This window comes from Streptomyces eurythermus (assembly GCF_014649115.1).
Taxonomy (GTDB): Bacteria; Actinomycetota; Actinomycetes; order Streptomycetales; family Streptomycetaceae; genus Streptomyces; species Streptomyces eurythermus.
In genome coordinates, this window is record NZ_BMSK01000028.1 from 1 (window position 1) to 56,618 (window position 56,618).

Below are 56,618 nucleotides of genomic sequence, written 5' to 3' on the forward strand. Positions count from 1 at the left end.
AACAGCTGATGCGCGAGGACGTCCCGGTTGACCATGATCACCACGGGCTGGATCATCCCACCCTCGCGCGATCACCCCTCAACCGCTATCACGCACCAGCTCGTTAGGAAAGGTTGCTGTCGGTGTGCCTTTAATCCTGGCTCAGAACGAACGAGTCGTGGGCCTGGGGTACGCCTGGGGTGATCACCGTCACCAGGTAGGTGCCGGCTCCGGCCGGCTCATTCGGTGTCGGTGTGCCGCATTGGGGGGCGCTCGGGGTGCGATTCCACTCGACTGTGTGAGACACGCTGTCCCGGGCCGGTACCAGTTGCTTCAGAACGCTGTTGCCCGCCGGGCAGTCGGCCGAAGTCCAGAACGTCCCGCTCAGCGCGGCTCCGGAGATCGTGAGGGTGGTCGACGCGAAACCGAAGTCGAATATGCACGCGGCCGATGAGACATTGCGGGCAGTGATCTCGAATGTGGGCGTCTCGGTCGGCCGGTAGGAGTTGCGGACGCTTCGAACAGTGAGGCGCGTGGCACTGGACGGGCAGCTGGGTGGGCTGGTCGACACCTTCCCTGCCTCTCGGGGAGTGCCGGTCGCTTGTGTGCCCGGCCGACTTCTCTCGGCGTCCGTGGGACTTCCGCTCGAATTCTCCGGCTCCGGGGACGATGAGTGACTCCGAGCCGGCGGATCCTGCGCACCCGCCCCGGCCGACCGGCTGCTGCGGGAATCGTTGTCCTTGAGCGCGCTTGCCGTCAGCACCCAGGCGGTCGTGACCGAGGTGGCGATGACAGCCAAGCTGGTCAGCAGCACCGTGAACCGCATGGAGCGGTGCCTTTGAACCGGCCCGGGGGAGGGTGGCGTCCGGGCAGGCCGCGTCGGCCGGTGACCCTGCGCATTGGGCAGGAAGAAGAACGTCTCGGCCGGCAGGTCGGTGATGATCCGCAACGTTTGGGGTTCCCCCCGCTTGCGGTAGGCGCGGTGCAGCTCTTCGATGCGCGGCTGCACCGCGTCCTTGAAGTCCACCAGACTCATCGGACTGTCACTGGGCCACAGGCGCAGGACGTCGAACACCGCACGGGAGAAGAGGCTGAAGGACTCTCCGGGAGGGACATCGAGGTCCGCTCCTTCGGCAGCGGAGTCGTCAGCGCGGACGAAAAGGGCGAGCTGTGCCGGTGAACATCCGTAGACGTAAGCCACTTTGCGTCGCAACGCGGCACTGACCTTTTGCCGACCCCACTGCCTGACGCCGTCCACGCCCATGTGGTCCTGCTCTATCCCCTCTCGGCAGGCATCGATGAGGAACAGCACGTGTCCGGCCCGGGTCTCGTCGAGATGGTGATGCCAGTCGATGGGAACACAGCCGGACGCGAAGGGGTGTGTCTCCTCGTCGATGTCCTCCGGGACCAGGTAGTCGCGGCCGGAGGCGTGGATGCCATGCCCGCTCAGCACGATCAGCAGCGTTTCACCGGCACGAGCGCGCCTCAGGAACCCGGTCACCCTGGCGTTCACATAGTTGGCGGTGACCTGTTTGCCGCCTTCCCGTCCCGAGAGAACCTGGACGTCCTGGAAGCCGCGTTCCCGCAACACGGCACCCAGGCGGGCCAGATCGCCCGGAATGAAGGGGAGGGGAGCCACTCCGCGTGCCTCGTAGTTGCTGGCTCCGATCAGCAGAGCTCTGTAGACGCCCATGGCGGTGACGTCACTGCCTGAAGACGAGGGTGATGCCCCGACTGCCCTGCAGTTGGGTCGTACCGATGAACTGCACACCACCGCCGGCGGTGACCTGGAACGACAGATGAGCTTCCCGCAGCGGCAGCGGTCCGTCATGCGCAGCGGCGTCGGCGAACAGCTGCTGCAGAGCCTGTACCGCTTCGGAGAGGTTTCTGCGCAGTGGGCCGAGCGGTATGTGCCGGAGTCTGGCATCACCATCAGCACTGCCGAACAGGCCCATCGAGTCGTCCTGCGTATCGTCCTGTTCGTCGTACGTCACCCAGAACGGCAGCGCCGTTTCGTCGGGCGGTCCGCCCACAGAGGTCATCTCTCCCCCCTCGCAGTGATTTGGGCCCAACTCTACGGAAAGGCACGCCTGTTCGTCGCGACTTGGAGGCAAGACCATCCGCAGGTCCCGCGCCGCGGCATCAGCCACCCGGACATGCGCTCGGTCTGCGGGAACCGGCAGGAGCACTGAAAGTTACGGGAGGCGAAGACCTTCCCGTGGTCGCGGACGATTGTCTTCGGCCCGATCACCGGCCGGGCCGCGGCGTGCGCCAGGCGCTCGTCGAGCTGAAGGAGCCGGCGGTCCCGGCAGCACCGAGCGGTACATCGCCAGTGCGTCTGCCCAGCCCGGCCGCCGCTCTTGCCTCCGGCTGGATGCCCGAGTCCTTGCTTCCACCGCCATCGGGAACTGCCCGCACTGCGATCAGCCCGTCACCATCGTCGCCCTGCCGGCCACCCCGGAGGCGGCCCGTCCCACCCACCCCTTGCCCAATCCGGGGCGGGATGAGGTCGTGCCTGGGGCCGCCCGTTCGCCTTCCCGGGAGTCGATCGGTGGACACACCGTCGCACAAGACCACCAACGCCGTTTACGGGGTCTGGCGGCTCAAGCACACAGGCAAGAGCTACTGGCTGCGCGGCAACTGCACCACAACGCCGGAACAGACCGTGACCAGCTACTCCCCTTACCGCGTAGGCTGGTATCTGTGGGAAAGCTGAACCCCCTCGCAGCCGCGACCGCGCTGGCCGCCGTAGCCGTTCTCGCCGTTGGCTGCAGCAGCGATGACAGCGACGCGCCCGACGCCGGCCGCAAGGGGGCCGCTCATCCCTCGTCCTCATCGGCGCACACACCGGCCCCTGACCGTGGCGAACACATTCCTGGCGAAACCGTGACGAAGGCCCCGGTCCTGCCGGACGGCGAAGTCGTCGCACAGGCTGTGAATGCCGGCGGCAACCGGGAGCTGGAGGTGAAAGGCGGCCTCAAGAGCGGTCCCCTTGCGGTCCTTGTGAACTGCAAGGGCAAAGGCGAGCTGACTGTCGAGGTCAAACCGGTCGGGTTGAGCTTCCCGCTGAAGTGTGTGGCCGGGGACGTCAGCAGCACCTACAACCAGCTGGACCTGAAGAACACCCGCGAGCAGGGAACGGTGAGCGTGACCGCGCCGACCACTGTCCGATGGGCGATCACCGTCGGTCACTAGGCCGTTTCCTTCAGATCATCTGATCGTTGGTTGATGTGTGTCGTTGGCTGACGCCCAGTGGGCGAGGATCGAGCCGTTGCTGCCGGACCGGACACCGAAGCGGGGCGGTCGGTGGCGTGATCACGGTCAGGTGATCGACGCGATCGCGTTCAAGTACCGCACCCGCACGCCGTGGATGGACCTGCCCGAACGCTTCGGCTCGTGGAAGGGCATCCACAACCGGTTACGGATGTGGGCCGCGGACGGGACGTGGGAGAAGGTGTTCACAGCTCTGCTCGCCCAGGCCGACGCCGAGGGCGACCTGTACTGGGTCGTCGCGGTCGACTCCACGATCGTGCGGGCTCATCAGCACGCGGCCGGGGCCCGTCAAAAGGGGCTCCGGCCGGCGAGCCGTCCGACCATGCCCTCGGACGGTCCGGGGGTGTCTGACCACGATCCCACAGCCCGCCGACCAGACCGCACACCGCAAGCGGCTCGGCAGCCGCGGCGGCCGTCCGCCGGCCTTCGGCCGCGAGGCATACAAGCAGCGAAAGACCGTCGAGCGGTGCATCAACAAGCTGAAGCAGTGGCGCGGCCTGGCCACTCGCTACGACAAGACCGCCACCATCCACCTTGCCGGACTCCACCTCGCCGCCATCTTCATCCGGTCCGCAAGGCGATCTGAAGGAAACGGCCTGGCCCCGACCGTGAACCGGTGGCCCGTGATGGCGACTTCTCCGCGCAGCCGCCCGATCGGGTGATTGACTGTGTTCAGGCGAGTCCGGCTGAGTCTGTGTCACCGAGGATCACCATGAGCATGCGCGATTTCCCTGAGGTCACGACCACGGCGGGCACGGTCCGCGGCCGGCGCGAGGAAGGGCCGGCGGTCTTCCGCGGCATCCCGTACGCCCAGCCGCCGGTCGGTGCGGCGCGGTTCGGCGCGCCGCGCCCGGTGGACCGTTGGGACGGCGTCCGGGATGCCCTGGCGTTCGGGCCGCCCCCTCCGCAGGAGCCGATCGGCCCCGAGGCGGCTCCTGCCGGGAACACACCGGCCGGCGACGACTGGCTGACCGTCAACGTATGGACACCGGACCCGGACCCGGCCGCGCGCCGCCCGGTCATGGTGTGGATCTACGGCGGCGCCTACAAGCTCGGTTCCGCCGACGACCCCGCCTATGACGCGAGCCGCCTCGCCCGGGAGAACGAGGTGGTCCTGGTCACTTTCAACTACCGTGTCGGGGTCGAGGGTTTCCTGCGGATCGAGGGCGCGCCCGCCAACCGCGGACTGCTCGACCAGGTTGCCGCCCTGGAGTGGGTGCGGGAGAACATCACCGCCTTCGGGGGCGACCCGGAGCAGGTCACCGTCTTCGGCGAGTCGGCCGGCGCCGGATCCGTCGCCGCTCTCCTGGCCATGCCCCGGGCCCGGCCGCTGTTCCGCCGGGCCATCGCCCAGAGCGTGCCGGGCCCCCTCTTCTCGGACGCGCTGGCCGGGGACATCGCCGAGGCCCTCGTCGGCGGGATCGGGCTGCGCCCGACGACGGCCGACCTGTCGGACGTGGATCCGCGCGAACTGGCCGAGGCCGGGGCCGCACTCTGCTCCCGGATGCGTGAGTACGCCCACCGCTGGGGCCCGGTCGCCCACACACCGACCGCCTTCGCCCCCGTCGTCGACGGTGACGTGCTGGCGGCGACACCCTGGGAGGCGCTGGCGCGGGGTGCCGCGCGGGACGTGGAACTCGTCGTCGGCCACACCCGGGACGAATACCGTTTCTTCCTCCACCTGGACGGAACACTGGGCCGCCGCGTGGACGAGGACCTCGCCTCGCTGCTCCTCGGCCTGTTCGGTCCCACGCCGGACGCCGAGCGGGCCTACCGCGCGGCGTTCCCGGACGCCTCCACGGCGTACCTGTGCGAACTGGTCCGGTCCGACTGGCTGTTCCGCATGCCCTCCCTGCACCTGGCCGAGGCCCACACGTCCGGCGGCGGCCGGGCGTACCTGTACGAACTCACCTTCCCCGCTCCCGCCGGCGGCGGTGTGCTCGGCGCCTGCCATGCCCTGGACGTGCCTCTCGCGTTCGGTGTCTACGGCGGCGTCGGGGAGATGCTGATCGGTCCGGAGCCCTCCCCTCGGACCGAGGCGTTGTCCGCCCGCTTCCGCTCCGCCTGGACCGCCTTCGCCGCCACGGGAGACCCGGGCTGGCCCGCCTACGACACCGAACGGCGCCTCGTACAGCTCTTCGACACCGAGCCGGCGGTCGCCGCCTATCCGGAGGAGGCCTCGCGTCGGTTGTGGCAGCGGCACGTCTTCGCCCCGCTTCCTTTGGTGGCCCCGTGACGGCCCTCGGGCGAGGGCCGGCGGGCGCGGTGCCCGCCACCGGACGGTGATCGCCGGTGCCCGCCGCGTCTAGCCGATGAGGCCGGCCCCCGGCAGCCGGCCGCTCGGCTGCCACTCGAACATCAGGATCGTGGCGTCGTCGCGGAGCCGGCTGTCCTGGGAGTCCAGCAGCGAGTGGATGAGGCGCCTGAGCGTCTCGGGCGCGATCTCGCCGGTGGCGCTGGCCCGGATGACGTAGTCCGCGAACCGTTCCAGGCCGAGCAGTCTGCCGTCGGCCGTCCGCGCCTCGGTGACGCCGTCGGTGTAGAGCAGCACGCGGTCCCCGGGCTGGAGCCGGGACTCGTGCACCTGCCGGTCCCGCGCGCGCAGCAGGGACCGCAGGCCCATGGGCGGGTCGGCCTCGCGGGAGAGCGCGTCGACGATCAGCCGGTGGTCGCGGATCAGCAGCGGCGCGGGGTGGCCGCAGTTCACCCATTTCAGGACGCCGCTGCAGAAGTCGAGGCGGGCGAGGATCCCGGTGCAGAACTGGTCCGGCAGCCACTGGCTGAGCGCCTCGTCGACGCCGTCCACCAGGGAGAGCAGGTCGGCGTCGACGCGCCGGGCGTTGCGGCAGGCGGCCAGGGCGACCGCGCTGGTCAGCCCGGAGAGCAGGTTGTGCCCCATGGCGTCCAGCACGACGGCGTGCAGGGTGTCGGTGGTCAGGGCGTGGTCGAAGGCGTCGCCGCCGAGGTCGTAGGCGGGTTCCAGGACGGCCGTGGAGACGACGTGCGGGTTGCCGATGGTGCGCGGGGGCAGGAAGGCGCGCAGCATCTCGGCGGGCAGGTGCATCGCCTGGGTGCGGGTCCGGCGGACGAAGGTCTCCTTGTACGCCCGCTTGGAGGTGGTCATCATCGCGAGCAGCGCGGCCATCGCGCGGCCCTGGCGCAGGGACTCGGCGGTGAGCGTGTGGGTGTGGACGGCGAGGACGCCGAGCCGTTCGGCGCCGTCGAGCAGCGGGAACCACACGGTCATGCCGTCCCGCTCGGACTCCTCCACCCGCAGTGACTGGGTGCGGTAGCACCAGCCGGCGAGCGTTTCGTCGATGGGCAGGGACTCGGTGACGTCGGTGAGCGGCACGAGGTGCCGCTGCTGGAGGTCGGCGAGGAAGACCACGGCGTGCCGCAGGCCCAGCGCCTTGGCGCAGCGGCTGACGACGCTGGCCATGTCCAGGGTGCAGCTGGCGGGGTCGGCGAGGAAGCCCTCCAGCGGGGACCCGCCCGGTTCTGCGGTCACCTCTGCATCACCACCCAGGCACGGTCGTCTTCCCAGCAGTCTCGCCTCGGGGAACGCGCCCCGCAGCGCCGGTACGCCCGCCCGGGTCGGACCACTCCGCTCCTGGGTACCCCACCGGAGCGGGCCGGGCACCTCCGCCCCGGGGACATCCGCCCGGGTACGGCCGCCTCGGGTCACCGGCCCGCACCCCCGTGACAGGCCCGCTCCCCCTCGCCGGCCCGCACCCCCGTGACGGGCCCGCTCCCCCGCCGCCGGCTTACGGCAACCGTTCCAGGAAGGCGGAGAGTTCGGCGTTGAAGGCGTCCGGGTTCTCCATGTTCGGGTAGTGGGCGGCGCCTGGGACGGTGACGCCGCGGCCGTCCGGGACGAGGTGCGCGAGCCGGGCGGCCATGGCCAGGTGGTCCGGGGACTCGAGGGCGCCGTTGATGGTGATCAGCGGCACCCGGATGTCCGGCACGCGCTCCCAGGTACGGGTGACCGGAACGCGGTGGTCGGGTTCGCCGGGCGTGTGCTTGCGCAGCGTGGCCAGCCCCATCTCCCGTATAAGGCGCACCACTTCGGGGTCGACCTCGGACAGGTCCCGGTCCGGGCCCGCGGCCCACAGCGCGAACGCGTCCGCCCAGCCCTCCAGGTCGCCGGCGGCCAGGCTCGCCTGCTGGTCGGCGATGACCCCGAGCACCCAGGGGTGCTCGAAGACGGGCTCGCTGGTGCCGGCCCCGCTGACGACGAGCGCGCGGACCAGCTCCGGGTGCTCCAGCGCGCAGTCGGTCGCGATGCCGCCGCCCATGGACAGCCCGACGAGCACGGCGGGGGCGGCGTCGAGTCCGCGCAGCAGCGCGGCGAGGTCGTCGGCCTGCCGGAACGGGCGGGTGGCGTTGTCGGAGGCGCCGTGGCCGCGGGCGTCCCAGGCGATGACCCGGTGGGTCGGTGCGAAGGCCCTCAGTTGCGCCTCCCACATGCGGTGGTCGGTGAAGCCGCCGTGCAGCAGGACGAGGGGCGCACCGGAGCCGGTCTCGCGGTAGGCGAGGCGGCCGTCGGAGGTCGGCAGGTAGCGGACGGGAAGGGAGGCCGTATCGACAGTCATGACAACCAAGGTGTCATTATTTCCGTGTGTTGGCAACCAAGGTGTCATCCTGTACGCATGAACGACGACCGCACCGCCCCCGCCCGGTCCCCCCGCTCCGCCCAGGACGAACTGGCCGAGCGCCTCACCGAGGTCTTCGACCTGGTCGGCCCGCTCTACCGGCGGGTGCACCGCAAGGTGGAACAGGCGGCACCGGTCGAAGGGCTCTCCGTCGGCGTCCGCGCCGTCCTCGATCTACTGCGTGCCCGGGGACCGATGACGGTTCCGCAGATGGGCCGGGCGCAGGCGCTCAGCCGCCAGTTCGTGCAGCGCATGGTGAACGACGCGGCACGGCAGGAGCTGGTGGAGAGCGTGCCCAACCCCGCCCACCGCCGGTCCTCGCTGATCCGGCTCACCGAGCGCGGCCGGGCGGCGATCGGCGCCGTACGGGCCCGTGAGCACGAGCTGTTGCGCCGGGTCGACGGCGACCTGACCACGGCCGACGTCGACGCCTGTCTGCGGGTGCTGGGCGCGATGCACGCCCTGTTCGACGACGTGGACGTGGACTGAACGCCGGACCGGGGGCTCAGCCGGTGGCGAACTCCCGCAGTTTGTCCTCGGAGCCGTTGAAGCGGTCGTGGTCGCCGACCGACGGGCCCGAGGAGGTGTACTGCCACATGGTGTACGCCGACCAGCCGGCCGGCAGCGTCCCCGCCGTGGAGGCGTAGCGCGCGATCCACAGCGGGTTGACCGGTCCGAAACCGGCGTAGTTCCCGGTGCACTCGGACCACCAGCTGGTGGCCGTGTAGACGACCGCCGCCCGGCCGGTGCGGGACTTGTAGCGGTCGAGGAAGTCGCGGATCCAGCCGACCATGCCGCTCGCCGACTTGCCGTAGCAGGCGTCGCCGTACGGGTTCCACTCGATGTCGAGGACGCCCGGCAGGGTCTTGCCGTCGGCCGACCAGCCGCCGCCGTGCGCCAGGAAGTAGTCGGCCTGCGCGGCACCGCCGGCCGTGTCCGGGGTGGCGAAGTGGTAGGCGCCGCGCACCATTTCGGCGTCGAAGGAGCCGTCGTACTGCTGGGTGAAGTAGGGGTTGGTGTAGTACGTCCCCTCGGTGGCCTTGGTGTACGCCCACCGGACGCCGCTGTTCCACAGCGACCGCCAGTCGACCTCGCCCTGGTGGCTGGAGACGTCCACGCCCTCGGTCTGGGTGGCGCGGGCGTCCGGGGGCGGGGCGTCCGAGGCACCGTCGTGGGCGAGTACGCCGATGCCCATGTAGGCGTTGCCGCGGGTGATCGGGTCCCCGGTCGGGTCGGGTGTGGCCGGCGCGGCCGGGGGGCTGGACAGGAACAGGACGAGGGCGGTCAGGGCGCCGGTGAGGCAGAGCCGGGACCGGCCGCGGAGAGGGTGTATGGGGGTTCGCACGAGTCCATCTGACCCGGCGCGGGCACCCGCCGCACGCCGGACTGCGCCGGGCGAAGCCGTCCACGGCCGGGGGTTAGCCCGTGCGGGTGGCCGCCCTCCCCCGGCCCGGTGCCGGGTCCGGACGGGGCTGGCGGAGCGCCGCGGGCGCGGGACTCAGGCCCGGCTCAGCGTCATGAAGACGGCCCACAGCCGGCTGTCGTCCGGGCCCGGCCAGCCGGCGGCGACGTGGCCGAGCGCGTCCTGGGGCGCCGGCGGGCGCTGTCCGGCGACGGGTTCGAGGACGCGGTGCACCCGGAGCACCGTGCCGTCCGGCGCGGGCAGCCGCGTGCCGTCGGCGTCGTCGGCCGGCTCGGGCGTGAACCCGTCCAGGGACAGCGGGGCAGCGGCGCAGGAACGGATCACCTCGCGGTCGGGGGTGTCGCTGACGCTCTGGGCCATCGCCTGGGCCCGGCCCTCGATCAGCGCCAGCAACTGGGCGACCAGCACCGGGTCGTGGCAGCCGTCGTAGACCCAGCGCGTGCCCAGCACCCCGTGCTCCATGGTGCCGACCAGAGCGTGCGCGGCGCCCTCCAGCGGCGCCCCGCGGTAGGTGAGCGGCGCCAGGTACGCCGTCCGCCCGGGGCTCGCGGTGTCGGTGGCGACGATGAACTCGATGCCGACCTCGCCCTCGGGGTCGTCCAGCCGGAAGCCGCCGGACTTCTCCAGCACCGGGGCGGGGCCGCCGCGGTACCACGGGCGGCCGGGCAGCCAGCCGGCGAGCAGTTCGGTCTTGGTCGGCTTGAGGGTGGTGTGGTGGATGACGGCCATGCCGTTCGCTGCCTCCCGGGTGCGGATGCTGGTCCGCTCAGCCTTGCACACCGCTGCCGCCGGTCAGCGCCGGGGTCAACGCCGCCCAGGGGTTCGGGGGTTCGCCGGTCACCGGCCCGCACACCGCCGCGCCCCGCTCGTGCGCGGTGCGGACCGCGAGCGGGACCAGGACCTCGGGGACGCCGTAGACCAGGTGGCACAGCCGCTCGGGCGGCTGCCGGGCGGTCCAGGCCGGGCGGCTGAACGACGACACGTAGGTGCTCCAGTGTCCCTCGAAGGTGACCGTGAGGTCGGCGAGGCGGACATAGCCGGGCGCCGGATGGACGCCCGGGTTGAGGACGACGGTCCCGGCACCCGACCGCCTGAGGTCGCGCACCAGCCTGCGGCAGGCGGGCAGGCCGTCCGGGCCGGCCGTCACCCGGTCCAGGAAGCAGCCGTCGGTCGCGTACCACTCCCGGTGCCGGCGCACCTCCTCGGTGATCCGGGCCCGCTCCCGCACGCCGTAGTCGGTGTCGACGTAGCCGAGCAGCCGGGCCCCGGCCGCGCGCAGCGCCCGGGCCGCCGCCGTGAAGGCGGGGTCGGGGGCGGTGCCGGGCCCGCTCGCCGGGTTGAGGACGACCGCGTAGGTACGGTCGGCCGCCCCGACCAGCCGGTGCCAGGCGCCCGGATCGTCGGCCGGATGCACGTACAGCGGCACCAGCAGGCTCACGGCACCCGCTCCCCGGTGGCCGCCCACAGCGCGGCGAGGGCGTCGTCCAGGCTGTGCGCGGGCCGCCAGTCGAGGGCCCGGGCGGCGGCGGAGATGTCCGAGCACTGCCAGGACACCCGCGCCGAGCGCGCCGAGCCGCCCGCGCTCTCCTCCAGCCGGCCCCGGAACCCGGCGTGCCGGGCCAGGCCGTGCGCCAGCTCCCGGACCGGGACCGCCGTGCCGCCGCCGATGTTGAGCACCCTCGGCAGCGGGGCGGGGGCCGTGACTGCGCGCTCCACCGCCCGGGCCACATCGCGTACGTCGACGAAGTCGCGGTGGGCGGAGAGGTCCCCGAGGCGCAGTACGGCCTCCGGGGCCCGGCCGGCCGGGCGGAGCAGGGCGGCGAGCCGGCCGGGCAGGCTCGCGGCGGGCGCTCCCGGGCCGACGGGGTTGCCGATGCGCAGCACCACCGCGTCCAGGGGGGCGGAGGTCACCGCGAGGGTGCCCGCCAGCTTGGTGGCGCCGTACGGCGCGACCGGGCAGGCGGGTGCCGACTCGGTGACCTTCACACCCGGGGTGCCCGGCCCGTACTCGGCGGCCGAGCCCAGGTGCACCAGACGGGCCGTGGGGGCCGCCGCGCACAGGGCCGCGCAGAGGGCGGCGGGGCCGCGGGCGTTGACCTCGGCCAGGGTCACGGGGTCGCCGCCGGTGGCGCCCGCGCAGTTGACCACGGCGTCGGGGGCGGCCGCCGCCAGGGTCTCGGCGAGGCGTTCCGGACGGTCGCGGGCGAGGTCGGCGCCGAGTCCGGCACCGGCCGAGCGGCCGGCGGCGAGGACCTGCGCGCCCGGCAGGGCGCGCAGCCGCTCGGCCACGTGGCGGCCCAGGTATCCGGTGCCGCCGAGGACGAGAATGCGCATGTGGTACTCAGGCTCCCTTGAGCAGCAGGGACTTGCGGGTGGTGAACTCGGCGTTGGCGCGGTCGTAGTCGTCGGGGCGGCCGATGTCCAGCCAGTATCCGTCGAACTCGTAGGCGTGCGGCGGGTTTCCGGCCTTCAGCAGGTCGAGGACGAGTTCGTCGAAGCCGAGCGGCAGGCCGGGCGTGTAGCCGTCCAGGGTGGCGCGGCTGAGGCCGTAGACGCCCATGGAGACCCGGTAGTCCATGCTGGGCTTCTCGGTGAACGCGACGACCTTGCTGGCGTCGGTGGTGAGCACGCCGAAGTCGATGTGCACCTTGCGGGCGTACGTGGCGATGGTGAGCGGCGCGGCGGAGTCCCGGTGGCGGCGCAGCACGTCGGCGTAGTCGAGGTCGGTGAGGACGTCGCCGTTCATCACGAGGAAGGTCTCGGGCAGCCGGTCTCTGAGGCCCAGCAGCGGGCCCATGGTGCCGAGCGGGCTGTCCTCGGTGGCGTAGTCGACGGTCATGCCCCACTGGGAGCCGTCGCCGACGTAGGCGCGGATGATCTCGCCGAGGTGGCCGATCGCGAGGGTGCAGCGGGTGAAGCCCGCGGCCGACAGCTGGCGCAGCACGATCTCCAGGATGGCGTGCTGGTCGCCGATCGGGACGAGCGGCTTGGGCAGCGCGGTGGTGTAGGGCCGCAGCCGGACGCCCTTGCCTCCGGCCAGGATCACTGCGTGCATGGGGCTCCTCCTTGGTGGGGCGATGCGTGCCGGACGGGGTCAGATGTTGTAGATGCCGGTCTTGTAGCGGGCCAGGTTGGCCGGGTCGCGGAAGAACTCCACGGTGTGGGCGAGCCCTTGCTCCAGGGTGTGCGCGGGCTGCCAGCCGGTGGCCCGGGTGAGCCGGGTGGCGTCGCAGACCAGCCGCATCACCTCGGAGCCCGCGGGCCGGATGCGGGCGGGGTCGGCGCGGACGTCGAGGGCGGTGTCCATCACCTTGCCGATCAGCGCGACCAGGTCGCCGACGGAGATCTCGCCGCCGGTGCCGGCGTTGAAGGTGCGGCCGACGACCTGTTCGGCGGGGGCGGTGCCGACGGCGAGGAACGCCCGGGCGGTGTCCTTGACGAAGGTGAAGTCCCGGGTGGGCCTGAGGTCGCCGAGGGTGATGGTGCGTTCGCCGGCCGCTACCTGGCCGATGACGGTGGGGATGACCGCGCGCATGGACTGCCGGGGCCCGAAGGTGTTGAACGGCCGCAGGGTGACGACGGGGGTGGCGAAGCTGGCGTGGTAGCTGTCGGCGAGCCGGTCCCCGCCGGCCTTCGAAGCGGCGTACGGGGACTGGGTGTTGATGGGGTGGTCCTCGGTGATGGGCACGGTCTGCGCGGTGCCGTAGGTCTCGCTGGTGGAGGTGTGCACCAGCCGGGGCGTGCCGAGGGCGCGGACGGCCTCCAGCACGTTGAGGGTGCCGGTGACGTTGGTGTCCACGTAACTGTGCGGCGCCTGGTAGGAGTACGGGATCGCGATGAGGGCGGCCAGGTGGTAGGCGACGTCGGCGCCGTCGAGCAGGGCGCGCACCGAGCCGGGGTCGCGGACGTCGCCGAGGACGATCTCCACCTGGTCCAGCACGTCGGGCGCGAGGGTCTCCAGCCAGCCGTAGGAGGAGAAGGAGTTGTACTGGGCCATGGCTCTGACCCGGTGTCCGGAGGCGACCAGGGCCTCGGTGAGGTGGGAGCCGATGAAGCCCTCGGCTCCGGTGACGGCGGCGAGCGGTACGGAGGTCAACTGAGGGGTCCTTCCGGTGGGTTGGCAGGGCGGGGACGGGGTCAGACGTGCCGGGCGGGCCGGCCGAGCAGCAGCAGCGCGTACGTCACCAGGGCCAGGACGGCGGCGGCGCAGCACAGCGGCAGGAGGGCGGGGCCGGACGGCGGGCGGAGTGTCGGGGCGAGGCCGGCCACCGCGGCGGCGGCCAGGCAGATGACGGCCGGCGGCCAGGCGGTGCCGAACGCCTGGAGGAGCAGCGCGGTCCACAGGGTGGCCGCGAGGAGCAGCAGGGGGGCCGGTGCGGCTCCGGTCAGCCGGGCGGCGGGCAGCAGCGGCAGCAGGTAGGCGCCCAGACAGCCGGCCAGGACGGCGGCGGAGCGCAGCAGGAAACCGGCCGGGGTGGCGGTGGCGCGCAGCGCGGCCACGGACAGGCCCCGGTAGCGGTACAGCAGCCATTCGGCGGGGCCCATGCTGACCGTCAGCACGATCACCGCGTACGGCTCGTGCCTCCCCTCCAGCAGCACCAGCACGCCGGCGGCCAGGCCGAACAGCCCGTACGGCAGGGACCACAGCGGCCGCGGCCGGGTGCCCCCCACGGTGGCGGCCGGGGTGGCGAGGGCGCCGCGCAGGACGTGGCCGGTGGCGGCGAGGGTGGCGACGAGGGCCAGCAGTGGCAGTCCGGCGCGCACCGGGGTGCCGGGTTCCCACCAGGGCAGGACGGCGGCGCCCGCGATCAGCGGGGTCAGCGCGGCGAGCAGCAGCCGCTCGCGGGCCAGGACGAGCAGTACGCCGGCCGCCGCGAGGTACAGCGACTGGGCCGCCGCCGCGAGCAGCACGGGGCCGGGTCCGGCGAGCGGGGCCGCGGCGGCGGTGGCGAGGGCGGCGCCGAGCGGGGCGCCGGTCAGCAGGGTGCGGGCGGCTTCCCGGCGGCCGGTGGCCAGCCGCAGATGGGCGCGGTGGCCGAGGGCCTGGCCCCAGGCCCAGGAGACCAGGCCGGCGACGATCGGCGCGGTGGCGTGCCGGCCGGGGTGCCACAGCGGCGCGGTGAGCAGGTAGGCGAGTCCGGGCAGGGCGAACAGCACCCCGCGCAGCAGGCAGCGCACGGTGTCCGGGCGCCAGGGGTCGGCGGCGGGCGGGGGCTCCGGGTAGCTGCGGGGCACCTGTTCGTACAGGGCGGTGGCGAGGGAGAAGAGGTTCGGGTGGCCGTAGCGCTGCTTGATCTGCTCGGCGGTCAGGCCCTCGGCCTCCAGCAGGGCGGCGACCTCGTAGGGGTGGACGGCGGGGCCGATGCGGTCGGCGAGGGCGGCGGCCAGCCGGCTCACCGCCTCCGGGTCGGGGACGTGGCCGGGCAGCCGCAGGGCGAGGGTGCGGTCGTCGCCGCGGGCCGGTGCCTGGGCGAGCCGCAGGGCGAGGGTGTCCTGTTCGGTGCCGCCCGGTTCGAGCGCCATGGGCCCGCTCATCCGGCCAGGCTCCCCGCGGCGGCCCGCGGGCGCTGCCCGCGTGCGACGGGTTCGGGCAGGGGCCGGGCGTGGTAGGGCAGTTCGAGGTAGATGGAGCGGAAGGTGTCGATGGTCTGGCGCAGCGTGAACTGTTCGATCACGCGCAGCCGGGCGGCCTCGCCCATCGCCCGGCGGCGTCCGGCGTCGCCGAGCAGCTGAAGTGCCGCCGCCGCCATGCGGTCCGGGTCGCGCGGCGGGACGACGAGGCCGGTGTCGCCGACGGCCTCGCGGACCCCGCCGACGTCGGTGGAGACGGTGGCCCGGCCGCAGGACATGGCCTCGATGAGGGTGAACGGGAAGCCCTCGCTGATGCTGGAGAGCATCACCACGTTCCCGGCCGCGTAGGCGTCCTTGATGTCCTCGACCCGGCCCTCGAAGGCGACGGCGTCGGCATGGCCGAGATCGGCGGCGAGCGCCTCGCAGCGTGTCCGGTACGCCTCCCCGCCTCGGGGGGTGCCGCCGAAGAGGCGCAGCCGCGCCTCGGGTATCTCCTTGCGGACCAGGGCGAAGGCGCGGATGAGGGTCTCCAGGTCCTTGATGGGGTCGACCCGGCCGGCCCAGCTGAGGGTGGGTGTCTCCGGTTCGGGGCCGGCGGGCGGGAAGGCGGCCGGGTCGACGCCGTTGTAGACGGTGCGGATGGACCGGGGGTCGGCGCCGCCCTGTTCCTCCCACAGCCGGTTGTAGCGGTTGCCGGGGGTGATCAGCGCGGCGCGCCGGTAGCTCTCCTCGGCCAGCAGCCGGAAGAAACCGAGGACGACGGCCTTCACCGGCCAGCGGTAGGGGGCGGTGCGGTAGCCGAGGTAACGTTCCCGCAGGTAGACGCCGTGCTCGGTGAGCAGCAGCGGGACCTGGTGGCGCTCCAGGCCGGCCAGGCCGGGCAGGACGGCCACCCCGCCGCTGACCGCGTGGGCCACACCGTGCCGGGGCGGGGGCGCGGCGAGCGGGCGCAGGGCGTGTTCCAGCAGGGTGGTGGCGGTGACCGCGTCGTGCAGGGTGGGCCGGGCCTCCCGGACGGGGAGGCCGGGGCGGTTCCACACCCCGGCGAGCAGGGAGACGGCCCGGTCGCCGCGCAGGAAGGCGCTCAGTGTGCCCTCGGCGGCGGCCTGGGCCAGGGCGTACAGCGCGGCCGGGAACCGGTCCTCGGCCCCCGGGTCGAGCAGCGCGGTCAGGAAGCGTTCGTAGGCGTCGGCGAGCCTGGCCAGGGCCCGGCCCCGGGGCGGGCGGCCCTCGGGCGGGGCGCCCCACATGGGCACGGACAGCACGCCGTGGACATGGCCGGGCAGTTCCCATACGACGGGTTCGCGTCCGGTGCCGGTGACGGCGATGACGTCGAAGTCGAGGTCGGGCATGCCCTGGACGAGCTGGTCGCACCAGACGCTGACGCCGCCATGGCTGTGCGGATAGGTGCCTTCGGTGAGCAGGGTGACGTGCGCCGCGCCGGGGCGGCGCGCGCCGTGCTGAACGTGCATCGATGGGGCTCCACGGCCGAGGTGTGGGGTGGTCGTGCGGTTCCGCCCGCCGGCGGGCGGGGCGGAGCGGGGCCCGTCCGCCCCGTGCGGGAGCGGACGGGCCCTGGGGTCGGTGCGCGTTCAGCTGTCCGGGGTGGAGGAGACCCGCTCGGTGACGCCCGCCGGGACCCGGGTGCGCGGGGCCGGGGAGGTGGTGGCGGCGGTGCCGTCCGGGTGCGCGGCGGGAGCGGCGGCGGCGGACGGCAGGGTGAAGGTCAGCGGGGTGCCCGAGGAGGCGGTCCAGCCGGAGACCGCGCCCGCGTACGGGGTGCCGTAGGCGCCGCTGCCGAGGGTGGTGCCGGTGGGGAGGGTCGCCGGGACGGCGGTGCCGGCCGGCCCCTGCACGGTGACGGTGGTGCCGACGCGGTAGGCGGTGACCCGGCCGGCCTGTACGGCGCTCTTCCAGGCGGCCCGGCGCTGGAGTTCGGCGCCGATGGCCTTCATCCGCAGGTTGACGACCGGGGTGTTGTCGGCGAACAGGGCGTCGTAGCCGTCGAGCACGCCGTTCAGGACCGGGTAGGCGATGCGGTCCTCGGCGAGGTTGGACTGGTGGATGAAGTGCGGCTTGGGGTCGTTGGACAGCACGTGGCCGAGGGCGATCCGGGTCTCCAGCGGCACGATGTGGTCGGTGTAGCCGGTGGCGGGGTCCAGCGGGGCCGGCAGGCAGGTGGTGGTGGCCGGGTTGTCCTCGCAGATGCCGCTGCCGCCCTGGGCCCGGCTGGTGTAGAGCCAGTTGTACTCGTCGACCTGCTCGGCCGCCCGGCCCGCGTTGTAGAAGACGTTCATCGGGTAGCGGGAGACGGTGGTGGCCGGGCCGACCTTGCGCTGTTCGGGGTCGCGGGAGTTGTCGGAGGCGAGCCACTTGACGCCCTCGACGGTGAGCGCGAGGCCCAGGTTGGGGTTGTCCTGCGGCTGCTGCGGCAGGATCTTCAGGCCGGAGTGCTCACCGGTGACCAGCTCCTCGGTGTCCAGCGGGAGTCCGGCGACCTGGCCCCAGGCGCGGTTGGTGGCGATCTCGTAGTCGATCGTGGCGAGGCTCACCCACTTGGTGCTGCCGTCGAAGTCGGTGGCGCAGGTCCAGGGCACGACGGTGACGTTCTGCTCGCAGCCGAGGAAGGCGTGCGTGTACGTGTGGTTGATCCAGCGGAACCTGTCCCGCTCGGCGATCAGCTTGTCGGCGAGCTGGTCGACGCCGTTGTTGTCCTCGCGCTGGTCGACGCTGCCGGCGCCGTTGTAGGCCAGGTCGAGGGTGAAGCGGTGGCTGTTCTGCCAGGCGATGGCCTGGTCGACGTCCGCCGGGGTCATCCGGATCGGGTTGGGGGTGCCCCCGCCGTTCGCGCAGTCGACGTCGCCGGGCGTGCAGTTCAGCTGGGTGTCCCAGCGGTCGTCGGCGGCGAACACGTCGTCCACGTGGACGGCGAAGTAGTTGCGGGAGGCGCCGAGGTGCACCCCGCCGGTCATCCACTCCACGATCCCGCGGGCCAGCAGCCGGAACTGCTGCTGGTACCGGTTGTAGACGAAGGTGACGACCAGTTCGCGCCGGCCGTCGTGCCGGTACTCGCCGACCAGCGAGCCCTGTTTCGTGGTGCCCGGCACGGGTGCCTGCACGTACGGGGTGAAGTCGGCGCCGGCGGCGGGGGCCGACAGATAGGCGTAACTCTCGCCGACCGTGGGTGAGTTGTCCTCGAACGGGACCGCGCCGTCGAGGTAGCCGAAGGGGCCGGCCTGCCCGGCGGCGGTGACCTGGGCGCGGACGCCGTCGACGCTGCCCGAGTAGCCGCCGGACGTGGGTACCTGGAGGCCGACCTGGGGCCGGGCGTAGGTGTAGGCGTCGACCTGGGGGATCGCATAGGTCTGTTCGTAGGCGGCGAGGGCGCTCATCTCGGCGCTGCCGGCCGCGAACGGGTTGTCGTTGGGCAGGACGACGGCCTGGTACTTGGCGCGCGGGCGGCCGTCGACGGTGTCGGCGAGGAAGGCCGCGTCGATGGTGGGCCGGTCGGCGCGGGTGAGATCGACCTTGGTGTACGGCGTCCCGGCGGTGTCGAGTTCGGCGGCTATGGCGTCGGTGGCCGGGCCCCCGTCGCTCACCACCAGGACTCTGAGGTCGATGCGGGCTGTGGTGGTGTCGGCCTGGGCCGGACCGGCCGGCAGGGCGAGCGCGCCGATGAGCGCGCCCACCGTCAGGGCGGTGGTGCGTATGGTCCGCTTCATTGCGGTGAAGTCCCCTCCCCGGACAGGGGTGAGCACGGCTCCCATGGAGCGGACGCACCCCCTCGCGCGACGCCGGCGTCCCCCTCAGAAGCCGGTCGTCGGCGCATCCGTCGCGTCACATGGTGATGTCTCTGTGGAGCTTTTGTGGTCGAGTTAAGAAAGATGACGGAAAAGCAACACATGTTGGTCGCCGACCAGGGCAACCGAATAGGTCTTTTTCCCGTCATGGCCGTGCGGTGGTACAGGACGCGGAGCGGACCCGGCTGGCTGGTCCGGCCGCCGTACGACGCACCGGCGGACCATGCGGTCCGCCGGGCGATGTGTCGCGGCGCGCCCCGTGGCGGGCTCGCGGCCGGGGCTGTTTCCAGTCACCGGCCCGCGGCCGCCATCGCGCCCGTCAGGCGCAGAGCACCCGGGTCTCGGGGGTGTAGACGGGTCCGCCGTTGGTGTTGCTGCTGTCGCTGAACTCGGCGTAGTAGTACGAGTAGAAGCCGATGTTGCCGTTGCAGCCGGAGTCGGCGGCGACCTGGAGGGTCAGCGTGACGGTCCGGCTCTGGCCGGGCGGGATGGTGGAGCCGTAGTTCGCGCCGAGGTTGTTCGGGCCGGTGCCGGAGCACGGGGTGCTGCCGGCCGCGGTGGCCAGGCTGCAGCCGGTGAAGCTGTACTTCAGGTCCGGGCGCTGGGTGGTCAGCCAGGTCGGGTCGATGGTCTGGTACACGAACCAGACGTCGTAGGTCTTGTTGTTGGTGAGCGTCATCGACAGCTTCACCGTGCCGCCGGGGGTGGTGGTGGCGGAGTCGGTGGCGAAGGTGAGGGTGGTCGGCGCGGGGTCGGCGGCGCTCGCGCTGGGGGCCAGGCCGAAGACGGCGAGGAGGAAGGCGAGGACGGCGGTGAGACCGAGGCGTCTCGGCAGAGGTGATCGCATGGCCCGGGAGGCTAGGCACGGGCCGGGCGCGGCGTCTGCACCCGTGCACGGATCCGGAGCCGGATCGGCCGAAAGTGATCGCCATGTGAAGAAGTTGCGATGACACCGTGCCGACGCGTCTCCTTTCGCATCCGCGCACGCCGGGCGTGGTGGACGCGGGAGGAGAGCGGGCCGTGAGGGTGCGGTGACACACCGTACGCCGTTGGCGCGTACGCGCCGCCCGGCCGGCGACGGAACGGCGGCCGCCGCTTGTAAAGCGGACCCTTTCCGGCCACAGGGCGGTTTCCGGCCGTCGTGCGCGGCGCCGAGTGGGGCATGTCCGCGTCCCGTGGGGGTATCCGGCCTGCGAATTCGATCGTCCGGCGGATCATCAGGAGGCGAAGCGCATGCTCATGGCACACCCCGCGGTACTGGAGGACCTCATCGCCCAGTACGAGACCCTGTCCCTGCTCGGGGCCGAGGAGAGCACCCCCGAGGCCCGGCAGCGGCTCGCGGACATCTCCTACACGCTGTGCGTGGCCACCGGCACCCGGGATGTCGACATGGCCCTGATCGCCGCCCGCCACCGCCTGTCCGGGGCCCGCCCGGAGGACGACTCCCTGCTCCAGGCGTCCGGGGCCTGATCCGCCCCTCCCCCGAACCCGCCGCCTCCCGCTTCTGGTCGGCGGGACGCACCGGACGGTATACAGATCCGGTCGGACCGCGAGGGCGAGCACAGGGGGAGGGCGCATGGCGCGCGAGAGGCGACCGGCGGGGCGGCGCGCCGCCGTCGTGGCGGCGGTACTGGGCGCATGCGTCCTGGCCGCGGCCGGCACGGCACCACCGGCCGACGCGCACCCCGGCGGCCACACAGGCGCGCCCCCCGGCGGGCACGGCCGCGCGGCCGCCTATGTGGCGCTCGGCGACTCCTACACCTCCGGCCCCGGGATCCCGGCGCAGGTGGACGCCGGCTGCGCCCGCTCGGACCACAACTACCCCTCGCTCGTGGCCGCCGAGCGGCGCACGCGCGCGTTCACGGACGTCAGCTGCGGCGGGGCCACGACCGCCGAGATGTGGCGGGCGCAGGGCGCCAACCCGCCCCAGCTCGACGCGCTGGACCGGCACACCGGCCTGGTGACCGTGCAGATCGGCGGCAACGACGTCGGCTTCGGCCCCATCATCGGCACCTGCGCCCGGCTCGCCGCGCAGGACCCGGCGGGCAACCCCTGCGAGCGCGCCTACCGGGCGTCCGGGCACGACGAACTCGCCCTCGCCGTGCTGCGCACCGCGCCGAAGGTCGACCGGGTGCTGCGCGCGGTGCGCGCCCGCGCCCCGCACGCCCGGGTGCTCGTCGTCGGCTATCCCGCCCTGCTCCCCGACGACGGCAGCGGCTGCTTCCCGCAGGTCCCGTTCGCGGCCAAGGACTTCCCCTATCTTCGGGACACCGAGAAGCGGCTGAACCGGATGCTCCGGCTGGTGGCCGGGGTGAACCGGGCCGAGTACGTGGACACCTACGGCCCCACGGCCGGCCACGACATGTGCCGGGCGCCCGCGGACCGGTGGATCGAGCCGCTCCAGCCGGCCGCGCCCGCGGCGCCCGCGCACCCCAACGCCCGGGGCGAGGCGGCCATGGCGCAGGCCGTCCTCGGCCGGCTGGAGCGGGAGCGCGGGCGCGGCCGGCTGGAGCGGCCCCCGCCGGCCGGGAGCCGCCCCGCGGACCCGGTCAGCCGCCGAGCGCGCCCAGCACCACGGCCTGGGCCTCCTCCTGCACCCGGGCGAGGTGGTCCTGGCCGAGGAAGGACTCGGCGTACACCTTGTAGACGTCCTCGGTGCCCGAGGGCCGGGCGGCGAACCAGGCGTTCTCGGTGGTGACCTTGATGCCGCCGATCGCGGCGCCGTTGCCGGGCGCCTCGGTGAGCACGGCCGTGACCGGCTCCCCGGCCAGCGTGTCCGCGGTGACCTGGGCCGGTGACAACTTGCCGAGCAGCGCCTTCTGTTCGCGGGTGGCGGGCGCGTCGATGCGGGCGTAGGCGGGAGCGCCGAAGCGGTCGGTCAGACCGGCGTAGTGCTCCGAGGGCGTCTGGTCGGTGACCGCCGTGATCTCGGCGGCGAGCAGCGCCAGGATGATGCCGTCCTTGTCGGTGGTCCACACCGAGCCGTCCCGGCGCAGGAAGGACGCGCCGGCCGACTCCTCGCCGCCGAACCCGAGGTCGCCGCCGACGAGTCCGTCCACGAACCACTTGAACCCGACCGGCACCTCCACCAGGCGGCGGCCGAGGTCGGCGGCGACCCGGTCGATCATGGTGGAGGAGACCAGGGTCTTGCCGATGCCCGCGGCGGCCGGCCACTGCTCGCGGTGCCGGTAGAGGTAGGAGATGGCGACCGCGAGGTAGTGGTTGGGGTTCATCAGGCCCGCGTCCGGGGTGACGATGCCGTGCCGGTCGGCGTCGGCGTCGTTGCCGGTGGCGATGCGGAAGCGGTCGCGCTGCTCGATGAGGGAGGCCATCGCGTACGGCGAGGAGCAGTCCATGCGGATCTGGCCGTCCCAGTCCAGGGTCATGAACCGCCAGGTGGGGTCGGTGTGCGGGTTGACCACCGTCAGGTCGATGCCGTGCTGTTCGGCGATCCGGCCCCAGTAGGCGACGGAGGCACCGCCGAGCGGATCGGCGCCGATGCGCACCCCGGCCGCGCGGACGGCGTCCAGATCCAGCACGCTGGGCAGATCGCCGACGTAGGTGCCGAGGAAGTCGTAGCGGCCGGTGGTGTCCGCGGCGAGCGCGCGGGCGTACGGCAGCCGGCGCACGTCCTTCAGGCCGCCCGCGATGATCTGGTTGGCGCGGTCCTGGATCCAGGAGGTGGCGTCGGAGGCGGCCGGGCCGCCGCTCGGCGGGTTGTACTTGAAGCCGCCGTCGGCGGGCGGGTTGTGCGAGGGGGTGACCACCACGCCGTCGGCCAGGCCCGAGGTGCGGCCCCGGTTGTACGTCAGGATCGCGTGCGAGACGGCGGGGGTGGGCGTGTAGCCGTCCGCGTCGTCGATGAGCACGCTCACCTCGTTGGCGGCGAAGACCTCCAGCGCGGTGGCCTTCGCCGGCTCGGACAGGGCGTGCGTGTCGGCGCCCAGGAAGAGCGGGCCGTCCGTGCCCTGGGCGGCACGGTATTCGCAGATGGCCTGGCTGGTGGCGGCGATGTGGTCCTCGTTGAAGGCGCTCGCCAGGGACGAGCCTCGGTGCCCCGAGGTGCCGAACGCCACCCGCTGTGCCGGGTCCGCCGGGTCGGGGTGCAGCGTGTAGTACGCCGTGACCAGCCGGGCCACGTCGACAAGGTCCTCGGGACGGGCCGGCCGGCCGGCTCGTTCGTGCGGCATGAGTACCGTTCCTCCGCATCGGTGGGTCGTTCGCTCACCCGCCATCTTTCCTCGTGGCGGGCGCGCCGGGCGAGTGCGCCCCACCAGGCGGGATGCCGCGCCGTGGTGAGGACGAGTTCGGCGCCCCGGAGCAGGGTGGTGGGCGCGGGCCCGTCAGCTCCTGCGCGCCTTCTCCTGTTCCCGCGCGAAGGCGTACAGCTCCTTGGAGGTGGCGATGAGTTCGCGCCGCTCCTCCCTCGACCCGACCATCGGCTGCGAGCCCTTGAGCGGCACCTGGGCGCTCTCCGGCAGGAACCGCACGGTGAGCAGGCCGATGGCGCCGGCCAGCATCAGGTAGTAGGCGGGCATGAGGTCGTCGCCGCTCAGCTCGACCAGCGCGGCGGTGACCAGCGGGGTGGTGCCGCCGAACGCGGCGACCGCGAAGTTGAAGCCGATGCCCATGGCCGCGTAGCGCACGGCGGTCGGGAACAGCGCGGGCAGGGTGGCGGCGCTGGGCGCGGCGAAGCAGGCCAGCAGCGTGGCCAGGATCAGCACCCCGGCGATCGGCGGCCAGGTGCCGTCCGCCTTGATCAGCCAGAAGGACGGCACGGCGAGCACGATCATCGCGGCGGCGCCGACGGCGTAGAGCGGCCGCCGGCCCACCCGGTCGCTGAGCCGGCCGAGGAACGTGATCAGGATGACGATCCACACCATGCCGACGAGCACCAGCAGGTCGGCGGAGCCGCTGGAGCGGTGCAGGGTCTCGGTCTGATAGGTCGGCAGATAGCCGGTGACCATGTAATTGGTGACGTTGTACAGCAGCACCAGGCCCATGCAGACGAGCAGGGCCCGCCAGTGGTTGCGGACGATGTCCTTGAACTCGCTGCCGGCCGACTCCTGCGCCAGGGCCTTCTCGTGTTCGTCCAGCTGCTGCTGGAAGGCCGGGGACTCCTCCAGCTTCATCCGCATGTAGAGACCGATCACACCGAGCGGCCCGGCGATGAGGAACGGCACGCGCCAGCCCCAGGACAGCATCTGGTCGTCGGTCAGGGCCAGGTTCAGCGCGGTGACCAGGGCCGACCCGAGGGCGTAACCGGCGAAGGTGCCGAAGTCGAGCCAGCTGGAGAGGAAGCCGCGCCGGCGGTCCGGGGAGTACTCGGCGACGAAGGTGGTGGCCCCGCCGTACTCGCCGCCGGTGGAGAAGCCCTGGACCATGCGGGCCAGCAGGAGCAGCACGGGCGCGGCGATGCCGAGGGTGGCGTAACCGGGGATGAGGCCGATGGCGAAGGTGCCCGCGGCCATCATGATCATGGTGGTGGCGAGCACCTTCTGGCGGCCGATCCGGTCGCCGAGCGGCCCGAAGACCAGTCCGCCGAGGGGGCGTACGACGAAGGCGGCGGCGAAGGTCGCGAACGAGGAGATGACCTGGGCGGCCGGGGAGGCGCCGGGGAAGAACACCTTGCCGATGGTGGCGGCGAGGTAGCTGTAGACGCCGAAGTCGAACCACTCCATGCAGTTGCCGAGCGCGGAGGCGCCGACCGCGCGCCGCAGCAGCGGCGGCTCGACCACCTGGACGTCGTCGGCGCGGAAGGCCCGCCGGTTGCGCCGCAGCCTGCGGCTCAGCTCCTCGCGGACCTGGTGCGGCAGCCGGGCCACGGCCCTCGGCACCCGCGCCCCGCTCCGCGCACTCCCCTCCCCGCCAGGCCTGGCCTCCCCGCCGGGCATGGACTCCCCGCCGGACTTCTCACCGCTCATGAGCGCGCCTCCTTCCGCTCGCCGTCTTGATCACCGCCTGCCCCTCTCGCCGGGCCGGAAACGGAACCGTTCCCCCCGGTCTCGGCGGCGGGGAATATGACGCACGCCACAGACGTAAGGAAAAAGTAGGACATAATGGAGGTCACCGGACGACGTTGTCAGCCCGACCTTCGCGCGACCCGCGACCCCAAGGAGCCGTTCCCCGCATGGCGCACGGAGCCCACCGCAGCCCCCTTCTGCCGCCCCACCCCGACCTGGCCCTCGCCCGTGACTGTGAGCAGTGCCTCGGCTGGGGCACCGTCGTCACCCGCGACGGACACCACGAGCTGTGCCACACCTGCCAGCCGGGCCCCGCCGAGGGAGCGGCCGGCAGCCCCTGCCCCTAGCCCCGGCTCCCTGCCCCTGACCTCGTCCCAGCCCCCTCGCCCCGCCCCGCCCGGAAGGATCACCTTCCGGATAGGCTCGGGTAACGATTTCCCCAAGAAACATTCAAGGCCGAGGCAGGGGGCTGCCATGAGCACCGCACGCACCAGCAGGACACCGTTGCCGGGCATCGGCGTCCGGTACGACCTGACGACCCGCGAACACCGCCATCTGTCGGTGGTCGCCCACCGGGACGGTTCGCGCACCCTGAGCGCCTACCGGAACGACGACCCCGACGCCTGCGCGCTGTCGGTCCGGCTCACCGGACAGGAGGCGGAGGCCCTGGTGGACGTCCTGAAGCCGACCCACCACAGCCCCACCCTGCTGTCCACCACGGAACTGGGCCTGGTGGCCGAACGGATCGAGCTGTCCGGGACCTCCCACTGGAACGGACGGCTGCTCGGCGACACCCGGATGCGCACGGAGACCGGCGTGTCGATCGTGGCCGTCCTGCGCCGCGCCGAGGCGATCCCCTCCCCCGGCCCCGGCTTCCGGCTGGCCGGCGGGGACACGCTGATCGTCATCGGCACCCGCGAGGGTGTGGACGCCGCCGCCGCCATACTCGGCCGGGAGTGAGCGCCGATGCATTCCTCCGCGGTCTTCCTGATCGAGTTCGGCGCGATCATCCTCGGCCTCGGGCTGCTCGGCCGGCTCGCCGCCCGCCTGCGGTTCTCGCCCATCCCGCTGTATCTGCTGGCCGGGCTGGCCTTCGGTGAGGGCGGGCTGCTGCCGCTCGGCACCAGCGAGGAGTTCGTGGCCATCGGCGCCGAGATCGGTGTCGTCCTGCTGCTGCTGATGCTCGGCCTCGAATACACCGCCGGCGATCTGGTCTCCAACCTGAAGACCCAGTACCCGGCCGGAATCGTCGACGCCACCCTCAACGCCCTGCCCGGCGCCGCCATGGCCCTGCTGCTGGGCTGGGGCCCGATCGCCGCCGTCGTCCTGGCCGGCATCACCTGGATCTCCTCCTCCGGGGTCATCGCCAAGGTCCTCGGCGACCTGGGCCGGATCGGCAACCGGGAGACCCCGGTGATCCTCAGCATCCTGGTGCTGGAGGACCTGTCCATGGCGGTCTACCTGCCCGTCGTCACCGCCCTGCTGGCCGGGACCGGCATCGCCGCGGGCAGCGTCACGCTGGCCATCGCGCTCGGTGTGGCGAGCGTGGTGCTGCTGGTGGCCGTGCGCTACGGCCGGCACATCTCCCGCTTCGTCTCCACCGACGACCCCGAGAAGCTGCTGCTGGTGGTGCTCGGCCTGACCCTGGTGGTGGCCGGGGTCGCCCAGCAGCTCCAGGTCTCGGCGGCGGTCGGCGCGTTCCTGGTCGGCATCGCCCTGTCCGGCGAGGTCGCCGAGGGCGCGCACAACCTGCTGGCACCGCTGCGGGACCTGTTCGCGGCGGTGTTCTTCGTCTTCTTCGGCCTGCACACCGATCCGGCGAGCATTCCGCCGGTGCTGCTGCCCGCGCTCGCCCTGGCCGCCGTCACCACCCTCACCAAGATCGCCACCGGCTGGTGGGCGGCCCGCCGCGCGGGGATCTCCGGCCGGGGCCGCTGGCGGGCCGGGGGCACCCTGGTGGCCCGCGGCGAGTTCTCCATCGTCATCGCGGGACTCGCGGTCACCTCCGGCATCGACTCCGACCTCGGCCCGCTGGCCACCGCCTATGTGCTGATCCTGGTCGTCCTCGGCCCGCTCACCGCCCGGTACACCGAGCCGCTCGCCCTCCGGCTGACCGGCAGCCTGGGCCGCACGCGCCCGGCTCCGGAGCCGGAGGCCGGACCCGGAGCCGAGCCCGGGGCCGAGGCAGGTCCCGGGGCCGGGGCAGGGTCCGAAGGGGAGCCCGGACCCGGCGCGGAGGCCCAGGCCGGGGGCGGTCCGGAGCCCGTCGCCCCGGACCAGGAGACACCGGTCAGCCGGTCCTGAGCGCCACCGGTCAGCCGGTCCCGGGCACCGTCGCGGCGCCGACGTACGGTGGAGAGCATGTCGTCACCTCCCCTCCCGGGACCGCTGGCCCACCTCGAACCGCTGCTCGGCCACTACGGCTACTGGGCCGTGGGGGCCGTGGTCTTCGTGGAGGACTTCGGGGTCCCCGCGCCCGGCGAGACGATCCTCCTCGCGGCGGGCGTGTACGCGGGCGCGGGGCGGCTGAACGTGGTGGCCGTGGCGCTCATCGCGTTCGCCGCGGCCGTCGCCGGGGACAACGTCGGCTATCTGATCGGCCGGGTCGGCGGACGGGCCTTCGTACACCGGTGGGGGCGGTACGTCTTCCTCACCCCGAAGCGGTTCGAGGCCGCCGAGGGATTTTTCACCCGGCACGGCGGCAAGATCGTGACCGTGGCCCGGTTCGTGGAGGGCCTGCGCCAGGCCAACGGCATCATCGCGGGCACGACCGGCATGCGCTGGCGCCGCTTCCTCGCCTTCAACGCCCTCGGCGCGGCCCTGTGGGTCGGCCTGTGGACCACCCTGGCCTATCTGGCCGGCAGCCACATCACCGCGATCTACGACGAGATCCGGCGCTACCAGCTGTACGTCGTCCTCGCCGTCGCCGTCGTGATCGCGGGGTTCGTCGTACGCCACCTCGTGCGGCGGCGCCGCGCCCGCTGATCCGCCGCCGGGTTTGGACGCCGGTGCAGCGGCAATCCGGAGGGGGACCACAGACCGCGTCCTACGTTGGGAAGTGACACACGATGGCCGGCAACCAGAAGGCGAAGGCCAAGGCGGAGCAGGCCAAGGGCAAGGCGAAGGAGGCCCTGGGCCGCGCCGTCGGCAACGAGAGCATGGAGGCCGAGGGCCGCGCGCAGGGCGCCAAGGGAGACGCCCGGCAGAGCAAGGAGAAGGCGAAGGACGTCTTCAAGAAGCACTGAGAAGACGGCTCCGACCACCGAGGTGTGTGCCGGTCCGGCAGCCGAGCGGGCCCGGGAGTTCCAGCGCGAGCGGAACTCCCGGGCCCGCTCTGCGCACCGGACCGGGGCGTTCCTGCCCATCCGGGGGATTCCTCGCAAACGTCCCCTTGACCCGCCGCCCAGCGGGTAGCCGAGCAGGGACGGCACGGCACCCCTGTGCACAGGAAGGGCCCCTGACCCCAGAGGAAAAGGGCAACGAGGTATGGACATCCCGCTCAGGACCCACGCGACGACCACACGGGACCGCCCGGCGGTCCTGCGGTACAGCCGCACCTGGGACGCCGGCGTCTCCAGCATCGCCGAGGCCAGAGACGCCGTCGCCGACCTGCTCGCGCGGGCGCGGCCGGCTCCCGAACGGCGTTCGGTGCAGGATGCCCAGCTGGTCGTCAGCGAACTCGTCACCAACGCGGCCAAGCACGCGCCCGGCCCCTGCGCGCTGGGCCTGGAGGTGCTGCCGGGCGCGCGGGCGCTGCGCGTCATCGTCACGGACACCTCCCGGGAGCCGCCGCGCAGGCGTCCCCCCGACCCCCGCCGGGTCGGCGGCCACGGTCTGCACCTGGTGGCCATGCTCGCCCGCGACCTGGAGGTGACCTGGCCGGCCCACGGCAAGCGGGTCACGGTGACCGTACCGCTGACCCCGCGAGCGACCGGCTGACCGACGGCACCCCGCCCATCCGCCGCCGGCCGAGGTCACCGTCCACCCGCGCGACAGCCGCCTCCCCGTCGGCGGGGTCAGCCGGCCGACCCCATGAGTCCGCGCACGGCCTTCCGGCGGGGCCTGTGGGTGCCCGGCCCGGCCGCCCAGTCCGGCGGTGTCTCACCGTCCACCACGAACTCCAGGAGCAGCGGCCCGCGCCCGCCCAGCGCTTCGTCCCAGGCGGAGCCCACCTGCCGGGGCCGGTCGCAGCGTACGGCGGGCAGCCCGGCCAGCCTCGCCCATCGCGCGTACGGCAGCGCGGGGACCTCGGCGGAGAGCGGGATCAGCGGGTCGCCCGCGGCGGCCCGGCGCTGCCAGGTGAGCCGGTTCAGGTCGCCGTTGTTGAAGACGCAGAACACCAACGGGGGCAGTCCCGCCAGCCGGTCCAAGTGGCGCCGGACGGTGATCAGCTCGTTCAGGCCGCCGCCTTGCAGCGCGCCGTCGCCGACGAGGGCGATCACCGGCCGGTCGGGGGCGGCGAATCTGGCGGCCACGGCGTACGGGACGGCCGCGCCGGGCAGCGCGAGGTGGCCCGAGAGCAGCGAGCGCATGCCGGTCCGGAGCCGGAGGTGGCGGGTCCACCAGTCCAGCGCGGTGCCGGAGTCGGTGGTGACGACGGCGCGTTCCGGCAGCCGCGCGGACAGCTCGGCGACGACCGACCGTGGGTTGACCGACGTACCGAAGTAGCGGCGGGCCCGGGTCTCCCCCGCCGCCCGCCACGCCCGTACCGTGCGCTCCACCCGGACGGCCCAGGCGCGGTCGGCGCCTCCGCGCAGCAGCGGGAGCAGCGCTTCGAGGCAGGCCGTCACGTCGCCGTTCACCCGGACGGCGGAAGCCTCAGGAGCAAGCGGGCAGTCCTCCGGGTTCCGGTCCACGGTGACGATCCGGCACCGGCCGGGAGCCGGCAGCAGGGCGGGATCCAGGTCCTCGGCGCCGACGAGGAGCAGCGTGCCGCAGTCCCGCAGCAGGGCCGCGGCGGCCTCGCTGCCGAGCGGGCCCGCCACACCGGCGAGATACGGCAGGTCGTCCGGCAGCGCGTCCCGGGCCAGGGCGGTGGTGGCGACCCCGGCGCCGAGCAGCCGGGCCGCCCTGGCCGCCTGCCCGGCCGCCGCGCGGCCCGCGTTGCCGAGCACGACGACGGCCCGGCCACCGCCGCCGAGCACCTCGGCCGCACGGCGGAGACCGGCGACGCCGGCGGGCCCCGCCGGAGCCGGCCCGGGCCGGATATCGCGGGAACCGGAGGCACCGGCCGGGCTGAAGGAACCGGAGGAGCCGACGGCACCGGACGGCCCGACGGAACCGGAGGGGTCGGAGGGACCGAACGGACCGGAGGGGTCGGAGGGGCCGAACGGACCGGAGGAGCCGGGCGAACCCGAGGAAGCCAACAGACCGGAGGAGCCGGAGGAACCCACGGAGCCGGACGGCTCGGAGGAACCCGGCGAACCCGAGGAACCCGAGAGCCCGGAGGAACCGGAGGAACCCACGGAACCGGACGGGTCGGAGGAGCCCGGCGAACCAGAGGAACCCGACAGACCGGAGGAACCGGAAGGACCCACGGAACCCGACAGGCCGGGGGAACCCGGTGACCCCCAGGAACCGGACAGCCCCGAGGAGCCGGACGGCCCCCGGTAACCGGGCAGACCGGAGGAACCCGGCCGCCCGGAGAAGTCGTACGGCCCCGAGGAGCCCGACCGCTCGGAGAAGTCCGAGGGCCGGGACGGGCCGGACAGGGCGGGCGGGGCCGGGGCCGCCAGGGTCTCGCGGGGCAGGATCAGGCTCGCCACGCCCCGGTCGCCGAGCGCGGCCCGCACCGCCCGGTCGAGGGCGTCACCGGCCGGCTCCGGCCCGGACACCTGCTCGCAGTACACGCAGACCTCCGCCAGATGGCGCACGGCCGGGCCGCCCCCGCGCCGGGGCACCGGGTCCGCGCCCACCAGGGCCAGCACCGGCGCGCGGTCGGCCGCCGCGTCGTACAGCCCGGCCAGCAGCCGCAGCACGCCCGCCCCCGGCGGGGCGAGACAACAGCCCGGCCGGCCGGTGAGCTTGGCCTCGGCGCAGGCCATGAGCGCGGCGGACTCCTCGCCCCGCGCCTGGATGAACTCCGGGACCCCGGGGCCACCGCCGAGGGCCCGCACGAGCGGGTCGACGGCCAGTCCCGGCACGCCGTACACCCGGCCCACGCCCGCGTCCCGCAGCCGGGCGGCGAGTCTGTCGGACACCTTCACCACGGCGACCTCCCTGAGCCCCGGCGGCCACTGGTCCGGGCCACCGGGTAGCCGCGCGCCGAACGCGGCAAACGGGCCGGGAGGACCACCGGACGCCACAACGGACCCGCCCGACCCGGCGGACCCGGCCGACCCGGCCGACCGATCAACCCCGCGGCCCTCCCTGACGAGCGGAGCGGGGGCGGTCGTGCCAGGCTCGGAGGGGAAGCACACGCAGTGAGTGAGCCGGCACCGGGCGGAAGGCGAGCACGCGGTGGAGGAGTCGCGGGAGCGGGGGCCGGCCCGGCGCGCGGGACGCGGTGAGCGCGTGGTGACGGCGCTGGACCAGCGGCTTCCGGCCGTCGCCGCGGGCCGTGAGTTCCTGCGCAAGTCCTTCCCCGACCACTGGTCGTTCCTGCTGGGCGAACTGGCGCTGTACAGCCTGCTGGTGCTGGTGCTCACGGGCGGGTGGCTGACGTTCTTCTTCCACCCGGACATGACGGAACTCCCGTACGCCGGCTCGTACGCGCCGCTGCGCGGCACGATGACCACCGAGGCGTACGCGTCCGTGCTGCACATCGGCTTCGAGGTGCGCGGCGGGCTGCTGCTGCGGCAGACGCACCACTGGGCGTCGCTGGTGTTCGTCGCGGCCATCGGCGTGCACCTGCTGCGGATCTTCCTCACCGGCGCGTTCCGGCGGCCCAGGGAGCTGAACTGGACGGTCGGGGTGACGCTGTTCCTGCTCGCCCTGATGGAGGGCTTCTGCGGCTACTCGCTCCCCGACGACCTGCTGTCCGGCACCGGTCTGCGCACCGCGCAGGGCATCGTGCTGTCGGTGCCGGTCGTGGGCACGTACCTGTCGTTCCTCCTCTTCGGCGGCCAGTTCCCGGGGCACGAGATCATTTCCCGGCTGTACGTGACGCACGTGCTGCTGGTCCCCGGTCTGCTGCTGGCGCTGGTGGGGGTGCACCTGACGTACGTCGTGGTGCACAAGCACACCCAGTGGGCGCGGCCCGGCCGCACCAACCGCAACGTGATCGGCAAGCCGCTGGTGCCGCAGTACACGGCGAAGTCGGCGGGCCTGTTCCTGATCGTGGCGGGCGTGCTCGCGGCGATGGGGGCGCTGTTCCAGATCAACCCGGTGTGGGACTTCGGGCCGTACCGGGCCGACCACGTCTCCCTGGACTCGCAGCCCGACTGGTACGTGGGCTACCTGGAGGGCGCGCTGCGGCTGATGCCGGCCGCGGAGACGGACATCGCCGGGCACACCGTCGCCTGGGACGTGTTCCTGCCCGGAGTCGTGCTGCCCGCGGTGCTGTTCCTGGCCCTGTACTCCTACCCGTTCTTCGAGCGGTGGCTCGCCGGTCCCGGGCCGGAGCAGCACCTGTGCGACCGGCCGCGCGACCGGCCCGCCCGGACCGCGCTCGGCGCGGCGGCCGTGTCGGCCTACGCGGTGCTGCTCCTGGCCGGCGGGCAGGACGTGCTGGCCTACGTGTTCGGCCTGCCGGTGGAGCTGATCACCCGCACCCTGCGCGTCGCGCTGTTCGCCGTGCCGCTCGTGACCTTCCACGCCACCAGACGGGCGTGTCTCGGGCTCCAGGCGGCCGACCGGCTGCGGCTGCTGACCGGGGATACGACCGGCGAGGTGCGGCGCACGGCGGGCGGCGGCTACGAGGAGGCGCACACCCTGCTGCCCCGCGAGGAGGTCTGCCGCATGCTGGTGCGCGACACGCCCCGGCCCCGGACGGCGGGCGCGGAGGCCTGGCGCTGGCTGCGCCGGCACCGGCTGCGCAACGCCCTCAGCCGCTGGTACTTCGGCCGGAGCGTGGAGTTGCCGGCCACGGCGGACCAGCGGCGCCGGGTGGCGTATGCGCGGGCCGCGCCGGGCGAGCGGCCCGAGGAGGAGGCGGCACAAGCCGTGAGCGAGAAGGAGACGCCGTGACCGAGGGTGCCGACCGGGGCGGGAACGCGCTGTACGGCCCGCAGCCGGACGTGTCCGGCGCGGCCGGCTGTCCCGACGCCCCGCCGCGCGTGGGCTTCTTCACCGACACCTCCGTGTGCATCGGCTGCAAGGCGTGCGAGGTGGCGTGCAAGGAGTGGAACGCGATCCCGGAGGACGGCCTGGAACTGACCGGCATGTCCTACGACAACACGCGCGGCCTCGGCGCCGACACCTGGCGGCACGTGGCCTTCGTGGAGCAGAGCGGGCCGTTCGGGGGACCGGAGGCGGCACCGGACGGCGCGGCGGACGTGGACGTGTTCGCCGCCGCGTCCCGCCTCGGCACCGGTCCGGGGCCCGCCCGTACGGCCTTTCCGGTGACCCCCGACGGCCGTACCGAGCTGCGCTGGCTGATGTCGTCGGACGTGTGCAAGCACTGCACGCACGCGGGCTGCCTGGACGTGTGTCCCACGGGGGCGCTGTTCCGCACCGAGTTCGGCACGGTCGTCGTCCAGCAGGACATCTGCAACGGCTGCGGCTACTGCGTGCCCGCGTGCCCCTACGGCGTCATCGGCAGGCGGGAGGGCGACGGGCGGGTGTGGAAGTGCACGCTGTGCTACGACCGGCTCGGCGTCGGCCTGGAACCCGCCTGCGCCAAGTCCTGCCCGACGGAATCCATCCAGTTCGGGCCGCTCGAGGAGCTGCGGGAGAGGGCCCGGGAGCGGGTGGCGCGGCTGCACGCGGCCGGTGTCACCGACGCCCGTCTGTACGGCGAGAGCCCCGAGGACGGGGTGGGCGGCGCCGGGGCGTTCTTCCTGCTGCTGGACGAGCCGGAGGTGTACGGGCTGCCGCCGGACCCGCAGGTCACCACCCGGGACCTGCCCGCGATGTGGCGGCACGCGGCGGCGGCCGCGGTGACCCTGGCGGCCCTGGTCCTGGGCAGCTGCGCGAGGAGGAAGCGATGAGCGAGTCGGACGTCACCCGGGACGGTGTGCGGGGCGCGCGGCCGGGCCGGGAGGCGGTGACCGGGGACCGGGCGGGCCGCCGTCGGCGGCGCGGTGGCCGGGGCGAGCGGCCGGTGGTGCCGGAGGCGGAGTTCGGGTCGTACTACGGCCTGCCCGTCATCTCCAAGCCGCCGTGGGAGCCGCTGGACATCGCCGGGTACCTGTACCTCGGCGGGCTGGCCGGGGCGTCCTCGCTGCTGGCGGCCGGGGCCCGGCTGACCGGCCGGCCGGGGCTCGCGGCGCCGGCGCTCACGGCCGCGGCCGGGGCGATCTCGCTGTCCCTGGCGGCGCTGGTGCACGACCTGGGGCGGCCGGCCCGGTTCCTGTACATGCTGCGGGTGTGCAAGCCGACCTCCCCGATGAACGTGGGCTCGTGGCTGCTGGCGGCGTACGCGCCGCTGACGCTGACCGCCGCGGCCACCGGGGTCGCGGGCCGGTACCGGCTGCTGGGCGCGGCCGCCACGGCGGGCGCCGCGGTCCTCGGCCCGGCCGTGGCGACGTACACCGCGGTGCTGCTGTCGGACACGGCGGTGCCGTCCTGGCACGAGGGCCACCGTGAACTGCCGTTCGTCTTCGCGGGTTCGGCGGCCGGCGCCGCGTCGGGGCTGGCGCTGGCCGTGGCCCCGGCCGGCCAGGCCGGTCCCGCCCGCCGGCTCGCCGTCCTCGGTACCGCCCTGGAACTGGGCGCGTTCCACACGATGAAGCGGCGCATGGGCCTGGCCGCGCGGCCCTTCGGGCAGGGCAGGGCGGGGCTGCTGGTGCGGACGTCGGAGCTGCTGACGGCGGGCGGCGCGGTCCTGGGCCTGTGCTCCGCCCGGGACCGGCGCCTCGCCGTGGCGGCCGGGACCGCGCTCCTGGCCGGCTCGGCGGCCCTGCGCTTCGGCGTGTTCCACGCCGGGGTGGCGTCGGCGGAGGACCCGGCGTACACGGTCCTCCCGCAGCGGGAACGCCTGGAGGCACTCGCGTCACGCCCCTGACCGGGCCGGGCCGGCGCTGGCGGAATTCCGTGACTGTCTGTCACTTTCGCCGCTGTCGGCCCGGATCCGCCGTTCCTAGGCTCATGGTGATCAGTCGCCCGTGAGAGGAACGCGCAGATGACCGAGGCACACACCGACGGACGTGACGTCACCCGGCGCACGCTGCTCCAGCGGGGGGCCGGTGCCGCCGCGGCCGGCGCGGCGCTCGCGTTCGCCGGTCCGCCCGCCGCCGCCCACGCCCGGCCGGGCCCGGCCGCGGAGCCGCTGCCCGCGACGGTGGCCGGGGTCCGCGTCCCCGACAGCGCGGTGGCCCGGCACACGGTGGCCTTCGCCCGCGAGGTCAGCTCCCCGTCGCTCTTCAACCACGTGCTGCGCAGCTACGTCTTCGGCGCGCTGGTGCTCGACCGGCAGGGGGCGCGCTACGACCGGGAGTTGGCGTTCGTCGCCGCCGTGCTGCACGATCTCGGTCTGGTGGAGGCGTTCCAGACCCCGGCCGAGCGCTTCGAGGTCGACGGGGCCGACGCCGCGCGCCGCTTCCTGCGCCGGCTGGGCGTGCCCGCCGGGCGGCTGGACGTGGTCTGGGACGCGATCGCCCTGCACACCAGCGCGGGCATCGCGGCCCGCAAGAGGCCGGAGATCGCCCTGGTCTCCGTGGGTTCCGCGTTGGACTTCACGGGGAACGGGCTGGAGAGGATCCCGTCCGACGCGCTGACGGAGGTGCTCGACGCGTTCCCCCGGCTGGAGTTCAAGAAGGCCGCGCTGGAGACGATCCTGTCGCTGTGCCGCACCAAGCCCATGGGCGAGCTGATGCACCCCTTCGCCGAGGTCGGCCGCCGTCACCTCCCCGGCTTCGCGGTGCCCACCGTGGAGGACCTGCTGGTGAACGCGCCGTTCGCGCAATGAGCGTCCCCGGGGCACGGGCCCGCCGCCCGGGCCTCGCGTTCCTCCCGGTCGACCCACGCCCAGGTGACCGCCGCCGCGGTGACGCCGACCGGCAGCATGCCGGTGATCATGGCGAGGCCCGCCGCCGGCCGGCCCGCGGCGACGACGCCGACGGCGGGCAGGTCCAGCAGCGGTGCCGCGAGGAACAGGTACAGGCACCGGCCGGCGTCGTCCAGCCGGTGCCGGGTGCGGGCCAGGACCGGCAGCCAGAACAGCACGGCCGCCGCGAGCAGCGGGGGCTGGGTGACCAGGGCCCCGCCCGGTGGCCGCAGGATGCCGAGGTCGCCGAGGACCGCCCAGGCGTGCGTGAGCACCAGCACGGGCAGGGCGACGGCGGCGGGGACGGCGATCCGCTCCCACAGCGGGGAGCGGCGCAGGGCGTGGACGACGGCCGGGATCCCGGCGGCGACCAGGAGCGCCGGCCCGGCCGCCGCCGCGACCGACGCGTGCGCGGGATGCACGGCCCGCTCACCTTTCCCGGGCCGTGGTGCCGCGTACCGCGAGCGCGGCCGAGACGCCCAGCAGGGGCACGGCGACGCACAGCAGCCAGTGGCCGTAGACGAAGCCCAGGGCGACCAGCAGCAGGCCGGCCGCGGCGGGAGGCACCGCCCCCGCGCCCCGGTCCGGAACCCGGTAGCGGACGTGCTGGTCGGGCGCCGAGCGGGAGGAGACCAGCACGGCGGCGGCCGCGAGGGCGAGGACCAGGACGACGCCGCCCCACAGCCAGTACACCAGCGGGCTCTCGCCGTAGACCGCGAGGACGGCGAGGAGGACGCCGTTGAGCAGCGCCCAGCCCGCGACGACCACGGCGGACGGATGCCGTCTCATGCGCGGGAGCCCTCCCGGCGCTTGAGGTCCAGCAGCGGGGCGAAGCTGGTGACGGGCGGCAGCGGGCGGTCCGCCGGGAAGTTCAGGCGCGGCGGCGGGGACGGGGTGGCCCACTCCAGGGTGTGACCGTCCCACGGGTCGTCACCGGCGGGGCGGGCCCGGCCGAGGCGGCGGGCGTGCAGGGTGCGCAGCACGTTGACCACGAACACCGCCATGCCGGCGGCGAGGAGGGCCGCGCCGATCCCGGCGAGCAGGTTGAGAGTGCCGAAGCCGTCGAAGGCGGCGTAGGTGGACACCCGGCGCGGCATGCCGAGGTAGCCGAGGGCGAACATCGGCAGGAAGGTCAGGTTGGTTCCGGCGACCAGCAGCCAGAAGTGCAGCCGCCCCATGCCCTCGTCCAGCAGCACGCCGGTGACCTTCGGGAACCAGAAGTAGACGGCGGCGAACAGGCCGAAGGCGCTGCCCGCGAAGAGCACGTAGTGCAGGTGGGCCACCACGAAGTAGCTGTCGGTGACGTGGTAGTCGATCACCGGGGTGCCCACCATGATCCCGGTGAGGCCGCCGATCAGGAACTGCGGGATGAAGGCGAGCGCGAACAGCATCGGGGTGCGCAGCCGCGGCCGGGCGCCGAGGACGGTGCCGAGCATGCCGAAGTACTCCACGCCGGCGGGGACGAGCAGGGCGATGGAGGTCAGGGAGTAGTAGTCGTTGGCCGCCTGGCCGGTGGCGAACATGTGGTGGCCCCACACGCTCATGGAGAGGGCGGCGAACACCAGCAGGGACAGCACGGTGCCCCGGTAGCCGAAGAAGCGGCGCCCGCAGAACACCGCGAGCACCTCGGCGACGGCGGCGAGGTACGGGAAGAACATCACGTACACGACGGGGTGGCCGTAGAACCAGAAGAGGTGCTGATAGCCGATGTTCCACGCGTTGGACGCGAAGAGTGAGGCGTCGGCGCGGCCCGCGGCCAGCAGGGTGAGCGCGGCGAGCAGGGCCGGGAAGGCACCGATGACCATCAGACAGGTGGCGATCATGGCCCAGCAGAACACGGGCAGCCGCAGCATGGTCATGCCCCGGGTGCGGCGGCGCAGGATGGTCCACAGCACCGCCCAGCCCTGGAGGATCGCCCCGGTGACGGCGAGGAACACGCCCACGATCCACAGGTCGCTGCCGGTACCCGGCGAGTACTCGGCGTCGGCCAGCGGCGGGTAGGAGAACCAGCCGGCGGCGTGCGCGCCGGTCGGGGTGGCGAAGCCGGCGAGCAGGGTGAGGGCGCCGAACGCGTAGAGCCAGTAGCCGAGGAGGGTCAGCCGGGGCAGGGCGATGCCGGGGGCGCCGGTCTGCAGCGGGACCAGATAGACGCCGAGGCCCAGCGCGAACGGCGTCATGACCAGGTAGATCATCCCGGAGCCGTGGACGGTGAAGACCTGGTCGTACAGGTGCGGGCCGAGGAAGGTCTCCTCGGGGCGGGCGAGCTGGCCGCGCATCAGCAGCGCGAGGACGCCCATGAGCAGCAGGAGGACCAGGGAGGTGGCGGCGGTGAGCAGGCCGACGCGCTTGTGGTCGGTGGTGGAGATCCAGCCGAGCCAGCCGCCCGGCGGGACGGGCCGGCCGGAGTCGTCCGGCCGGGCCCGGGTGGACGGCGCGAGGGTCATACGGTGGCCGTCCCGCCGTGCACCCAGCGGTCGTACGCGCGCGGCGGCACGGCCTTGATCCAGAAGTCCATGGTGTGGTGGCGCTGCCCGCAGAACTCGGCGCACCGGCCGCGCCAGCGGCCCGCCCGGTCCAGGGTGAGGGTGAGGGTGTTCACGTGGTGCGGGAAGGCGTCGGTCTTGTAGCGCAGGCCGGGCACCCACAGGGAGTGGACGACGTCCCGGGAGGTGAGCCGGAGCTGGACGGTCCGGCCGGCCGGCACGACGAGGGTGGGCATGTCGCGGCCCTCGCAGGTGCCGGTGACGCTGCGGTGGGCCGGGGAGCCCGGGTAGCGGAAGGTCCAGCACCACTGGAAGCCGGTGACGTCGACGCGCAGCGGGCGCGGGCCCGCCGCGGGGTGCTCCCGGTGGTTCTGCCAGGCGGTCCAGGCCACGAGGAAGACCGCGAAGGCGGCCAGGGCGCCGACGTAGTACGCCTCCAGGCGGGGCCGTTCGGAACGCTCGGCGGCGGCCGGGGGGCGGGTGCCCCGGTGGCGCAGGAGCGTCCAGGCGAGCAGGCCGAGGACGGCGAGGAACACGGCGCCGGCGATGGCCGCCTCCACCGTGAACACCGTTCCGAAGATGTGACGCTGCCTCACGGCGCCACCGCCTTCGCCCCGCCGCCCCTGACCGTCATCCGATCGCTCCCGTCACTCACTCGGGACCGTGACCAACCGGACATTACGGGCAGCTCGTCCGGTCCGGGTGCCGACACACCGGGAGCGGCCCGGCCCCGCGGCCGGGATGCCGTACGCGCGAGGCGGCGGGACAATCGAGAACACCCGAGCCGGAGGAGGAGCCGTGGGCGTACGCACCTGGATCGACTCCTGGCCGGTCTACCGCCAGCTCACCGGCACTGATCCGCTGGGCCGGGGGGCCGCCGCCAAGAGCGCGGCCAGCGCCCGGCTGACGCCCCGGGTGGCCACGGCCGACCGGGTGGTGAGGTCCGTCTGCCCGTACTGCGCGGTGGGCTGCGGCCAGAACGTGTACGTCGAGGACGGCCGGGTCACCCAGATCGAGGGCGACCCGGACTCCCCCGTCTCCCGCGGCCGGCTGTGCCCCAAGGGCGCGGCCAGTCTCCAGCTCACCACCGGGGACGCCCGCGAGCGGCAGGTCCTCTACCGGCGCCGGTACGGCACCGAGTGGGAGCGGCTGGACCTGGACACGGCGATGGACATGATCGCCGACCGGGTGATCGAGGCCCGCCGGGCCGGCTGGCAGTGGGAGGTCGACGGGACCCGCACCCGGCGCACCCTCGGCATCGCGAGCCTCGGCGGCGCCACGCTCGACAACGAGGAGAACTACCTGCTGAAGAAGCTGTTCACCGCGCTGGGAGCGGTCCAGATCGAGAACCAGGCGCGCGTTTGACACTCCTCCACCGTTCCCGGTCTGGGAACCTCGTTCGGCCGCGGCGGCGCGACCACCTTCCAGCAGGACCTCCAGCACGCGGACTGCATCGTCATCCAGGGCTCGAACATGGCCGAGTGCCATCCGGTCGGGTTCCAGTGGGTGATGGAGGCCAAGGCCCGCGGCGCCAAGATGATCCACGTCGACCCGCGGTTCACCCGCACCAGCGCGCTCGCCGATCTGCACGTGCCGCTGCGCGCGGGCACGGACATCGCCTTCCTCGGCGGGATCGTCAACCACGTCCTGCAACGCGAGAAGTACTTCCGCGAGTACGTCGTGGCGTACACCAACGCGCCGGTGATCCTGCGGGAGGACTTCCGGGACACCGAGGACCTGGCCGGTGTCTTCTCCGGCCTGGACCGTGACAACCGCAGCTATGACAACGCCAGTTGGCAGTACGAGGGCACCGAGGTGCAGGCGGCCTCCGGTGAGCGCGACCAGGAGTACGAGGAGCGCACCCGGGGCGGCACGTCCGTGACGGAGGCCGCGCGGGGTGAGGCCCACGGCTCCGGCGGCGCGGTGCTCGGCGAGGGCGAGCCGGAACGGGACGAGACGCTGACCCACCCCCGCTGTGTCTTCCAGGTGCTCCGACGGCACTACGCCCGCTACACCCCGGAACTGGTCGAGCAGGTCTGCGGCGTGCCCCGGGAGCTGTTCCGGCGGGTGTGCGAGCTGGTCACGGAGAACTCCGGACGCGACCGGACCACGGCCTTCGCCTACGCGGTCGGCTGGACCCAGCACACGGTGGGCGTGCAGAACATCCGGGCCGCCTCCGTCCTGCAACTGCTGCTCGGCAACATCGGCCGGCCGGGCGGCGGCATCCTGGCGCTGCGCGGCCACGCCTCCATCCAGGGCTCCACGGACATCCCGACCCTGTTCAACCTGCTGCCCGGCTACATCCCGATGCCGCACGCGCACCAGAACCAGGACCTGGACGCCTTCGTCGCCGCCGAGGCCGCGCACAAGGGCTACTGGGGCAACATGCGGGCGTACCTGGTGAGCCTGCTCAAGGCGTACTGGGGGGAGGCGGCGCGCGCGGAGAACGACTTCTGCTTCGACTACCTGCCCCGGCTGACCGGCTCCCACTCGACGTACGAGACGACGACGGCCCAGCTGGAGGGCGTCTGCAAGGGCTACTTCCTGATCGGCGAGAACCCGGCGGTGGGCAACGCCAACTCCAAGCTGATGCGGCTCGGCATGGCGAACCTCGACTGGCTGGTGGTCCGGGACTTCTCGCTGATCGAGTCGGCGACCTGGTGGCGGGACGGACCGGAGATCGAGACCGGCGAGCTGCGCACCGAGGACCTCCGCACGGAGGTGTTCTTCCTGCCGGCCGCCGCGCACACCGAGAAGGACGGCAGCTTCACCAACACCCAGCGGCTGCTCCAGTGGCACCACCAGGCGGTCGAACCGCCCGGCGAGGCGCGCAGCGACCTGTGGTTCGCCTACCACCTGGGCCGGATCATCCGGGCGAAGCTCGCCGGGTCCGCCGACGAGACGGACCGGCCGGTGCTCGACCTGGCCTGGGACTACCCGACGAAGGGCCCGCTCGCCGAACCGGACGCGGAGGCGGTCCTCGCCGAGATCAACGGCCGTGCCGCGGACGGCGGCCCGCTGTCCTCGTACGAGGAGCTGAAGGACGACGGCTCGACGGCCTGCGGCTGCTGGATCTACTGCGGGGTCTACGCCGACGGCGTCAACCAGGCGGCCCGCCGCAAGCCGGGCCGGGAGCAGGACTGGGTGGCGGCCGAGTGGGCGTGGGCCTGGCCGGCCAACCGGCGGATCCTGTACAACCGCGCCTCCGCCGACCCCGAGGGCCGGCCGTGGAGCGAGCGGAAGGCGCTGGTGTGGTGGGATGCGGAGCGCGGCGAGTGGACGGGACACGACGTCCCCGACTTCAAGAAGGACATGGCGCCGGACCACGTCCCGCCCGAGGACGCCACGGGGCCCGAGGCCCTGTCCGGCACGGACCCGTTCATCATGCAGGCCGACGGCAAGGGCTGGCTGTACGTCCCCTCCGGGCTCACGGACGGCCCCCTGCCGGCCCACTACGAGCCGCAGGACTCCCCCGTCCCCAACCTCGTCCACGACCAACAGCGCAATCCCGTGCGGCAGTTGCTGCCGCCGCACCCGGCCAACCGCTACCAGCCGAGCGGCGGTGACCCCGGTTCCGCGGTGTTCCCCTACGTGGCCACCACCTACCGGCTCACCGAGCACCACACGGCGGGCGGGATGTCCCGCTGGCAGCCGTACCTGGCCGAACTCCAGCCGGAGTTCTTCTGCGAGGTGTCGCCGGAACTGGCCGCCGAGCGGGGCCTTACGCACACCGGGTGGGCGACGATCGTCAGCGCCCGGGGCGTGATCGAGGCGCGGGTGCTGGTCACCGCCCGGATGACCCCGCTGACCGTGCGCGGGCGCCCGCTGCACCAGGTGGGGCTGCCCTATCACTGGGGCCCGAACGGCTACAGCACCGGCGACGCGGCCAACGAGCTGCTGCACCTGTCCCTGGATCCCAACACGCACATCCAGGAGACGAAGGCGTTCGCCGTCGACATCCGCCCGGGACGGCGGCCACGGGGCGAGGCGGCCCTGGCGCTGGTGCGGGCGTACCGGGTCCGGGCGGGCATCGACGCGCGGACCGGGACCGAGCCGTGACCGCTCCCGCCGACGGGTCGACGTGAACCGTCTGCCCCTCCTACCGCAGGACCAGGGAGTGCGGTCCGCGCGGCACCAGCTCCCCCACCACCGGTGCTCCGGGCACCTCCCCGGCGACGAGCAGCCCCCCGGAGGTCTGCGCGTCGGCGAGCAGCAGCCGGGTGTCCGCGTCCGTGTCCCCGAAGTCGGTGTACGGCGCGACCCACTCCAGATTGCGCCGGGTGCCGCCGCTGACGTACCCGTCCCGCACGGCCTCCCGGGCGCCCTCCAGATACGGCACGGCGGCGGTGTCGAGCACGGCGGTCACCCCGGAGGCGCGGGCCAGTTTGTGCAGGTGCCCGAGGAGGCCGAACCCGGTGATGTCCGTGGCGCACTCGGCGCCGGCGGCGAGCGCGGCCTCGGCGGCCTCCCGGTTGAGGGCGGCCATCGTGGCGATCGCGTGCTCGAACCGTTCGCCGGTGGCCTTGTGCCGGTTGTTCAGCACGCCGGTGCCCAGCGGTTTGGTCAGGGACAGCGGCAGCCCGGGCCGGCCGGCGTCGTTGCGCAGCAGCCGTCCGGGGTCGGCGACACCGGTGACGGCCATGCCGTACTTCGGTTCGGGGTCGTCGACGCTGTGTCCGCCGCCGACATGGCAGCCCGCCTCGGTGGCGGTGTCGAGGCCGCCGCGCAGCACCTCGCGGGCGAGGTCGAACGGGAGCACGTCGCGCGGCCAGCCGAGCAGGTTGACGGCGAGCACGGGCCGGCCGCCCATCGCGTACACGTCGGACAGGGCGTTGGCGGCGGCGATCCGGCCCCAGTCGTAGGGGTCGTCCACGACCGGCGTGAAGAAGTCGGCCGTGCACACCACGGCGATCCCCCGGTGCGTGACCACGGCCGCGTCGTCGCCGGTGGCGAGGCCGACCAGCAGCGGGGTGTCACCGCCGGCGAGCGTGGGCGCGGTCAGTCCGGCGACCACCTCCTCCAGTTCACCGGGCGGGATCTTGCAGGCGCAGCCGCCGCCGTGGGCGAACCGGGTGAGGCGTACGGGCGTCTGACGGGTCGGTGTCGCTGCCATGGCGGTGGTCTCCTCGGACGGTAGCCTGACGGGCGGTGGAGGCGTGTGGGTGCCTGGTGGCCCTCCCGGTCTTCAAAACCGAGGGGCCCGAGGATCTCGGGCCGGCGGGTTCGATTCCCGTCCGCCTCCGTTCCCCGGGTCGTCTCCGTTCCGCGGGTCGTTTCCGTTACCCGGGTCGTCTCCGTCCCCCGGGTCCGTGCGACAGCGTCGGCGCTGTTCGTCCACGCGCTCGGTGTGCCCTTGGGCGTCCAGGAACTCCAGCAGCGGTACGGCCACCCGGCGGGTGGTGTCCAGCGCGCGCCGGGCCTCGCTGAGCGTGAACGGCTGGGGCAGCGCGCGCAGCACGGCGGCGGCCGCGGCGTCCGCGCCGGGCGGCAGCACGATCCCGTCGGCGATCCGCAGCAGCGCCCCGCCGGCCGCCGCTGCGGCCAACGCCCGCCGGTCCAGGCCCAGTTCGGCGAGCCGCCCGGCCTCGGGGGCGCGGAACGGCGCCTGGGAGAGCTCCCGGCGCAGGGTGTCCACGGCCGCCTGTACGGGGGCGGGCAGGGCGGCCCCCGGTCCGTCGGCGGGGTGCAGCCGGCCCCGGTCGGCGCGCAGCCGGGACAGCCCCGCGGCGAGCGCGTCGACCAGGGCGCGGTCGGGCAGACCGAGCAGCCGGCGGGCCGTCTCGGTGGGCAGGCCGGGGTCCAGCGGATGGGCGCGGGCGTGTTCCCCGACCCGGGCGACGAGCCGGTCCCGCAGGTCCGCCCAGTGTGCCGGGTCGGCCAGCCAGTCCCCGGCGACCGGGTCCCCGGGCGCCGGGACGCCCATGGCGCGCAGCTCGGCGCGCCGGATCAGCCTGCGGCGGCGCAGTTCGGCGGCGGGGTCGGGGCGGCCGGTCATGGTGTCCAGTTCCGCCGCCCGGGCCCGGCCGGCGCCGCGCCGGGCCAGCCGGGGCGGCCGTACGTCGAGCACGGTGACCCCGCGGGGGGTGCGGCCGCCGCCTGGTGCGCGCAGCACCGCGCGGTCGCCCACCCGCAGCGGCAGGCCCCGGCGCAGGGTGAGCCGGGCGGTGTCCGGGCCGAGCGGGCGGACGGTGACCGGCACGGCGGCCGTACCGATGTGCAGGGTGAGGCACCGGGGCAGGCCGTCCGCCGGTTCCCCGGTGATCCGTACGTCGGTCACCTCGGTGCACAGCCAGCGGTCCGGGGTCAGCAGCACCTGTCCGCGGCGCAGCGTGCCGTCCCCCGGCCCGTGCACGTTGACGGCGACCCGGGCCACCGCGCCGACGGCGGTCCGCTCCTCGCGCAGGCTCTGCAGGCCGCGCACCCGCAGCGCGGCCGTTCCGTCGGCGGTGACCAGCCGGTCGCCGACCCGCAGGGTGCCCGCGCCGAGGGTGCCGGTCACGACGGTTCCATGGCCGCGCACGGTGAACGCCCGGTCCAGCCACAGCCGTACGTCGGCGTCGGGGTCGGGGGCGGGCAACCGGGCGGCGAGCAGGGCGAGTTCGGCGCGCAGGTCGTCCAGGCCGGCGCCGGTGACCGCGCTGACGGCGGCGGCGGGGACCGGCCCCAGCGAGGTGGCGGCCAGATGTTCGAGGGAGGCGGCGCGCACCGGGCCGGGGTCGGCGAGGTCGCTGCGGGTCACCGCGAGGACGGCGTGCCGGACGCCGAGGGCGTCCAGGACGGCCAGGTGTTCCGCCGACTGCGGCTGCCAGCCCTGGTCGGCGGCGACCACGAACAGCACGGCGGGCACGGGTCCGGCACCGGCCAGCATGGTCGGCACGAACCGCTCGTGCCCGGGTACGTCGACGAAGGCCAGGTGGTCGTCGTCCAGCCGGGTCCACACGAAACCCAGGTCCAGGGTGAGGCCCCGGCGCCGCTCCTCCTCGTGGCGGTCGGGCTCCATGCCGGTGAGCGCGCGGACCAGCGTGGACTTGCCGTGGTCGACGTGACCGGCGGTGGCGAGGACCCGCATCACGCCCGCCCGTCCGTGGCGGGCTCCTCCACCGCGGCCCGGTGCACGACGGCCCGGGCCGACCGTACGGCACGGGCGAGCCGGTCGTCGTCCTCGGGCGGGACCGACCTGAGGTCCAGCAGGCAGCGTCCCGCCTCCAGCCGGCCGACGACCGGGAGGCGGCCGGTGCGCAGGGCGGCGGCGTACGGCTCGGGCAGGGACAGGGCGGCGCTGGGCAGGGTGACTCCGGGCGCTCCCCCGCCGCCGACCGTGGCGGCGCTCGGGACGGCCCGTACGTCGATCCCGTCGGCGTCCAACGCGGCGGCGAGCCGGTCGGCGCGGGCCCTGAGCCGCTCCGGGTCGGCGGCGAGGGCGCGGGCGGTCGGGGTGGGCGGGCCGGTGAGGGTGGCCTCCAGCGCGGCGAGGGTCAGCTTGTCGACGCGCAGGGCACGGGCGAGCGGGTGCCGGGCCAGGGCGCGGACCAGGTCCGGACGGCCGAGGAGGAGCCCGCACTGGGGGCCGCCGAGCAGTTTGTCGCCGCTCGCGGTGACGAGCGCGGCTCCGGCGCGCAGCTGGCTGTCGGCGTCGGGTTCGCCCGGCAGGGCCGGATGCGGGGCGAGGAGTCCGGAGCCGATGTCGACCACCACCGGGACCCCGAGTCCGGTCAGCTCGGCGGCCCGGGCGGACCGGGTGAAGCCGGTGACACGGAAGTTGGACGGGTGGACCTTCAGCACGAAGGCGGTGTCCGGCCCGATGGCCGTCGCGTAGTCGGCGGGGGCGGTGCGGTTGGTCGTACCGACCTCGCGGAGCCGGGCACCGGTCGAGGCGAGCAGGTCGGGCAGGCGGAAGCCGTCACCGATCTCCACCATCTCGCCCCGGCTGACGACGATCTCCTTCCCGGCCGCGAGCGCGGTGGCGGCCAGGACGAGCGCGGCGGCGCCGTTGTTCACGACGTGCGCGGCGCCGGCGGCCGGCACCCGCTCGCGCAGCGCGGCGAGTGCGGAGCGGCCCCGGCGGGCCCGTACTCCGGTCGTGAGGTCGAGTTCGACGTCCGTGGGCCCGGACGCCTCGTGGACGGCCTGCCGGGCGGCGTCCGACAGCGGGGCCCGGCCGAGGTTGGTGTGCAGCAGCACACCGGTGGCGTTGAGCACCGGGCGCAGGCCGCTCGCGGTGCCGGGCAGCAGGTCAAGGGCCGTGCGCGGGACCTGTTCCGGCGCGATGCCGCCCGCGCGGGCCCGCTCCTGCGCCTGCCGTACGGCGGCCTTCACCCGGTGCGCGCCCAGCCGGTCCGCGGCGGCGGCCAGCCGGGGGTCGCGCAGCAGGGTGTCGGTGCGCGGGATGCGGCGGCGCGCGTCGGCCGTGTCCGGCCGCGGTGGCGCGCCCGCCGGGGTGTCTCCGGCCGTGCGTCCTGGTACCGGCCGCTGGTCCATGGCGCCCTGTCCCTCCCGGTCCGGCCCTGTGCCCGTACGGGTCCGGCCCATCGTCCCCCGGCGCCCGCGCGGCACCGTCCGACACGCCGGGACGCGCGTTGGCGGTGGCCGCCGCCCGGGTACTCGGGGCCGCATGAACGCACGCGAACACGAACACGAGCACGAACACCGAAACGACCGCGACCACGACCGCGACCGGCGGAGCGAGGACGCGACGGCGGCCGCGCGGCGGCGGCACGAGGAGGACCGGGAACGGGCCGGTGCCGAGCCGTTCGACTACCCGTACCCGGAGCGCCGGGCCGGAGTCCGGGCGCGACGCCACATCAGCGAGGCGCAGGCCGCCGCGGACACCCCGCCGGGGATCCCCGGGGGCTACGGCACGACGGGCGGCGGTCAGGCCGGCGCGACCGGCGCCGCCCATCCGCCGGTTCCCGGGCGCCGTACCACCTCGGACCGGACCCCGGCCGCCGAGCCCGGCGGCGACGACGAGGGACCGACGAACCGTTCGGAGCGCTGAGGCCACGGCGCGGACGGGCCGGCACGGGGGAGCAGCCGATGTCGTGGCCGGGCCCGACCGGGCCGGTCATGGGACGCATGGGAGCGGTCGCCGGGGTCATGGGATGCCGGACGCGCTGGAGCGGTCGCCGGGTCCGCCAGGGTCGTCGAGGTCGCCGGGGTGCGGGCGGGGCCGGGGTGGCGGGGCCTCGCCCGCGGTGAGGTGTTCGAGGACCTCGACCAGCTCCTGGCAGGCCTTCTCCACCGAGTCGCGGGTGTTGCGCTGCTCGATGATCACGGCGGACAGCAGCAGCGCGGTCAGTGCGGTGGCGCCGTTGAACGCCTGGAGTTTCAGCATCACCTCGATCCGGTCGAGCCCGGTGAACGCACCGACGCCGTCGGTCGCGGCGGCGGTGGCCACCACGGAGGTCAGCAGCGCGCAGAGCACGCTTCCCACCAGCTGGAAGCGCAGCGCGGCCCAGATGACGACCGGGTAGACGAGGAAGAGCGTGCTGATGGGGCTGTAGGCGGCCAGTGGCAGCAGCAGGCAGGCGACGACGGCCAGCGCGGTCGCCTCCCGCCAGCGGCCGAGGGGCAGCGGCAGGCGCGCGCGGTGCAGCGCCAGCAGCAGCGGGGTGACGATGAGGACGCCCATCGCGTCCCCCACCCACCAGGCGAGCCAGACGGGCCAGAAGCTGTGGCCGGGCAGGCCGTCCGTGAGGACGAGGAAGCCGGCTCCGACGGTCGCGCTGATCAGCATGGCCGCCAGCGCGGCCAGGAACACCAGGGCGAGGCCGTCGCGCAACCGGCTGAGGTCGGTGCGGAAGCCGGCCCGGCGCAGCAGGAGCGCCGCGCACAGGGGCGCCGCGGTGTTGCCGAACAGGACCCCGAGGACCTCGACGCCGGGCGTGGTCAGGGACAGTACGGCGAGGAAGGCGCCGAGCGTGATGCCGGGCCAGCAGCGCAGGCCGAAGATCAGCAGGGCGGCGACGGCGACGCCGGTGGGCGGCCAGATGGGGGTGACGACGGCGCCCTCGACGGTCAGCTCGCGCAGCAGGCCGAGCCGGGCCGCGGCGTAGTAGCAGGCGGCGACGGCGACCACCCGGACGGCAAGGCCGCCCGGCCGGCGCAGCTCCTCGATACCCACCACAGCAGCCATCTCACACCGGCGGGCGCGGGTCGGCGAGGCGAGCCACGCTCTCGTCCGGCCCTATGGCTGAACACCGGGCACCACGGACCCCGGCGGACCGGACGCCGGGCCGCCGAGGAGACGGGCCACCGAACACACCGGCCGCGCCGGAGCCCGCCGCCGCGAAACCCGGCCGGCCCGACGTCCGGCAGCCGAAGATGCCGGCCACCGCAGACCGGCCACGCCCGGCACCCCGCCGCTGGACACCGGCCGCGCCCGGCACCCCGCCGCCGCGGAACCGGCCTGCTGAACGCCCGGCCGCCAAGAAACCCGGCCATCTGGACACCGGCCACGGCGAAACCCGACGGCCGGACACCCCGCCACCACGGCATCCGGCCGGCCCGGCGTCCGGCCGTCACCGCAGGGTCCGGCCGGCACGGGAGCGGGCCGGGGGTGGTCAGGCCAGGGTGGAGGGGCCGTCGAGGCCCACGACCAGGACGGCGGCGTCGTCCTCGTGTCCGACGCTCTCCGCGCCCTTGATCACGGCCGCCGCGAGCGCGTGGGCCTCCAGGCCGGCGACGGCGGCTATGCCCGCGAGCCGGACCACCTGGTCCAGGCCGTCCTCGATGTTCAGCGAGGGCCCCTCCACGACACCGTCGGTGAGCAGCACGAACACTCCGCCGGTGGTGAGCCGGTGCCGGGTGACCGGGAAGTCGACGCCCCGCTCGATGCCGAGCGGGGGCCCGCCCTCGTCGTCGACCACCCCGGACTTCCCGTCGGCCGTGGCCCACACGAACGGGATGTGTCCGGCCCGTGCGCTCTCCAGCACCCCGGTGGCCGGGTCGAGCCGCATGAAGGTGCAGGTGGCGAACAGGTCGCTGCCCAGGGAGAGCAGCAGGTCGTTGGTCCGGGCCAGCAGCTCGCCCGGCTCCCCGGTGACCGACGCGAGCGCCCGCAGTCCGGCCCTGACCTGGCCCATGAAGGCCGCGGCCTCGATGTTGTGCCCCTGTACGTCGCCGATGGACAGCCCTATCCGGCCGTCGGGCATGGCGAAGGCGTCATACCAGTCGCCGCCCACGTTGAGGCCGAGGTTGGCGGGGGTGTACCGCACCGCGACATGGACGCCGGGGGCGTCGGGCAGGTCCCGGGGGAGCATGCCCCGCTGGAGGGCGACGGCCAGCTCGACCTGGGTCCGCTGGAGCTGGGCGCGGCGGCGCGCCTGGGCGGTGAGCGAACCGAGTCGGGCGAGCAACTCGTCGCCTTCGTCCGTGGAGCGCTTGCGGGGCATCGATCACTTCCGGCGGGGCGGTGACTCTCGGCGGGCCGGTAGCCCGAATTTTCAGCAAACGCCTAGATTTTACCTATTTAGGATGATCAGTGGATCTCGGAGTCGATGCCGGTGACCACGGCGGGGCCGAGCGGTGCGCTGCGCTCGTCGAGTCCCGCGTCCCGCAGCGCGTCTCCGGCGAGCCTGCGGGCCGCCTCCTCGGCGTGCGGGCGGGTGTCCGCGTCGACGGTCAGGCGCAGGGTGAAGGTGTTGTCGTCGTTGACGCTGAGCACGTCCAGGTCCTCCGCGGAGCCCATGCGGGTGCCGTGCGGATCGGCGGGCCGGAGCGCCCTGGCCAGCCGGGTACGGGTGTCGGCCGCGATCCCGGCGGTGAAGGTGCCGGGGACGCTGATCACATAGGTCGTCATGAGACGGTCCTTTCCTCGGGCGTCCCCCCGTCTACCCCGTTTCCGGGGCTTCGCACGGCCCCGGCGGGGCGACGCGCCCGGCCGGTCCGCGTGCCGCCGTCGCCACGGGCCGCCCGCCGTCACTCGAACGGTGGACCTGTCGGTGTCGGCTCCGGGGGCCGCCCGGGCCGGGGTGGGAGATTACGGAGGCGGCCCGGTCCGCGCTCCCCGCCTCCCGGTCGCGCTCGCCGTCCTCCGTCGTCGTCTGTCGTCTTCCCGTCGTCTTCCCCGTCCCTTCAGCCGTCTTCCGTCGTCTTCAGTCGCCTCCCGATCCCGAAGTACCCGAAGGACATCCCATGCGTCTGTATCGTCGTCCGCTCGCCGCCGTGCTCGGCGGTCTCGTCCTCGCCCTGACCGCCACGGGCTCCGCGCTCGCCGTCGGCGGCACGTTCGCCTGGACCGGTCCCGAGGGCAAGACGTACAGCATCCAGAACCCGCCGGACAACAAGTGCTTCGACATGGCCCAGGAGGCGCGCGGGGCCCGCAACGCGACGAAGAAGACGGTCGTCGTCTACACCCAGAAGCGGTGCAAGGGAACGGCGACGCGGCTCGCCGCCGGCAAGTCGGCGCCCAGCGGCGCCCGCTTCGCCAGCGTCATCTTCAACCCGCGCTGACCCGCGCACCACCGGCATCAAGGGCGTACGCCCCCCGACCCCCGTGTGCGCCGCGCCGCCGTGGAAAACCCGGTGGCGCGCACCAGGGTCGGCGCGTTAGCGTGCGGGACATGTCCAGCCCCGAGGCATCCAGACACTAGCCACCGGCCGTCCGGTGGCTTTTCGTCGTTCACAGGCCACCACCGGGCTGCCGTCCTCCGGGTTCCGGACCGGCACGCACCTCTTTTTCTTCTTGTGCCTCCTCACTCGTCCGTGTGACGCGTCGCCCCGCGCGGGCGGCGGTGCCGGCCGGGACCGCACGCGATGCCCCGCGCGCTCGGCCTTCGTCCGCTGTCCGCTCCAGGACCGCACCGACCGGTCGTGACCGTCACGGGTCCGCGTGCTCGCTTCCCGTACGCGACACGGTGTGTGGAGTCCTGATGCCTTTCGCTCTCTATCTGCTCGGACTGGCGGTCTTCGCCCAGGGCACGTCCGAGTTCATGCTGGCCGGTCTGGTGCCGGACATCGCCCGCGACCTCGGGGTCTCGGTGCCCACGGCGGGCACGCTCACGTCCGCCTTCGCCGTCGGCATGGTCGTGGGCGCGCCGGCCGCGGCGCTGCTCGGCCGGCGCCGGCCTAGCCGGCAGTCGCTGCTGGCGTTCCTCGGGGTTTTCCTGGCCGCCCATGTCGTCGGGGCGCTCACCTCCGACTTCTCCGTCCTGCTCGCGACCCGGGTGGTCGCGGCCCTGGCCAACGCCGGGTTCCTCGCCGTCGGTCTGACGGCGGCGACCGGCATGGTCGCGCCGGACGCCAAGGGCCGGGCCACCGCCGTCCTGCTCGGCGGCACCACGCTCGCCTGTGTGGCGGGGGTGCCCGCGGGCGCCGCCCTGGGCCAACTGCTGGGCTGGCGCTCGGCGTTCTGGGCCGTGGCCCTGGTGTCCGCCCCGGCGCTGGTGGCGATCGCCCGGTCGGTGCCGAACGGTCCGGCGGCCGGCGGACCCGTCCCGGGCGCGGGGACGGAGCTGCGGGCGCTGCGCCGTCCCCGGCTGCTGTGGGTGCTCGGCCTCGCCGCGCTCGTCAACGGCGCCACCTTCTGCACGTTCACCTACCTGGCGCCGCTGGTCACTGAGGTGTGCGGACTCGGGGCCGGCTGGGTGCCGGGGGTGCTGGCGCTGTTCGGCGCGGGGGCGTTCGCCGGGGTGACGGCGGCGGGCCGGCTGGCGGACCGGGGCGTCCGGCCGGTACTGCCCCTCGCCGGCGTCGCGCTGCTCGCCGGGTGGGCCGCGCTGGCGCTGGCCGCCGGGCGGCCCGGCGTGGCCGTCGCCCTGGTGCCGGTCCTCGGCCTGCTGGCCTTCGGGGTCGGCTCCACGCTGGTCACACAGGTGCTGTACGAGGCGGCCGACGCGCCTTTTCTGGGTGGCGCGTTCGCGACGTCGGCGCTGAACGTGGGCGCCGCGCTCGGCCCGGTCCTGGGCGGTTTCGCGCTCGACGGCGGGCTCGGCCACCGCTCCCCGGTGTGGGTCAGCGCGCTGCTGGTGGCCGTCGCGGGCCTGGTCGCCCGCTGCCGGCCGCGGCGGCCGGAACAGCCCGTCTGACGGCGGGTGCCGGCGCCCGGCGTCGGACGGGCTGCGACGCGGGCGCCGGCACCCGGCGCGGTGACCTGCGGGGGGCTACAAACCCGCCACAGCCATGTGGTTATCATATGAGCGCTGCCTAGCTCGAAAGATGGATCTGTGACTGTCAACGACGACTCGTTCACCAACTGGAAGATCCGCGAAGAGATCGCGGAGTCGATGATCCCGCTCATCGGGAAGCTGCACCGCGAGCGGGACGTGACCGTCCTGCTGCACAGCCGCTCCCTGGTGAACAAGTCGGTGGTCAGCATCCTGAAGACCCACCGCTTCGCCCGGCAGATCGCCGGCGCCGAGCTGTCGGTCACCGAGACCATGCCGTTCCTCCAGGCCCTCACCGCCCTCGACCTCGGGCCGTCCCAGATCGACCTCGGCATGCTGGCCACCATGTACAAGGCCGACGAACGCGGCCTGAGCGTCGAGGAGTTCACCGCCGAGGCGGTGGCCGGCGCCACCGGCGCCAACAAGATCGAGCGCCGCGAGCCGCGCGATGTCGTCCTCTACGGCTTCGGCCGCATCGGCCGCCTCGTCGCCCGGCTGCTGATCGAGAAGGCCGGCTCGGGCAACGGCCTCCGGCTGCGCGCCATCGTCGTGCGCGGCGGCGGCGCCCAGGACATCGTCAAGCGCGCCTCGCTGCTGCGCCGCGACTCCATCCACGGCCAGTTCCAGGGCACGATCACCGTGGACGAGGAGAACGGCACGATCGTCGCCAACGGCAACGCCATCAAGGTGATCTACGCCGACGACCCGACGTCCGTCGACTACACCGAGTACGGCATCCGGGACGCCATCCTCATCGACAACACCGGCAAGTGGCGCGACCGCGAGGGCCTGTCCCGGCATCTGCGCCCCGGCATCGAGAAGGTCGTGCTGACCGCGCCGGGCAAGGGCGACGTGCCGAACATCGTGCACGGCGTCAACCACGACACGGTCAAGCCGGAGGAGCGGATCCTGTCCTGCGCCTCCTGCACCACCAACGCCATCGTGCCGCCGCTGAAGGCCATGGACGACGAGTACGGTGTGCTGCGCGGCCATGTGGAGACCGTCCACTCGTTCACCAACGACCAGAACCTGCTGGACAATTACCACAAGTCCGACCGCCGTGGCCGCTCCGCCGCGCTGAACATGGTCATCACCGAGACCGGCGCCGCCTCCGCCGTCGCCAAGGCCCTGCCCGACCTGAAGGCGAAGATCAGCGGCAGCTCGATCCGTGTCCCGGTACCGGACGTCTCGATCGCGATCCTCAACCTCCAGCTGGCCCGCGAGACCACCCGCGAGGAGGTCCACGACTACCTGCGCGAGGTGTCGCTGACCTCGCCGCTCAAGCGCCAGATCGACTTCATCACGGCGCCCGACGCGGTCTCCAGCGACTTCATCGGCTCCCGCCACGCCTCGATCGTGGACGCCGGCGCCCTCAAGGTCGACGGCGACAACGCGATCCTCTACCTGTGGTACGACAACGAGTTCGGCTACTCCTGCCAGGTCGTCCGTGTCGTCCAGCACGTCTCGGGCGTGGAGTACCCGACGTACCCGGCGACGGCGGTCTGATCCACCCGGCCGTGCGCGGGTGTGCGGCCGCCGACCGGGCTCTGCGGTCGGCGGCCGTTCCTCGTGGGCGGGTGTGCGGTCAGGCCGGGGCCGGCTTGCCGCACGCGCCCGCGGCGCACGCCGTCAGCCACCGGTCGAAGTCGGCGTCGTAGCGGGTGCCGATGCCGTCGTGGTAGACGGCGTACCCGCCGGCGTAGTCACCGGTGCGGAAGCGGGCGAGCACGCGCCGGACGTCGTCGGGGTGCCGCTCGACCATGTAGCGCGCGGCGAGGTGGCCCCACGGGTAGGTGCGGGTCACATCGCTGTTGTCGTAGGTGCTCTCGAACAGCGTGCTCAGCCGGTACGTGTGCCGGCCGGCCTCCTGGACCGCCTGGTCGTCGGTGCGGCCGCGGTAGCCGTAGGAGACGTACTCGGCGATGCCCTCGATCCACCACACGTCCGGCACCGACACCTGCCGGGCGAAGTCGCCCTTCATGTCGTCACGGGCGTCCAGGAAGTGCGTGTACTCGTGGTTCAGGTTCCAGATCCGGGCCGGGAAACCGTCGTCGGAGGCCTTCTGGTACATGACCGACATGGGCTGGTTGGCGGGGTCCGACGGATCGCCGCCCAGGGTCATGCCGCCGTTGTCGGTGCTGATGCCGTACATGGCGCCGGCGTAGGTCTGGTAGTCGGACCGGCCGGCGAACACCACCAGGCGGAGGGTGGAGGCGTACTGGCCGGGGATCGGCCCGTCGGACCCCACGGCCGAGCGGAAGTAGGCGTTCTGGCCGAGCACGCTCGCGCAGGCGGCGTCGAGGTCGGCGGCCGTCATCGCCTGGGCGCGGACGGTGATGTTCGCGTCGCAGCGGTGGGTGACCGGCAGGACGGCCTTGTCGAGCTTCCCCGGCAGGTCGCAGACGCCGTAGTACTCGCAGTGCGCGCCGTCGTAGGCGGCGGCCTGGGTGGCGACGGCCACCCACAGCGCGGCCGTCGGCCCGGTCATGGCGGTACGGTCCAGCAGGTCGCCGGCCAACGGCTGTACGAGGCCGCGCAGTCCGGGGTGCTCGACGTAACGGGCCAGATTCATCCCGGCGTTGGAGTCCAGGAAGGCCAGCTCGGTGCCGAGCCGGTCGGTGTGGGCCAGCGCGAAGTCGTAGAGGGTGTCGACGATGCGCGGGTCGGCCTGCACCGCCCGCACATAGGCCGGGTTCCAGTTGCCGCGCCACAGCGGGGTGTGGACGTCGTTGACGGCCCGGACCATGCTGTCGACGGCGTCGTAGGAGCTGTCGTAGTCGGTCAGCAGCCGCCGGTAGACATACAGATAGCGGTCCTGCTGGTCGGCGCTGTCGGTGAGGGTCACGGCCTCGCCGAGGATGCCGCCGTTGGCCTCCGTGACGTCCCGGGAGTGGGGGCGGGCGAAGAAGGCGTCCAGGCCGCCGGTGACGGCGGCGGTGAGCCGGGAGGAGTACGTGCCCACGTCCTGCGCGTGGTTGAACTGCACGTAGTAACCGGCGCGCAGGAACAGGACCAGTTGCAGCAGGCCACCGGAGTTGTCGCCCTGGTACTGCCCGGCGGCGCCGGTGAACGCGTTCGCCACGGTCAGCATCTGGGCCTGCCGGAAGACGGCGCGCGCGGTGCCGCCGGAGAGGGTGAAGAGGCTGTTGACGCAGTCCGGGGTCGCGGCCTTGACGTGGGCGACGAGGGCGGAGCCGGTACGGCTCCCGAAGTCGGCCGGGGCGCAGGAGCCGGCCTTCGCCGTGCGCGGGGCCGGCCGGGTGGACGTCGGCCGGTGCGGCGGGAGTTGGGCCGGGTCGAGCCGGCTGGGCCGGATCGCGGGTCGTTCGGTGGCGGCGGTGGACGCGGCGGCCGGCGACGGCGCGGGAAGGTGCGTGCGGGGTGCGGCGGCCGGCCGGGGTGCCGCCTGCGCGGGCGTGGCCGGCAGGCCGGCCAGGGCGACGCAGACGGCGACGGCACCGGCGATGCGGCCCGTGGCGCCTCTGGGCACGCGGGCGGGCAGCGCGAAGCGATGGCGCATCGGGGTTTCCTCCACGAAGTGGCGCGCCTCTGTGGGGTGTCGAGGCGTGTGAGGCACTGTCTCAGCGCGCACCGGGACCGACAATGGCGTGTGACATAGCACATGGCACCGTCTGCCCATAACACCGCTGTAGGCGCGGCGAGTTGAAGGGGGCGTGTGTGTCCATCGTGCCGGGCCGGGGGCGTGCGCCCTCCGCCCGGCCCGGCACGGTCGGGCCGTCAGCCGCCCGTCCTCACCACGGGCCGGTCACGGCGAACGTGGTGCCGGGGGTGTAGCAGTTGACGTACATCGTCGCTCCGTCGGGGGCGAAGGTGACCCCGGCGAACTCGCCCCACTCCGGCTGCCGGTCCGTCCCGATGTTCTGCCGGCCCCGGGCCAGCGCGTACACCTCGCCCCGGCGGGTCAGCCCGAAGACGTGCTGGGCGCCGTTGCCGTCCTCGCAGACCATCAGGCCGCCGCCGGGCGCGAGGCAGATGTTGTCCGGTGACTCGCCGGGCAGCCGTACGTCGGTGTCCGGGCCGAACACGACGGCCAGGGTCAGCCGGCGGTGCGCCGGGTCGTAGCGCCAGACCTGGCCGTAGTGGTCGGCCGCGGAACCGTCGGCGCCGCGCGCGAAGGACGACACGAAGTACACGCTGCCGCCGCCCCAGTAGCAGCCCTCCAGCTTCTGCGCGTGGGTGATGCCGCCGGGGCCGTAGTCCTGGAACCTGGTCGGCGTGGCGGCGGCCAGCGGGTCGGGTACGTCCACCCACTCGATGCCGTCGAA

48 protein-coding genes, 1 tRNA gene and 3 pseudogenes (1 of these 52 running past the window's edge) are annotated in these 56,618 nt (G+C 73.8%); 23 read left to right on the top strand and 29 right to left on the bottom strand.

Annotated elements, in window-relative coordinates; genetic code table 11:
• Window positions 1-130: 130 nt before the first annotated feature.
• Window positions 131-1,672: a caspase family protein gene (locus IE251_RS36090; protein ID WP_189757168.1), complete on the bottom strand. Its 1,542-nt coding sequence runs from the start codon at window positions 1,670-1,672 to the stop codon at window positions 131-133.
• Between the two features lie 10 nt (window positions 1,673-1,682).
• Window positions 1,683-2,021, bottom strand: a complete 339-nt coding sequence (locus IE251_RS36095; RefSeq protein WP_189757169.1) for a Pepco domain-containing protein — start codon at window positions 2,019-2,021, stop codon at window positions 1,683-1,685.
• 509 nt (window positions 2,022-2,530) lie between these two features.
• On the opposite strand from IE251_RS36095, the gene IE251_RS36100 reads away from it, so the two are divergent.
• The 4 genes and pseudogenes from IE251_RS36100 (at window position 2,531) to IE251_RS36115 (ending at window position 5,488) form a co-directional block, all read left to right on the top strand.
• Window positions 2,531-2,695, top strand: a complete 165-nt coding sequence (locus IE251_RS36100; protein ID WP_189757170.1) for a hypothetical protein — start codon at window positions 2,531-2,533, stop codon at window positions 2,693-2,695.
• The gene (locus IE251_RS41440) at window positions 2,683-3,174 is read left to right on the top strand and encodes a hypothetical protein (RefSeq protein WP_229897079.1); all 492 of its coding nucleotides are present in this window, start codon (window positions 2,683-2,685) and stop codon (window positions 3,172-3,174) included. The genes IE251_RS36100 and IE251_RS41440 overlap by 13 nt, the downstream gene beginning before the upstream one ends.
• A gap of 37 nt (window positions 3,175-3,211) precedes the next feature.
• A pseudogene (locus tag IE251_RS36110) lies at window positions 3,212-3,914 on the top strand (IS5 family transposase).
• A gap of 50 nt (window positions 3,915-3,964) precedes the next feature.
• Window positions 3,965-5,488 carry a carboxylesterase/lipase family protein gene (locus tag IE251_RS36115; protein WP_189757171.1) on the top strand — a complete coding sequence of 508 codons (1,524 nt, stop codon included), beginning with the start codon at window positions 3,965-3,967 and terminating at the stop codon, window positions 5,486-5,488.
• Between the two features lie 69 nt (window positions 5,489-5,557).
• On the opposite strand, the gene IE251_RS36120 is transcribed toward IE251_RS36115, so the two are convergent.
• Together IE251_RS36120 and IE251_RS36125 are read right to left on the bottom strand one after the other, a co-directional pair.
• Window positions 5,558-6,760, bottom strand: coding sequence for a PP2C family protein-serine/threonine phosphatase (locus IE251_RS36120; RefSeq protein WP_229897080.1), 1,203 nt, complete (start codon window positions 6,758-6,760; stop codon window positions 5,558-5,560).
• A gap of 256 nt (window positions 6,761-7,016) precedes the next feature.
• Window positions 7,017-7,844 (bottom strand): alpha/beta fold hydrolase, encoded by an 828-nt coding sequence (locus IE251_RS36125; RefSeq protein WP_189757172.1) that lies wholly within the window; start codon window positions 7,842-7,844, stop codon window positions 7,017-7,019.
• A 57-nt stretch (window positions 7,845-7,901) separates the two neighbouring features.
• Here IE251_RS36125 and IE251_RS36130 point away from each other — a divergent pair, with 57 nt between their 5' ends.
• A complete protein-coding gene (locus IE251_RS36130; RefSeq protein ID WP_189757173.1) occupies window positions 7,902-8,393 on the top strand; it encodes a MarR family winged helix-turn-helix transcriptional regulator in 492 nt (163 codons plus the stop codon).
• A 16-nt stretch (window positions 8,394-8,409) separates the two neighbouring features.
• On the opposite strand, the gene IE251_RS36135 is transcribed toward IE251_RS36130, so the two are convergent.
• The 10 genes from IE251_RS36135 to IE251_RS36180 all read right to left on the bottom strand — a co-directional run bounded on the left by IE251_RS36135 (window position 8,410) and on the right by IE251_RS36180 (window position 19,545).
• Entirely contained in the window at window positions 8,410-9,249 is an 840-nt protein-coding gene (locus IE251_RS36135; RefSeq protein ID WP_189757174.1) for a lysozyme, read from the bottom strand.
• 153 nt (window positions 9,250-9,402) lie between these two features.
• Window positions 9,403-10,056, bottom strand: coding sequence for a maltokinase N-terminal cap-like domain-containing protein (locus tag IE251_RS36140; RefSeq protein ID WP_189757175.1), 654 nt, complete (start codon window positions 10,054-10,056; stop codon window positions 9,403-9,405).
• A 37-nt stretch (window positions 10,057-10,093) separates the two neighbouring features.
• On the bottom strand, window positions 10,094-10,765 hold the full coding sequence (locus IE251_RS36145; RefSeq protein ID WP_189757176.1) for a spherulation-specific family 4 protein: 672 nt from the start codon (window positions 10,763-10,765) through the stop codon (window positions 10,094-10,096).
• Window positions 10,762-11,661, bottom strand: coding sequence for an NAD-dependent epimerase/dehydratase family protein (locus IE251_RS36150; RefSeq protein ID WP_189757177.1), 900 nt, complete (start codon window positions 11,659-11,661; stop codon window positions 10,762-10,764). Before IE251_RS36150 ends, IE251_RS36145 begins: the two co-directional genes overlap by 4 nt.
• A 7-nt stretch (window positions 11,662-11,668) precedes the next feature.
• On the bottom strand, window positions 11,669-12,382 hold the full coding sequence (locus IE251_RS36155; RefSeq protein WP_189757178.1) for a nucleotidyltransferase family protein: 714 nt from the start codon (window positions 12,380-12,382) through the stop codon (window positions 11,669-11,671).
• A gap of 39 nt (window positions 12,383-12,421) precedes the next feature.
• Window positions 12,422-13,423, bottom strand: coding sequence for an SDR family NAD(P)-dependent oxidoreductase (locus tag IE251_RS36160; protein ID WP_189757179.1), 1,002 nt, complete (start codon window positions 13,421-13,423; stop codon window positions 12,422-12,424).
• Between the two features lie 41 nt (window positions 13,424-13,464).
• Entirely contained in the window at window positions 13,465-14,862 is a 1,398-nt protein-coding gene (locus IE251_RS36165; protein ID WP_189757180.1) for a hypothetical protein, read from the bottom strand.
• A complete protein-coding gene (gene pelF / locus IE251_RS36170) occupies window positions 14,859-16,370 on the bottom strand; it encodes a GT4 family glycosyltransferase PelF (RefSeq protein ID WP_189757181.1) in 1,512 nt (503 codons plus the stop codon). The genes IE251_RS36165 and pelF overlap by 4 nt, the downstream gene beginning before the upstream one ends.
• 120 nt (window positions 16,371-16,490) lie before the next feature.
• Window positions 16,491-18,620, bottom strand: a complete 2,130-nt coding sequence (locus IE251_RS36175) for a hypothetical protein (protein ID WP_189757182.1) — start codon at window positions 18,618-18,620, stop codon at window positions 16,491-16,493.
• Between the two features lie 397 nt (window positions 18,621-19,017).
• Window positions 19,018-19,545, bottom strand: a complete 528-nt coding sequence (locus IE251_RS36180; RefSeq protein ID WP_030784623.1) for a hypothetical protein — start codon at window positions 19,543-19,545, stop codon at window positions 19,018-19,020.
• A gap of 386 nt (window positions 19,546-19,931) precedes the next feature.
• Between IE251_RS36180 and IE251_RS36185 the strand changes: the two genes are divergently transcribed.
• Window positions 19,932-20,168: a DUF5133 domain-containing protein gene (locus IE251_RS36185; RefSeq protein ID WP_189757183.1), complete on the top strand. Its 237-nt coding sequence runs from the start codon at window positions 19,932-19,934 to the stop codon at window positions 20,166-20,168.
• Window positions 20,169-20,274: 106 nt separating this feature from the next.
• Window positions 20,275-21,198, top strand: a pseudogene (locus tag IE251_RS36190) (SGNH/GDSL hydrolase family protein); the annotation flags it as partial.
• A gap of 49 nt (window positions 21,199-21,247) precedes the next feature.
• Here IE251_RS36190 and pgm read toward each other — a convergent pair.
• Entirely contained in the window at window positions 21,248-22,888 is a 1,641-nt protein-coding gene (gene pgm, locus IE251_RS36195) for a phosphoglucomutase (alpha-D-glucose-1,6-bisphosphate-dependent) (protein WP_189757184.1), read from the bottom strand.
• A 153-nt stretch (window positions 22,889-23,041) separates the two neighbouring features.
• A complete protein-coding gene (gene proP, locus IE251_RS36200; RefSeq protein WP_189757251.1) occupies window positions 23,042-24,592 on the bottom strand; it encodes a glycine betaine/L-proline transporter ProP in 1,551 nt (516 codons plus the stop codon).
• Between the two features lie 236 nt (window positions 24,593-24,828).
• Here proP and IE251_RS36205 point away from each other — a divergent pair, with 236 nt between their 5' ends.
• From IE251_RS36205 to IE251_RS36230, 6 genes are all read left to right on the top strand, one after another.
• A complete protein-coding gene (locus IE251_RS36205) occupies window positions 24,829-25,008 on the top strand; it encodes a hypothetical protein (RefSeq protein ID WP_189757185.1) in 180 nt (59 codons plus the stop codon).
• 127 nt (window positions 25,009-25,135) lie between these two features.
• Window positions 25,136-25,621: a cation:proton antiporter regulatory subunit gene (locus IE251_RS36210; protein ID WP_189757186.1), complete on the top strand. Its 486-nt coding sequence runs from the start codon at window positions 25,136-25,138 to the stop codon at window positions 25,619-25,621.
• Window positions 25,622-25,627: 6 nt separating this feature from the next.
• Window positions 25,628-26,965 carry a cation:proton antiporter gene (locus IE251_RS36215; RefSeq protein ID WP_229897081.1) on the top strand — a complete coding sequence of 446 codons (1,338 nt, stop codon included), beginning with the start codon at window positions 25,628-25,630 and terminating at the stop codon, window positions 26,963-26,965.
• Window positions 26,966-27,022: 57 nt separating this feature from the next.
• Window positions 27,023-27,646, top strand: a complete 624-nt coding sequence (locus IE251_RS36220) for a DedA family protein (protein ID WP_189757187.1) — start codon at window positions 27,023-27,025, stop codon at window positions 27,644-27,646.
• Window positions 27,647-27,729: 83 nt separating this feature from the next.
• On the top strand, window positions 27,730-27,906 hold the full coding sequence (locus IE251_RS36225; protein WP_189757188.1) for a CsbD family protein: 177 nt from the start codon (window positions 27,730-27,732) through the stop codon (window positions 27,904-27,906).
• A 241-nt stretch (window positions 27,907-28,147) separates the two neighbouring features.
• Window positions 28,148-28,600, top strand: coding sequence for an ATP-binding protein (locus IE251_RS36230; RefSeq protein ID WP_189757189.1), 453 nt, complete (start codon window positions 28,148-28,150; stop codon window positions 28,598-28,600).
• Between the two features lie 77 nt (window positions 28,601-28,677).
• Here IE251_RS36230 and IE251_RS41815 read toward each other — a convergent pair whose 3' ends face one another.
• Window positions 28,678-30,870: a thiamine pyrophosphate-binding protein gene (locus IE251_RS41815; protein WP_268253359.1), complete on the bottom strand. Its 2,193-nt coding sequence runs from the start codon at window positions 30,868-30,870 to the stop codon at window positions 28,678-28,680.
• Window positions 30,871-31,087: 217 nt separating this feature from the next.
• Here IE251_RS41815 and qcrB point away from each other — a divergent pair, with 217 nt between their 5' ends.
• The 4 genes from qcrB to IE251_RS36260 all read left to right on the top strand — a co-directional run bounded on the left by qcrB (window position 31,088) and on the right by IE251_RS36260 (window position 35,669).
• Window positions 31,088-32,788 carry a cytochrome bc1 complex cytochrome b subunit gene (gene qcrB / locus IE251_RS36245; protein WP_373302096.1) on the top strand — a complete coding sequence of 567 codons (1,701 nt, stop codon included), beginning with the start codon at window positions 31,088-31,090 and terminating at the stop codon, window positions 32,786-32,788.
• A complete protein-coding gene (locus IE251_RS36250; protein ID WP_189757190.1) occupies window positions 32,785-33,750 on the top strand; it encodes a 4Fe-4S dicluster domain-containing protein in 966 nt (321 codons plus the stop codon). Before qcrB ends, IE251_RS36250 begins: the two co-directional genes overlap by 4 nt.
• Complete coding sequence (gene nrfD / locus IE251_RS36255; RefSeq protein ID WP_189757191.1) at window positions 33,747-34,766, top strand: NrfD/PsrC family molybdoenzyme membrane anchor subunit; 1,020 nt, start codon at window positions 33,747-33,749, stop codon at window positions 34,764-34,766. The genes IE251_RS36250 and nrfD overlap by 4 nt, the downstream gene beginning before the upstream one ends.
• Before the next feature lie 117 nt (window positions 34,767-34,883).
• Window positions 34,884-35,669 (top strand): HD domain-containing protein, encoded by a 786-nt coding sequence (locus IE251_RS36260; protein WP_189757192.1) that lies wholly within the window; start codon window positions 34,884-34,886, stop codon window positions 35,667-35,669.
• Here IE251_RS36260 and IE251_RS41450 read toward each other — a convergent pair.
• From IE251_RS41450 to IE251_RS36280, 4 genes are read right to left on the bottom strand one after another with little or no spacing between them, the layout of a single operon-like run.
• Complete coding sequence (locus IE251_RS41450; RefSeq protein WP_229897082.1) at window positions 35,603-36,169, bottom strand: hypothetical protein; 567 nt, start codon at window positions 36,167-36,169, stop codon at window positions 35,603-35,605. The genes IE251_RS36260 and IE251_RS41450 overlap by 67 nt on opposite strands.
• Before the next feature lie 7 nt (window positions 36,170-36,176).
• Entirely contained in the window at window positions 36,177-36,536 is a 360-nt protein-coding gene (locus tag IE251_RS36270) for a hypothetical protein (RefSeq protein ID WP_189757193.1), read from the bottom strand.
• The gene (locus tag IE251_RS36275; RefSeq protein ID WP_189757194.1) at window positions 36,533-38,191 is read right to left on the bottom strand and encodes a cytochrome c oxidase subunit I; all 1,659 of its coding nucleotides are present in this window, start codon (window positions 38,189-38,191) and stop codon (window positions 36,533-36,535) included. Before IE251_RS36275 ends, IE251_RS36270 begins: the two co-directional genes overlap by 4 nt.
• On the bottom strand, window positions 38,188-38,826 hold the full coding sequence (locus IE251_RS36280; protein WP_189757195.1) for a cytochrome c oxidase subunit II: 639 nt from the start codon (window positions 38,824-38,826) through the stop codon (window positions 38,188-38,190). Before IE251_RS36280 ends, IE251_RS36275 begins: the two co-directional genes overlap by 4 nt.
• Window positions 38,827-39,028: 202 nt before the next feature.
• Between IE251_RS36280 and fdh the strand changes: the two genes are divergently transcribed.
• Complete coding sequence (fdh, locus tag IE251_RS36290) at window positions 39,029-42,289, top strand: formate dehydrogenase (protein ID WP_200692247.1); 3,261 nt, start codon at window positions 39,029-39,031, stop codon at window positions 42,287-42,289.
• A 40-nt stretch (window positions 42,290-42,329) separates the two neighbouring features.
• Here fdh and selD read toward each other — a convergent pair whose 3' ends face one another.
• Window positions 42,330-43,343 (bottom strand): selenide, water dikinase SelD, encoded by a 1,014-nt coding sequence (gene selD / locus IE251_RS36295; RefSeq protein ID WP_189757197.1) that lies wholly within the window; start codon window positions 43,341-43,343, stop codon window positions 42,330-42,332.
• Window positions 43,344-43,380: 37 nt separating this feature from the next.
• Between selD and IE251_RS36300 the strand changes: the two genes are divergently transcribed.
• Window positions 43,381-43,473 (top strand) — tRNA-Sec (locus tag IE251_RS36300).
• Window positions 43,474-43,562: 89 nt separating this feature from the next.
• Here IE251_RS36300 and IE251_RS36305 read toward each other — a convergent pair.
• A pseudogene (locus tag IE251_RS36305) lies at window positions 43,563-45,299 on the bottom strand (SelB domain-containing protein); the annotation flags it as partial.
• The gene (gene selA, locus IE251_RS36310) at window positions 45,299-46,708 is read right to left on the bottom strand and encodes an L-seryl-tRNA(Sec) selenium transferase (protein ID WP_189757198.1); all 1,410 of its coding nucleotides are present in this window, start codon (window positions 46,706-46,708) and stop codon (window positions 45,299-45,301) included. The gene selA and the pseudogene IE251_RS36305, both read right to left, overlap by 1 nt.
• 133 nt (window positions 46,709-46,841) lie before the next feature.
• Here selA and IE251_RS36315 point away from each other — a divergent pair, with 133 nt between their 5' ends.
• Window positions 46,842-47,225: a hypothetical protein gene (locus IE251_RS36315; RefSeq protein WP_189757199.1), complete on the top strand. Its 384-nt coding sequence runs from the start codon at window positions 46,842-46,844 to the stop codon at window positions 47,223-47,225.
• Between the two features lie 96 nt (window positions 47,226-47,321).
• On the opposite strand, the gene IE251_RS36320 is transcribed toward IE251_RS36315, so the two are convergent.
• From IE251_RS36320 to IE251_RS36330, 3 genes are all read right to left on the bottom strand, one after another.
• Window positions 47,322-48,362, bottom strand: a complete 1,041-nt coding sequence (locus IE251_RS36320; protein WP_189757200.1) for an MASE1 domain-containing protein — start codon at window positions 48,360-48,362, stop codon at window positions 47,322-47,324.
• Between the two features lie 427 nt (window positions 48,363-48,789).
• Complete coding sequence (locus tag IE251_RS36325) at window positions 48,790-49,620, bottom strand: PP2C family protein-serine/threonine phosphatase (protein ID WP_189757201.1); 831 nt, start codon at window positions 49,618-49,620, stop codon at window positions 48,790-48,792.
• 86 nt (window positions 49,621-49,706) lie between these two features.
• Window positions 49,707-50,027, bottom strand: a complete 321-nt coding sequence (locus IE251_RS36330; protein ID WP_189757202.1) for a hypothetical protein — start codon at window positions 50,025-50,027, stop codon at window positions 49,707-49,709.
• Window positions 50,028-50,362: 335 nt separating this feature from the next.
• On the opposite strand from IE251_RS36330, the gene IE251_RS36335 reads away from it, so the two are divergent.
• From IE251_RS36335 to IE251_RS36345, 3 genes are all read left to right on the top strand, one after another.
• Complete coding sequence (locus tag IE251_RS36335) at window positions 50,363-50,680, top strand: hypothetical protein (protein ID WP_189757203.1); 318 nt, start codon at window positions 50,363-50,365, stop codon at window positions 50,678-50,680.
• Window positions 50,681-51,099: 419 nt separating this feature from the next.
• A complete protein-coding gene (locus IE251_RS36340; protein ID WP_189757204.1) occupies window positions 51,100-52,254 on the top strand; it encodes a Cmx/CmrA family chloramphenicol efflux MFS transporter in 1,155 nt (384 codons plus the stop codon).
• 138 nt (window positions 52,255-52,392) lie between these two features.
• Window positions 52,393-53,838 (top strand): glyceraldehyde-3-phosphate dehydrogenase, encoded by a 1,446-nt coding sequence (locus IE251_RS36345; RefSeq protein WP_030784564.1) that lies wholly within the window; start codon window positions 52,393-52,395, stop codon window positions 53,836-53,838.
• A gap of 79 nt (window positions 53,839-53,917) precedes the next feature.
• On the opposite strand, the gene IE251_RS36350 is transcribed toward IE251_RS36345, so the two are convergent.
• Window positions 53,918-55,852 carry a collagenase gene (locus tag IE251_RS36350; protein WP_189757205.1) on the bottom strand — a complete coding sequence of 645 codons (1,935 nt, stop codon included), beginning with the start codon at window positions 55,850-55,852 and terminating at the stop codon, window positions 53,918-53,920.
• 232 nt (window positions 55,853-56,084) lie between these two features.
• Window positions 56,085-56,618 carry the end of an alkaline phosphatase PhoX gene (locus tag IE251_RS36355; RefSeq protein ID WP_189757206.1) on the bottom strand. It continues 828 nt past the right edge of the window, so only the last 534 of its 1,362 coding nucleotides appear in the window; its start codon lies off the right edge, out of view; it ends in the stop codon at window positions 56,085-56,087.

Bases quoted from the DNA above. Each gene is read 5' to 3' on its own strand.
- IE251_RS36090 (WP_189757168.1), bottom strand. From the start codon at position 1,672: ATGGGCGTCTACAGAGCTCTGCTGATCGGAGCCAGCAACTACGAGGCA.
- IE251_RS36095 (WP_189757169.1), bottom strand. From the start codon at position 2,021: ATGACCTCTGTGGGCGGACCGCCCGACGAAACGGCGCTGCCGTTCTGG.
- IE251_RS36115 (WP_189757171.1), top strand. From the start codon at position 3,965: ATGAGCATGCGCGATTTCCCTGAGGTCACGACCACGGCGGGCACGGTC.
- IE251_RS36125 (WP_189757172.1), bottom strand. From the start codon at position 7,844: ATGACTGTCGATACGGCCTCCCTTCCCGTCCGCTACCTGCCGACCTCC.
- IE251_RS36130 (WP_189757173.1), top strand. From the start codon at position 7,902: ATGAACGACGACCGCACCGCCCCCGCCCGGTCCCCCCGCTCCGCCCAG.
- IE251_RS36140 (WP_189757175.1), bottom strand. From the start codon at position 10,056: ATGGCCGTCATCCACCACACCACCCTCAAGCCGACCAAGACCGAACTG.
- IE251_RS36150 (WP_189757177.1), bottom strand. From the start codon at position 11,661: ATGCGCATTCTCGTCCTCGGCGGCACCGGATACCTGGGCCGCCACGTG.
- IE251_RS36155 (WP_189757178.1), bottom strand. From the start codon at position 12,382: ATGCACGCAGTGATCCTGGCCGGAGGCAAGGGCGTCCGGCTGCGGCCC.
- IE251_RS36165 (WP_189757180.1), bottom strand. From the start codon at position 14,862: ATGAGCGGGCCCATGGCGCTCGAACCGGGCGGCACCGAACAGGACACC.
- pelF (WP_189757181.1), bottom strand. From the start codon at position 16,370: ATGCACGTTCAGCACGGCGCGCGCCGCCCCGGCGCGGCGCACGTCACC.
- IE251_RS36175 (WP_189757182.1), bottom strand. From the start codon at position 18,620: ATGAAGCGGACCATACGCACCACCGCCCTGACGGTGGGCGCGCTCATC.
- IE251_RS36180 (WP_030784623.1), bottom strand. From the start codon at position 19,545: ATGCGATCACCTCTGCCGAGACGCCTCGGTCTCACCGCCGTCCTCGCC.
- IE251_RS36185 (WP_189757183.1), top strand. From the start codon at position 19,932: ATGCTCATGGCACACCCCGCGGTACTGGAGGACCTCATCGCCCAGTAC.
- pgm (WP_189757184.1), bottom strand. From the start codon at position 22,888: ATGCCGCACGAACGAGCCGGCCGGCCGGCCCGTCCCGAGGACCTTGTC.
- proP (WP_189757251.1), bottom strand. From the start codon at position 24,592: ATGCCCGGCGGGGAGGCCAGGCCTGGCGGGGAGGGGAGTGCGCGGAGC.
- IE251_RS36205 (WP_189757185.1), top strand. From the start codon at position 24,829: ATGGCGCACGGAGCCCACCGCAGCCCCCTTCTGCCGCCCCACCCCGAC.
- IE251_RS36210 (WP_189757186.1), top strand. From the start codon at position 25,136: ATGAGCACCGCACGCACCAGCAGGACACCGTTGCCGGGCATCGGCGTC.
- IE251_RS36215 (WP_229897081.1), top strand. From the start codon at position 25,628: ATGCATTCCTCCGCGGTCTTCCTGATCGAGTTCGGCGCGATCATCCTC.
- IE251_RS36220 (WP_189757187.1), top strand. From the start codon at position 27,023: ATGTCGTCACCTCCCCTCCCGGGACCGCTGGCCCACCTCGAACCGCTG.
- IE251_RS36225 (WP_189757188.1), top strand. From the start codon at position 27,730: ATGGCCGGCAACCAGAAGGCGAAGGCCAAGGCGGAGCAGGCCAAGGGC.
- IE251_RS36230 (WP_189757189.1), top strand. From the start codon at position 28,148: ATGGACATCCCGCTCAGGACCCACGCGACGACCACACGGGACCGCCCG.
- nrfD (WP_189757191.1), top strand. From the start codon at position 33,747: ATGAGCGAGTCGGACGTCACCCGGGACGGTGTGCGGGGCGCGCGGCCG.
- IE251_RS36260 (WP_189757192.1), top strand. From the start codon at position 34,884: ATGACCGAGGCACACACCGACGGACGTGACGTCACCCGGCGCACGCTG.
- IE251_RS36270 (WP_189757193.1), bottom strand. From the start codon at position 36,536: ATGAGACGGCATCCGTCCGCCGTGGTCGTCGCGGGCTGGGCGCTGCTC.
- IE251_RS36275 (WP_189757194.1), bottom strand. From the start codon at position 38,191: ATGACCCTCGCGCCGTCCACCCGGGCCCGGCCGGACGACTCCGGCCGG.
- selD (WP_189757197.1), bottom strand. From the start codon at position 43,343: ATGGCAGCGACACCGACCCGTCAGACGCCCGTACGCCTCACCCGGTTC.
- selA (WP_189757198.1), bottom strand. From the start codon at position 46,708: ATGGACCAGCGGCCGGTACCAGGACGCACGGCCGGAGACACCCCGGCG.
- IE251_RS36315 (WP_189757199.1), top strand. From the start codon at position 46,842: ATGAACGCACGCGAACACGAACACGAGCACGAACACCGAAACGACCGC.
- IE251_RS36320 (WP_189757200.1), bottom strand. From the start codon at position 48,362: ATGGCTGCTGTGGTGGGTATCGAGGAGCTGCGCCGGCCGGGCGGCCTT.
- IE251_RS36325 (WP_189757201.1), bottom strand. From the start codon at position 49,620: ATGCCCCGCAAGCGCTCCACGGACGAAGGCGACGAGTTGCTCGCCCGA.
- IE251_RS36330 (WP_189757202.1), bottom strand. From the start codon at position 50,027: ATGACGACCTATGTGATCAGCGTCCCCGGCACCTTCACCGCCGGGATC.
- IE251_RS36335 (WP_189757203.1), top strand. From the start codon at position 50,363: ATGCGTCTGTATCGTCGTCCGCTCGCCGCCGTGCTCGGCGGTCTCGTC.
- IE251_RS36340 (WP_189757204.1), top strand. From the start codon at position 51,100: ATGCCTTTCGCTCTCTATCTGCTCGGACTGGCGGTCTTCGCCCAGGGC.
- IE251_RS36350 (WP_189757205.1), bottom strand. From the start codon at position 55,852: ATGCGCCATCGCTTCGCGCTGCCCGCCCGCGTGCCCAGAGGCGCCACG.